The organism is Mesorhizobium sp. M1396 (genome assembly GCF_040317725.1).
Classification (GTDB): domain Bacteria; phylum Pseudomonadota; class Alphaproteobacteria; order Rhizobiales; family Rhizobiaceae; genus Mesorhizobium.
Map to the genome: position 1 here is coordinate 171796 of NZ_JAMYLA010000002.1, position 57671 is coordinate 229466.

Below are 57671 nucleotides of genomic sequence, written 5' to 3' on the forward strand. Positions count from 1 at the left end.
GCCAGCCGCACATAGCTTTCATAGGGCACCACCTGATGGCAGGTGTGGGTGAAGCGGTCGAGCTGCGCCTTGACCGCCGCGATCACCTTGGGATGACGATGACCGGTGTTGACGACGGCGATGCCCGACGAGAAGTCGATGTAGCGACGGCCTTCGACATCCCAGATCTCCGAATTCTCGGCCCGGTCGGCATAGATCTGCGTGGTCATGCCGACGCCGCGCGAGATCGCTTGGTTCTTGCGTTCGGAGATGGCTGAATTCTTCATGGTGTCCTCATCGGGCCGGCGCCCCTTCTTGTTTGATGCCGCTGACACGTCTTCTGACCTTATTTCACGTTTTCCTCAAGTCGGCACCACCGGCAGGCGATTGGGCCTGTGATCCCGGCTTAACCAGCCGACCGATACGCGTACGAGGGAGGTTCCCTTTTCCAAGGGATCGATTATCTTCGGACGGGCCCGCGGGGCTCCGCACTGGGCACGTCCCACGCAGGCAGGGAAGCCATGACAAGGAACGCGACATCGTCCGCCTTGCAATCACCGCGTTCCGGCCCTTTGCCGTTTCGAAACACCTCGATCCTCGCCTGCGCGATGGCCGGCCTGGTTCTCGCCGGCTGCCAGAAGCAGGAGGCGGCCGAACACAAGCTGCCGATCATGGTGCGCACCGCCGAGGTCGAAATCTCCAGCTACGCACCGACCACGTCGCTGACCGGGGTCATCGCGGCCCGCACGATGAACAATCTGGCTTTCCGGGTCGGCGGCCGTGTCGCCGAGCGGCTGGTGGAGATCGGCCAGCATGTCGACAAGGGCACGCTTTTGGCCCGCATCGACCCGCAGGAACAGGAATCGGATCTGCGCTCGGCGCAGGCCGATCTCGACGCAGCACAGGCGCAGTTGACGCAGGCATCCGCCGCCTTCGAGCGCCAGAAGACGCTGCTCGCGCAGGGCTTCACGACGCGCCGCGACTATGATCAGGCAGCACAGGCGCAGAGCGTGGCGCAAGGCAGCGTCCAGCAGGCGCGGAGCGCGCTCGACAATGCCCGGGAGAGCTTCACCTTCACCGAGTTGCGGGCCGGCGCGCCCGGTGTCGTCACCGCCCGCGCGGTTGAAGCCGGCCAGGTGGTGCAAGGGGCACAAACAGTCTTCACCATCGCCGAGGACGGCGACCGCGACGCAGTCTTCAATGTCCACGAAACGCTGGTCGCCGGCAGCTCGATGGCACCACCACCAGTGTCGATCACGCTGGTGTCGGATCCATCAGTGAAGGCGACAGGCAAGGTGCGCGAGATTTCGCCGGTGGTCGACGCCGCCTCGGCTTCGGTTCGGGTCAAGGTCGCCATTCCCGAGACCCCTGCCGCCATGCCGCTCGGCGCCGCCGTCATCGGCACGGTCAGTGCCGCGCCGGTGAAGGCCGTAATCCTGCCTTGGCAGGCGCTGACCTCCAGCGACGGTAAGCCAGCGGTCTGGCTCGTCGACCCGGCTTCCAAGGCGGTCACCATCGCGCCGGTGGACATCCTTGCCTATGATTCCGGTGTCATCGTCGTCGATAAGGGGCTCAAGCCCGGCCAGCACGTCATCACCGCCGGCGGTCAGTTGCTCAGTCCCGGCCAGACGGTCGAAATCGCCGGAGCGGCAACACAATGAACCGGCCGGCGCGCATGATCGCCCTGTCGGCGCTGGTTGTTGTCGGCGCCTGTTCGGCGGAGCCGGAAAAAACGCCTGAAATCGTCCGGCCGGTGCTTTCGGTGGTGATCGAACCGCGCACCAACCAGACGCTTGGCTTCGCCGGCGTCGTCGAGCCGGAATTCAGCGCCAACCTTGCCTTCCGCCTGCTTGGCCGCGTCGTCAGCCGCGATGTCGATGTCGGCGATCTCGTCACCAAGGGCACGACGATCGCCACGCTCGATCCGACGGCGCTGGAATTGGCCGTTCAGGCAGCCAAGGCTGGCCTCTCCAACGCGCAGGCGGAATTCACCAATGCTTACGCCAGCGAGGAGCGCCAGCGCGCATTGCTGGCAGACAAGAACACCTCGCAGGCCACCTATGAGGCAGCCCAGCAGGCACGGCAAGCCGCGCAGGCCAATGTCGAGCGCGCCAGGGCGGCGCTGGCTAAATCTCAGGAGCAGCTTGGCTATGCCCGCCTGTTTTCGGATTTCGATGGCGTCGTCACCGCCACCGGCGCCGAAGTCGGGCAGACCGTATCGGCCGGCCAGACCGTGGTGACGGTGGCGCGCTCGGACGTGCGCGAAGCCGTCGTCGACATTCCCGACAAGTTGACCGGCGACCTGACCGACGGAACCGGCTTCGACGTCATCCTGCAGTCGCTGCCCTCGATCCGCACGGAGGCCAAATTGCGCGAGATCGCGCCGCAGGCCGATAGTTCGACCCGCACACGCCGCGTGCGCCTGACGCTGCTCAACGCGCCGGCCGCGTTCCGGCTCGGCTCGACCGTGACGGCGACACGGGTGACGGCGATCGACCCGACGATCGAACTGCCGCTGTCGGCGCTGCTCGAAAAGAATGGCAAGCAGCAGGTCTGGATCGTCGATGCGCAATCGAAGGTCGCCGTGCACGATATCCAGGTCGGCGCCAAACGCGGCGGCAGCTTCACGGTCACCGGTGGACTTGACGCGGGCATGCGCATTGTCACCGCCGGCGTGCACAGCCTGACAGCGGGCGAAACGGTCAAAATCCTGGAAGGAGCCACCAAGTGAAGGGGTTCAACCTCTCCGACTGGGCGCTCAGCCACCGTTCGCTGGTCTGGTATTTCATGCTGGTGTTCGTCGTCGCCGGCGTCTCGGCCTATCTCAATCTCGGCCGTGAGGAAGACCCGGCCTTCACCATCAAGACCATGCTGATCCAGGCCAACTGGCCGGGCGCCTCGGTCAATGAGACGGTGAGGCAGGTCACCGATCGCATCGAGAAAAAGCTGGAGGAGCTCGACAGCCTCGACTACAGCAAGTCGGTGACCACGGCCGGCAAGACCGTCGTCTTCGTCAACCTGAAGCCGTCGACCAAGGCGCGCGACGTGGCCCCGACCTGGGTGCGCATCCGCAACATGATCAACGACATCCGCGCCCAGTTTCCCGAGGGCGTACAAGGTCCGTTCTTCAACGACAGTTTTGGCGACGTCTACGGCAATATTTACGCCTTCACGGCGGACGGGCTGACATCGCGCCAGTTGCGCGACTATGTCGAGCAGGCGCGCACCCAAATCCTGGCCGTGCCCAATGCCGGCAAGGTCGACCTGATCGGCGCCCAGAACGAGGCGATCTATCTCGAATTCTCGACCCGCCAGATCGCGGCCCTTGGCCTGAACCAGCAGGCGATCGTGGCCAGCCTGCAGGCACAGAACGCGATTGCGCCTTCCGGTGTCATCGAGACCGGCCCCGAACGCGTCAGCGTGCGCGTCTCGGGCCAGTTCACGTCGGAAGAAAGCCTGCGTGCCATCAATCTGCGCGTCAACGACCGCTTCTTCCGGCTGAGCGATGTGGCGACCATCACCCGCGGCTATGCCGACCCGCCGACGGCGTTGTTCCGGTTCAACGGCGAGGATGCGATCGGGCTAGCCATCGGCATGAAGCCTAACGCCAATCTGCTCGACTTCGGCAAGGCGCTGAAGGTCGAGATGGACAAGATCGTCGCCGACCTGCCGATCGGCGTCGGCGTGCATCTGGTCGCCGACCAGCCTGTCATCGTCGAGGAAGCGGTCTCGGGCTTCACCCGCGCGCTGTTCGAGGCGGTCGCCATCGTGCTCGCGGTGTCCTTCATCAGCCTTGGCGTGCGCGCCGGCTTCGTCGTGGCGCTGTCGATCCCGCTGGTGCTGGCCATCACCTTCCTGTTCATGGACTATCTCGGCATCTCGCTGCAGCGTATTTCGCTGGGCGCGCTGATCATCGCACTCGGCCTGCTGGTCGACGACGCCATGATCGCCGTCGAGATGATGGTGGCCAGGCTGGAAGCCGGCGACAATCTGCGCAAGGCGGCGACCTATGTCTACACCTCGACCGCGTTTCCGATGCTTACCGGAACGCTGGTGACGGTGACCGGCTTCATCCCCATCGGCCTCAACAACAGCGCGGCGGGCGAATACACCTACACGCTGTTCGTCGTCATCGCCGTGTCGCTTTTGGTGTCATGGATCGTGGCGGTGCTGTTTGCGCCGTTGCTCGGCGTCACAATCCTGCCGGCGACGATGAAACAGAAGCATCATGACAAGCCCGGCCGCTTCACCTCGCTGTTCCGCAGCGTGCTGGTCGGATCGGTGCGGCGCCATTGGCTGACGATCATCGCCACGGTGCTGTTGTTCGCCGCCTCGATCGTCGGCATGGGCTATGTCCAGCAGCAGTTCTTCCCGTCCTCCGACCGGCCGGAACTGATTGTCGACTGGAACCTGCCGCAGAACTCTTCGATCGCCGAGACGCGCGACCAGATGGAGCGCTTCGAGAAGGCAGCCCTTGCCGGCAACCCTGATATCGACCACTGGAGTTCCTATATCGGCCAGGGCGCGGTGCGCTTCGTGCTGGCCTATGACGTGCAGCCGGCCAATCCCTATTTCGGCCAGACCGTCATCGTCACCAAGGACGTCGAAGCCCGCGACAGGGTGAAGGCGGCAATCGAGACGATGCTGCGCGACGACTTCGTCGGCACCGACGCCTTCGTCAAGACGCTCGAACTCGGCCCGCCCGTCGGCCGGCCGGTGCAATACCGCGTCAGCGGCCCCGACATCCAGACGGTGAGGACGCTGTCGCAGCAGCTGGCCGGCGTCATCTCGGCCAACCCGAAGCTCGGCGCGCCGACCTTCGACTGGAACGAGCCGTCGCGGGTGCTGAAAGTGGATGTGCTGCAGGACAAGGCGCGCCAACTCGGCGTCACCTCCTCGGACATTTCCAATGCGCTGAACAGCGTGGTCGGCGGCGTCACCATCACCCAGGTGCGCGACGCTACCTACCTCATCAACGTCGTGGCGCGGTCACGCGATGCCGAACGCGGCTCGATCGAGACGCTGCGCAACATGCAATTGCCGACCGGTGCCGGCGAATCCATCCCGCTCGCCGCCGTCGCCAACTTCCACTACGAGTTGGAGCAGCCGACAGTCTGGCGGCGCAGCCGAGTGCCGACGATCACCGTGCGCGCCGGACTGGTCGGCGACGCGCTGCCGGCGACCGTGGTCGACGAGCTGAAACCTTCGGTCGATGCCTTCATCGGCAAGCTGCCGGTCGGCTATGCCATCGCCACGGCCGGCTCGGTCGAGGAAAGCGCCAACAGCCAAGGCCCGATCGCTGCGGTCGTGCCGCTGATGCTGTTCATCATGGCGACGATCCTGATGGTCCAGCTGCAAAGCTTCCAGCGCCTGTTCCTGGTGGTTGCCGTCGCACCGCTTGGGCTGATCGGCGTGGTCGCGGCCTTGCTGCCGAGCGGCGCCCCGCTGGGCTTCGTCGCCATCCTCGGCGTGCTGGCGCTGATCGGCATCCTGATCCGCAACTCGGTCATCCTGATCGTGCAGATCGAGGATCTGGTCGCCGAAGGCAAGGACCGCTGGGCGGCCGTCATCGAAGCCACCGAACACCGCATGCGGCCGATCGCACTGACGGCGGCGGCAGCCAGCCTGGCACTGATCCCGATCGCGCGCGAGGTGTTCTGGGCGCCGATGGCGTTCGCCATGATGGGCGGCATCATCGCCGGCACGGCGATCACGCTGCTGTTCCTGCCGGCGCTCTATGTGGCGTGGTTCAGGATCAAGGAGCCGAAAGGCCGGGAAGAGCCACCCATTCTGGATGGGGGCGAACTGGCGCAAAGGTCGACTTAAGACCTGCTGGATCACTTGTTATCGTTGGAGGGTACAGGGAGTGATTTGGCGCGCTGCCACGGCGACGATTTGGAACTTCGCCAAGCATGCCAACCTTTTGGCAAATCGGCCAATCCCAGGATGCTTTCATCCAGTTGAACCACCTCTTGCAGGCCGACGAGCATTATATCGCCGTCATCCATAGGTCCGGGTTCGCTGCTGTGGAATTGCCAACTGCCACCGTCATCGTTGGAGCTGTCGTCGTCGTCATCTTCATGCACAACGTATGCGATCCAGTCGCCACGTTTAAATATTCTCTTGTCGGATAACACCGCGACATTGGGTGGGTCTGCAAACTTCCATCCCTCCATAGTAGTCCCCAAGACGGTTATTCTGTGCACAAGAAGAACGATTCAGGCGGTCCTGACAAACCCATCGCTGGCCCGCAAGAGATTGCGCGTGTAGTCCTTGGTCACGCGGCGCTCGACGAGATCCGCCGCCGCGAGATTTTCCACCGCCTCGCCGCTTTGCATCACCATCAGCCGCTCGCACATATGGGTGATGATAGCGAGGTCGTGGCTGACCATCAGGAAGGTCAGCTTGCGCCGCCGGCGGACCTCTTCCAACAGGTTGAGCACTTCCGCCTGCACCGAGGCATCGAGCGCCGAGGTCGGCTCGTCGAGCAGCAGGATGGACGGTTCGAGGATGAGCGCGCGCGCGATCGCCACGCGCTGACGTTGGCCGCCGGAGAGTTGGTGCGAATAACGGAACCGAAAGCCGTTTCCCAAGCCAACCTCGTCGAGCGCCCGCTGGATGCGCTTTTCGCCGTCGGCAAAACCATGGATGGCAAGCGGCTCCTGCAGCAGGCGGTCGACGGTCTGGCGCGGGTGCAGCGAGCCGTAGGGATCCTGGAAGACCATCTGGACTTCGCGATAAAAGGCTTTGTCGCGGCGCGCGCCAAGCGTCTTGCCGTTGACGGTGATGCTGCCCGAAGCGACCGGTGCGAGGCCAGCGATGGCCCGCAACAGCGTCGACTTGCCGGAACCGGATTCACCGACCAGGCCAAAGGATTCGCCCGGCTGCACGTCGAGGCTGACACCCTTCAGCGCGCGAAAACGATCGAAGATCACTTCCAGCCCGTCGACGGCAATCGCAGACGTCATGCCGCCCACTCCGGCTTGCGGTCGAGCACCGGCAGCGGGTGACGGTCGGCACCGATCTTGGGCATGCAGTTGAGCAGGCCGCGGGTGTAGGGATGCTGGGCGCGGCCGAGTTCCGAGGCTTTGAGCTGCTCGACCACCTTGCCCGCATACATGACGATGACGCGGTCGCAGAAGGACGAGACCAGGCGCAAATCGTGCGAGATGAAGATCAGCCCCATGCCGCGCTCGCCGACCAGCCGATCGAGGATGCCGAGCACGTCGAGCTGCACGGTGACGTCAAGTGCCGAGGTCGGCTCGTCGGCGATCATCATTTCCGGCCCGGCGATCAGCATCATGGCGATCATGGCGCGCTGGCCCATGCCGCCCGATACTTCATGCGGATGCAGGTCGAAGACGCGGGCCGGATCGCGGATCTGCACCGCCTCCAGCATCGCCAGTGCGCGGTCGCGCGCCTCGGCCTTGCCGACCTTCTCATGCGTGCGCAGCGTCTCGACGATCTGGCGGCCGATGCTCATCACCGGGTCGAGCGAATATTTCGGATCCTGCAGGATCATGGCGATGCGCTTTCCCCGCAGCGACCGGCGTTCGCGTGGCGAGACGCTGAGCAGGTCAATGCCGTCGAAAGCCAGCTTGTCGGCCGATATCCGCGCCTGCGGCGGCGTCAGGCCCATGATGGCGCGGCCGGTCTGCGATTTGCCCGAGCCGGACTCGCCGACGATGCCGAGCCGCTCGCGGCCAAGCGAGAAGGAGACGCCGCGCACCGCCTCGATCAGCCCGGTGCGGGTCGGGAAGGTGACGCGCAGATCCTCTACGTCGAGCAACGCGCTCTTTGATCGCTGCTGATTGGGGTCGCCGCTCATTGGTCACCACTCCGGGGATCGAGCGCGTCGCGCAGCCCGTCGCCGAGCAGGTTGAAGCCAAGGCTGACGATCAGGATGGCGAAGCCTGGCGCACCGGCCACCCACCACTGATCGAGCACGAAACGGCGCCCCGAAGCGATCATCGTGCCCCATTCCGGCAGCGGTGGCTGCGCGCCTAGGCCGAGGAAGCCGAGACCGGCTGCGGTTAGGATGATGCCGGCCATGTCGAGCGTCACCCTGATGATCAGCGAGGAGATGCAGAGCGGCATGATGTGACGCAGCACGATGCGGAAGGGCGAGGCGCCCATCAGCTGCACCGCCTTGATGTAATCGGAATTGCGTACTGTCAGGGTTTCGGCGCGCGCAATACGGGCGTAAGGCGGCCAGGAGGTGATGGCAATGGCCAGCACCGCGTTCTCGATGCCGGGGCCAAGCGCCGCGACAAAAGCCAGTGCCAGGATCAGCTTGGGGAAGGCGAGGAAGATGTCGGTGATGCGCATCAGTATGGCGTCGGTCCAGCCGCCGGCATAGCCGGCGACGGTGCCGACCAGAAGGCCGATGGGCGCGGCGATGATGGCAACAAGGATGACCACATAAAGTGTCCAGCGCGAGCCGTAGAGGATGCGCGAAAGGATGTCGCGGCCGAGATCGTCGGTGCCGAACCAGTGCTCGGCGCTCGGCGCCAGCAGACGTGCGTTCTTCAGGTCGCCAAACGTCGGCGAATAGGGCGCCAGCACGTCGGCAAGGGCGGCAACGACCAGCAAGGCGATGATGATGAGCAGGCCGAGAAACGCCAGCCGGTTGGCGGAAAAGCGCCGCCACGCCACATAGGCGCGGCCAAGCCTCGCCTGCATGCGCGACGCCGGACGCTCGCTGAGCAGCCAATCGCGACGGCTCTGGATGGTCTCGACGCTCATGCGGACTTCGTCCTCGGATCGAGCACGCGGTAGAGCAGGTCGGAGAGCAGGTTGATGGCGATGAACACCGAGCCGATGACGATGGTGCCGCCGAGCACGGCATTCATGTCGGCGTTCTGCAGCGAGTTGGTGATGTAGAGGCCGATACCGGGCCACGAGAAGACGGTCTCGGTCAGCACCGAACCTTCGAGCAGGCCGGCATAGGAGAGCGCGATTACCGTCACCATCGGCACCGCGGCGTTGCGCAATGCGTGGCCCCAGATGATGCGGGTTTCCGACAGGCCCTTGGCGCGTGCGGCGACGATGTATTCCTGCGACAGCTCGTTGAGCATGAACGAGCGCGTCATGCGGCTGATATAGGCGAGCGAGAAGTAGCCGAGCAGCGAGGCCGGCAGGACGATGTGGCGGAAAGCATCGTAGAAAACATCCCACTGCCCCTGCCACAGGGAATCCAGCAGATAGAAACCAGTGATCGGCGTGAAGGTATATTCGTAGACGACGTCGAGCCTCGCCGGAAAAGCGACCCATTGCAGCTTGGCGTAGAACAGCACCAGCGCCAGCAGGCCGAGCCAGAAGATCGGCACGGAATAGCCGATCAGGCCGATGATGCGCACGATCTGGTCGATGAGGCTGCCGCGCCTGACCGCGGCCAGCACACCAAGCGGCACGCCAAACAGCGCGCCGATCAGCGTTCCCAGCGTCGCCAGTTCCGTCGTGGCCGGAAGCGCCCGGCGAATGTCGGTCATGACCGGGTTTGTGGTCAGCACGGAGACGCCGAAATTACCGTTCAGGGCATTCTTCACATAGATATAGAACTGCTCGATCAACGGCAGGTCGAGGCCCATCTCGCGGCGCGTGCGCTCGACGACATTGGCCGGCGCCCGGTCGCCGAGCACCGCCAGCACCGGGTCGATCGGGATGACACGGCCGATGAAGAAGGTCACCGCAAGCAGACCAAGATAGGTCGTGATCGCGATGACCAGGAAGCGGCCGAGCGATGATGCAATGGCGACGGCGCGGGCGCTGCCGCGCCCGCCCTCGTTTTCAACCGCGCTCATGCGGCGCGTCCGCGGCGTTATTCTTTCGAGACCGACCCGACGAAGTTGGTGTCGAAGCTCGGGCCGAGCGCAAGGCCCTTGAGGTTCTTGCGCAGGCCAACCACTTCCAGCTGCTGGTGAATGATAACGAAGGGACTGGTGTCGAGGATCTTCTTCTCGAGATCCTTGTACATATCGGCGCGCTTGCCTGCGTCCTTCTCCAGCAGCGCTGCTTCCGTCTCCTTGGTCAGATCCGGAATGTCCCACGAGTTGCGCCAGGCAAGCGTGTGGGACTTGCCGGCATCCGAATTGTCCGGGTTCGAGGCGAAGGTCTGGGCATTCGAGTTCGGATCGAAATAATCCTGGCCCCAGTTGCCGATATAAATGTCGTGGTTGCGGGCGCGGTACTTGGTCAGCGTCTGCTTGCCGTCGCCCGGGATGATCTCAAGCTTGATCCCGGCCTGGCCAAGCGTCTGCTGGATCGATTCCGCCATGCCCGTCGTCGGCTGGCCGGTGCGTACGTCCATGGTTACGCTGAAACCGTCGGCCAGACCGGCCTTGGCCAACAATTCCTTGGCTTTGGCGACGTCGAGCTTGAACGGATTCTCGTCGAGTTCGCCGAGCACGCCCTTGGGCAGGAAGGTCTGGTGGATCTCACCGATGCCCTTGAGGATGGTCGAGCTCAAGGCATCATAGTCGACCAGATACTTGAACGCCTGGCGGACCTCGGGCTTGGCGAGATTCGGGTTTTTCTGGTTGAGGCTGATATAGTAGACCGTGCCCTTCGGCGCGCTGGTGGTGGTGAGGTCGGCGTTCTTGGCGATGGCGTCGAGATCGTTCGGCTCGAGATTGCGGGCGACGTCGATGTCGCCGGCTTCGAGCGCCAGGCGCTGGGCCGAGCTTTCCTTCATATTGCGATAGATGACGCGGGCTAGCTTGGCCTTTTCTCCGTAGTAATTGTCGTTGCGCTCCATGACGACGGCTTCGTTGGCGCGCCATTCGCGCAGCTTGAAGACGCCGGAGCCGGCATAGCCGGTCTTCAGCCAGGCATTGCCGAAATCATTGTCCCATTTGTAATCGGCGGTGGGTGCCGCGGTGACGACATGTTCCTTGACCAGCTTGCTGTCGACCACCGAGGCAACCGTTGCCGACAGGCAGTTCAGGACGAAGCTCGGCGCATAGGCCTTGTCGACGGTGAACTGGAAGGTTCCATCGTCGACCGCCTTGGCCTTTTCGGTGACGTTGTCGCCGCTGATGCCGAACTGGCCGATGATGAAGGCCGGGCTCTTGTCGAGCTTTACGGCGCGCTCGAACGAATAGGCGACGTCGGCCGCGGTGATCGGATTGCCGGATGCGAACTTCAGGCCGGGCTTGAGCTTGAAGGTGTAGGTCAAGCCATCGTCGGAGACGGTCCAGCTCTCAGCGAGATCGCCCTTGACCTTGGAGGTGTCGCTGAGGTCGAGACGGACCAGCAGATCATAGGTGTTGCCGGTGACCTCGGCGGTCGACAGCTCGAACGCCTCGCCGGGATCCATGGAGATGATGTCGTCGATCGCGAAACCTTCGACCAGCGTGTCGGCGGGCGTGACCGCACCGGCTGGCGCGCCCGCCAGAAGCAGCGCGGACATGGCTGCGCCCGCGAGCAAGATGCGGGAGCGTAGAGCAAACTTTTCCATCATCATCGTGATTGTTCCCTGTTTTGTTGTTTGTTGACCTGAGTTCCCGGCTCAGGGTTGCGGAATTCTTTTCGGGCCTGGAGACGGCCCGTCTGATCTCTTACCGTTGCGGTTTTTGTCCAGTTGGTCAACACCATATCCGGCGGCCTCGTGGCGGGCAACGAGCATTTATACGACGACTCATTGGGCCAGAAAGGCCGGTGGCCTGTCGGCGCCCAGGCCAGCCAGTCGAGGCGGCCGATCGAGAAAAACCTGCTGATTTCGGCGCTATTTCAGCGTGGCTACCAGGCCGGCATCGGGGAAGCAGGTTGCGGCGCGGCCGTTCTTGGCTTGCCACTTGCCGATCGAACGGCGGGTCTTGAAGCCGGGCAGTCCGTCGGCGCTGCCGACATCATAGCCCTTGGCCTCCAGCGCCCGTTGCAGGACGGCGATGTCGGAACGGTGGAGCCCGCCGACCGCGCCCCAGCTTCCTGCAAAATTCTGATCGCCATGGGCGATGCGATCGGCGCCATGGCCGATGAACAGCGCGTAGAGGTCGCTGGTGTTGTATTCCTTCAGCACATAGAAATTGGGGGTGGCGATGAAGGTCGGGCCGCTGCGTCCCGCCGGCATCAGCAGGAAACCCTCGGCCTTCATCTCGCTCGCCGGAAACGGTTTGCCGCCAACGCGTTTGATGCCCATTGCCGCCCACTCGGAGATCTTCTTGCCCTGGTCCGGGCCTTCCAGCGCGCAGGAAACCGCCTCGGGCACGGTCACCTCGAAACCCCAGCCGCGGCCCTTCACCCAGCCATAATGGACGAGGTAGTTGGCGATCGAAGCCAGTACATCCGGCGTCGAGCTCCAGATGTCGACGCGGCCGTCGCCATCGAAATCGACGGCATGTTTCAGGAACGAGGTCGGCATGAATTGCGGCTGGCCCAGCGCGCCGGCCCAGGATGATTTCATCGCGCCGACCGGAGCCAGCCCGCGCTCGACGATTTCGAGGGCGGCCAAGAGTTCGGTCCGAAAGAAATCCTTCTTGGTCGACATGAACGCCTTGGTCCCCAGCACCTCGAAGGCGTCGTAAGGCATCTTCGCCGCGCCGAAGCCGGTCTCACGGCCCCAGATCGCCAACAGCACTTCGCCTGGCACGCCATAGCGCTTTTCGATTGCCGCAAGTGTCCTGGCATTGGTGGCCTCACGCGCGCGTCCGCCCGCCGTCACCGCACGAACCGTCTTCTCGGCGAAATAGGCGCCGGGCGAGCCGAATTCGGCCTGGTGCTGTTTCCGCGGCGTGGTTGCCTTCTCGCCTGGCTTGACCAGGTCGGGCAGCTTCAGGTTGGGGTTGATGCCATCGAATGCGGCGTCGAAGGTTTTTTTGGAGATGCCTCTCGCCTTGGCTTGCGGCCAAAGGTCGTTCTGCAGCCAGGCGCGGAATTGGTCGTCGACCTTGGCGGCGGAGGCGGGAGCGGAAAGGAGGACCGCGAGAAGAACTGCAAAAAAGGAAAACAGAGCCAATCCGAGAGGTTTGCGTTCCTTCACACCCAGCCTCGAAGGACGCGCAGCAATCATGATCCGCACCCTCTCCCGTAGCTTTGTCAAAATGCCGTCCGCGAGCGCAGCGCCGCGGCCAGCGTGCCTTCGTCGAGATAGTCGAGCTCGCCGCCAACCGGCACGCCATGCGCCAGCCGTGTCACCTTGATGTCGAAGCCGGCCAGTTGGTCTGTCAGGTAATGCGCCGTGGTCTGGCCCTCGACCGTCGCGTTGACGGCGAGGATGATCTCCTTGACCTCGCCGCCGGCGACACGGTCGACCAGCGAGCGCATGTTGAGCTGGTCGGGACCTATGCCGTCGAGCGGCGACAGCGTCCCGCCGAGCACATGATAGCGCACATTCATCGCCGCCGCCCGCTCCAGCGCCCACAGATCGGAGACGTCCTCGACGACGATGATGGTGCCGGCGTCACGGCGCGGATCGGTACAGATCATGCACGGGTCCGACGTATCGACATTGCCGCAGGTCGAGCAGATGCGCACCTTGTCGGCCGCCTCGGCCATGGCGGCGGCGAGCGGCGACAGCAATTGTTCCTTCTTCTTGATCAGATGCAGGGCGGCACGCCTGGCCGAGCGGGGACCCAACCCAGGCACCTTGGCCAGGAGCTGGATCAGGCGTTCGATCTCGGGACCGGCGATTCGCTTCGACATCGCTCTGATCTAGGATTTTTCAGAGCGCTTTGAAACATCCCGTGTCCGCATGACCCGCCATATTGGCTTGGTGGACCATCGGGCGGACCATGGAGCGCGGATCAGTTGGTTTCGAGCGGCCGGCCCTGGCTGATAATCATCGCGCCGATGGCGTCGGTGTTCTCAGGCGTCGACTGGAATCCCATCGACGCCTCCTGCGGCGCGTTTTGAACCGAGGAGATGACCCTTGTGTTCAGGGTTCCGCCAAAACGGGCGGCATCCGGTTCTTCCATCGGCTCCTGCATCGCGACCACCATGGGCTCCGCCGAGACACGCGCGGATTTCGCGGGCGGCGCGGCGGCCGCGGTCACATAGGTCTGTTGGACAGCAGCGGATCGAACGGTTGCCGTCGTGTCCGGACGTGCCGGCTCGGCGGAAGCGACCATTATCACCGGTGCGGCCGGCTTCTCGGGCGCAGCCGAGGCAATGGCGACCCGCGGCTCATCCGGCAACGGCTGCCAGTTGCGGCCGCGCTTCTCATAGAAGGCATTGCCGCCGGCAACCATCGTGTAGTGCATGTTCTTGTAAGGGAAGCGCAGCCCGGCGGTGTGGAAATACATCGTATCTTTCAGCTTGGCCTTGCGCTCGCCCTTGAGCACGGCATCGGCGGCTTCCTCGACATCGGGCAGCGCTCGCGAATTCATCGGCCTCGTCATGACGCCAGGCGCGAACTGCCCGCGCTCGCCCACCACCTCGCAGATGGTGCTTCCGTGGTTGCCGGAGCGAAGCCGGTTCATCACCACCGTGCCGACGGCGATCATGCCGTCGCGGCTCGAGCGATTGGACTCGAAGAACATCGCCCGTTCCAGGCATTCCTTGTCCTTCGGCGTATGGCTGTAGGCCCGGGAACTCAGGAAACTCGGCGTGATGGCGTCGGTCAGGCTGGCGACGGACATGCCGTGCGAAGTGGTCTGGCTGCAGGCAGCCAAAAACAAGGGTGAAATGACGGCGCCGAGCAACAGCGGCGTCTTCCATCGCGTGGCAATCAACAGGTAACCCTCTCACTTCCATGCCCGCCCCCAGGCTGCGGCAAGAATGAGACACTTTCAGGCAAAAAGATGGCCAAAACGTTATTAATAGGGTCCTGTTGCCAAATTGGCACAGTTGCATGGCTTTACGCGGGCTAGCGCCCGGCCGCAATCGCCGCCGGCTGGCCAGGTTCAGCCTCTTCGATTTTCTCCGAAAACAGGCCACGCCGGAGGAACAGCGTCCGCGCGTCCCTGGCCGTCGGCGCGATCCTTGCCGGCCAGTCGCTTTCGATGAATTCGGCCTTGGTGAAGTCCGGATTTGTCTCGCAGGCCGCTTCCAGGAATTCGGCGATCTCCAGCACGATGGCGCGTTCGTCCTTCGAAAGCGCCGACGTGCCGGCTTCGATCGACGGGCGATGGACGAAATCCTCGAACAGATCGAAGTAACCCTTAATGCCGACGAGATCGACGCCGCCGTCGCAATCGGCCAGGATTTCCAGGATCTCATAGATTCTGTTGCGGATACGCTGCTCGATCAATCTTTCGGAGGGCTCGTCGGTCATGTCGATCACGGGGGGCGCGCCGAACGCTAGAAGGGCAGTTTCATTCCCGGCGGGATCGGCAGACCGGCGGTCAGCGCCTTGGTCTTTTCCTGCATGATCTGCTCGACCTTGGTCTTGGCGTCATTATGGGCGGCCAGCACCAGATCCTCGAGAATCTCGACATCGTCCTCCTTGAACAGGGATGGATCGATCTTCAGCGACTTCATCTCGAATTTTCCGGTCAGCGTGACGTTGACGAGGCCGCCGCCGGCCTGGCCGGATGCTTCCAGCGTGGCGATCTCGTCCTGCATGGCCTGGAACTTGGCCTGCATTTCCTTCGCCTTGCCCATCAGGCCGAGAAGATCTTTCATGGTCGGGTCCTTTGCGGATTCGTGGCTGGATCAGGTTTCGTCGTCGTCAGCCAGCGGCTCGACCGGCACTTCGGCCTCGGTCGTTTCGGCTTCCGGCGCGTCTGGAATGCGCACGTCGATGATCTTGGCACCGGGAAAGCGCGCCAGGATGGCGGCCACCGTCGGGTCGCTCTTGGCATCGAGGAAGGCGTTCTCGCGCTTGGCCGATTCCATTTCGGCGAGCGTCTGGCCACCCTCTTCCTTCGACAGCGAGACAAGCCAGTTGCGGCCGGTCCAGGCGCGCAGCTTCGTCGTCAGGTCGTTGAGCAGCATCTTGGGCGCGTCGCTGGTCAGGCCCACGTCGATACGGCCGGGCTCGATGCGCACGAGACGGATGCAGCTCTTGACCAGCACCTTGAAGGCGATGTCGCGTTGCGCGTCGGCCAGGGCAATGATGTCGGCGAGCGATTTCAGCGGCACCGATTGCGCTTCCGCGACCGGTTCCGGCGGAGCGACGAAGGCAGCGGGAGCTGGCGTGGCTTCGACCAGCCGCATGGTCTGTGCGCCGCCCGATCCGGCAGGCATGCGCGTCTGCGCCACCGCGCTGGCGCCACCGCCATTGCCGGAACTTGCGGGCGCGCCATTCGGACGCGGCGCGCCATTTTGCGCCGGCGCTGCGCCCTCGAGCGATCTCAGCGCCTCGTCCAGCGTCGGCAGGTCGGCGGCGTGCGCCAGCCGGATCAACACCATTTCAGCCGCACTGACCGGCCTGTTGGAGGACTGCACCTCGGGAATGCCCTTGAGCAGCATCTGCCATGTCCGCGACAGCACCCTGACCGACAGTGTCCTGGCGAAATCCGCGCCGCGCTGCCGCTCGTCTTCGGAGAGCGAGGCGTCCTCGATGGCCGTCGGCACGAAACGCAGCCGGGTGACCAGGTGGTTGAACTCGGCAAGATCGGTCAGCACGGCGGCCGGATCGGCGCCGGTATCGTACTGCGCGCGGAATTCGCCAAGGGCGGCCGCCACATCGCCCTTCATGACATGTTCGAACAGGTCGACGATGCGGGCGCGGTCGGCGAGGCCCAGCATCGCCCGAACCGCATCGGCGCTGACGGAGCCGGCGCCATGGGCAATCGCCTGGTCGAGGATGGAGAGCGAATCACGGGCCGAGCCTTCGGCCGCGCGCGCGATCATCGCCAGCGCGTCGTCGTCGACCGAAATGCCTTCCTTGGCCGATATCGAGGAAAGATGCGCGACCAGCGCGCCAGCGTCGATGCGCCTCAAGTCAAAGCGCTGGCAGCGCGACAGGACGGTGATCGGAACCTTGCGGATTTCGGTGGTGGCGAAGATGAATTTGACGTGCGGCGGCGGTTCTTCCAGCGTCTTCAACAGGCCGTTGAAGGCCTGCGTCGACAGCATGTGCACTTCGTCGATGATGTAGACCTTGTAGCGGGCCGAGACCGGCGCGTAGCGCACGCGCTCGATGATGTCCCTGATATCGTCGATGCCGGTGTGCGAGGCGGCGTCCATCTCGATGACGTCGACATGGCGGCCTTCCATGATCGCCTGGCAATGCTCGCCGAGCACGGCAAGGTCGACCGAAGGCTGGTCGATATCAGCGGTTTTATAGTTTAGGGCACGCGCGAGTATGCGCGCCGTCGTGGTCTTGCCGACGCCACGTACGCCGGTCAGCATCCAGGCCTGGGCGATACGGCCGGTGGCAAAGGCATTGGTGAGGGTGCGCACCGTCGGCTCCTGGCCGACCAGTTCGGAGAAATTCGAAGGACGGTACTTGCGCGCCAGCACGCGATAGGCGGCGGCCTTGCCATTCTCCAGGCTTTTTGGTCCCGAATTGCCGGCTTCGCTCATACGCCCGTAAAGCTCCAAATGGCCGCGCCCGAAGGCGGCCGATTCCTGCGCATAGTCTCGCCCGCGCTGCAATGCGTCGTCAATGTCGCGAGAGGGGCCGATGAGGTGGGAGGCTGGAACAATGACCCGTTCCGGGCTCGTTAGGGCTGCTTCCTTCCGGACCTGACCCGGTTGGCGAGTGGATCGTCCACCACCAACCTCCCGCTGTCCATATCGGCAATTCGACGATGAAATGCAAGTGCGCAGAAGAAATCCCTGGTTCCTTCGCAGCATTCGCCAGCGCGTTGGGCTGAGCATCAAACGAAAAACCCGCCTGTACGGCGGGTCACTGGCGCAAATCAGCACCATGGGCAAACATGTACCATAGCTGAGGTCACGAAATCAAGAAAAAATTCCTATCGTGAAAAGCTGCCGACCGCGAGGGGCGCAATGATTCGCTTGCAGCCCTCTTGCCGCCGCTCTAGCGTTCCTGCGTTTGAAGAAACCAAGAAAAGCAAGGGAAACGCCGATGTTGCCGGGCCTGAAGGCCGGATTCACGCTGGACGCCCGGCTGGAGGCGGACAGCGAGCAGTTGATGTGGCTTGGGCTGTGCGAATTGCGGGTGATGAACGACCGCCGCTGGCCATGGCTGCTCCTGGTGCCGCAGCGGCCCGGCGCGGAGGAGATCCACGACATGACGCCGCTCGACCAGGCGATGCTGACCTTCGAGACCAATATGGTGGCGCAGGCGCTGAAGAAAGCGACCGGCTGCACCAAGATCAACACCGGCGCGCTTGGCAACATCGTGCGCCAGTTGCACATCCACGTCATTGCGCGTTCGGAAGGCGATCCCGGCTGGCCAGGCCCGGTGTGGGGACACGGCCTGCGTGAGCCCTATCAACGTTCCGACCTGCGGCGGTTTGCCGAAACGATCAAGGCGGCGCTATAAGCGTTCCCCGTGTCCATTCCGCAACCTACCCCAGAGTCTCCATGAGCTTCCGCCTGTTTGACGCGCCCTTGCGCGAGCCGAGCCAGTTCGTCGGCTTTGCCGGCAACACCATCGACCGGCAGTCCGAAAACCGCGCCGACGATTCGGTCAACAAGGCGCTCGCCGACCCGGCGACGCGACTGCTGTTGATGAATGGGGGGCGGCTCTATCTGAAGCTCGGGGACGGCAGCGGTCTCAACCCCTGGTTCGGCGCCGCCGAGAGCGAGCCCTTCAAGGTTTCCCTGGCGCAGGGCATCCTGCTCGGCCTTTCCGAACTTGGACCGGTGCTGGCGGTGCCGGCCGGCATCGACGCCGAGCAATTGCCGGAAACCATCAAAGCCATCGACTATCGCTCGGTCTATATGCAAGGGCTGATCGACGAGGCGGCTGCCGGCGCTATGGCGCAAGGGGCGGCTCTGCTCGCCTGGCATGCCAGCCATCGTTTCTGCAGCAAATGCGGCACGCAATCGCAGATGCGGGCCGGCGGCTACAAGCGGCATTGCCCGAATTGCGGCACCGAGCATTTTCCCCGCACCGATCCGGTGGCGATCATGCTGACGGCGACGCGACAGAAGTGTCTGCTCGGGCGCGGCCGGCATTTCGCGCCGGGCATGTACTCGGCCCTTGCCGGCTTCATCGAGCCGGGCGAGACGATCGAAGCGGCGGTGCGCCGCGAGACGCTGGAGGAGGCCGGCATCAGGCTTGGCCGTGTCGTCTACCACGCCAGCCAGCCCTGGCCGTTTCCCTATTCGCTGATGATCGGCTGCTTCGGCGAGCCGCTCAACGACGATATCCAGGCCGATTTGAACGAGTTGGAGGACTGCCGCTGGTTTGCCCGCGACGAGGTGCGTTCGATGCTGACCAGGGAGCATCCCGGCAATTTGGTCACGCCACCGAAAGGCGCCATTGCGCATCATCTCATTCGCGCCTGGGTCGACTCAGAGTGATGGCAGCGAGTATCGAAAGACATTTCAGGAGCAGAAAATGATCCGTCACACCGTCGTCTTCACGCTGAAGCATCCGCCACATTCGCTGGAGGAAAGGAGGTTCCTGGTCGACGCCAAGAAAATCCTCACCGCGATCAGGGGCGTCACGCATTTCGAGCAATTGCGGCAGATCAGCCCCAAGAACGATTATCATTTCGGCTTCTCGATGGAGTTCGCCGACCAGGCTGCCTACACCAGGTACAACGATCATCCCGACCATGTCGCCTTCGTGCGCGACCGCTGGGTGCCGGAGGTCGAGACATTCATGGAAATCGACTACGTGCCGCTGGGCGCGGTGATCTAGTCAGCGACCTTCCACTGCTCACGCGACGCGCTGGCCGGGTAGACGCCGAGAATTCGCACTTCGCGTGAGAAGAAGCGAAGCTCGTCCAGCGCCAGCTTGACCAGCGGATCTTCCGGATGACCCTCTATGTCGGCGTAGAACAGCGTCGCGGTGAAAGCCCCCAGCTGGTAGCTCTCCAGCTTGGTCATGTTGATGCCGTTGGTGGCGAAACCGCCCATCGCCTTGTAGAGCGCGGCCGGCACGTTGCGGACGCGGAAGATGAAGGTGGTCATCATCTTGACGTCCGGTGATGGGCGCTCGGCCCATTGCTTGTTCTTGGTGAGGACGACAAAGCGGGTGACGTTGCTGTCGGTGTCCTCGACATTTTGCTCGATGATGTCGAGCCCATAGAGCGTCGCGGCCAGCGCCGGCGACAGGGCCGCCATGGTGCGGTCCTTGACCTCGGAGACCATCTTGGCGGCACCGGCCGTGTCACCTGCGACGATCGCCTTCCAGCCGTTCTTGCGGATATATTTGCGGCACTGGCCAAGCGCGTGGATGTGGCTGTGCACGGTCTTGATCTCGTCGCGTTTGACGCCGGGCAGCGCCATCAGCTGGAAATGGATGGGCAGGAAATATTCGCCGACAATGTGCAGCTTCGATTCCGGCAACAGATGGTGGATATCGGCGACCCGCCCGGCAATGGTGTTCTCGATCGGGATCATGGCGAGGTCGGCCTTCCCCGTCTCGACCGCGTTGAACGCGTCCTCGAAGGTCGGGCACGGCAACGGCTCCATAGATGGATAGACGTTGCGGGAAGCGGTGTCGGAATTGGCACCCGGCTCGCCCTGGAAGGATATTCTGTTGGTCTTTTCAGGCATGGGCCAATTCTCGGGTTTCTCAGTTTGAAAGGATCGTTCTGGCGCGCTCAAGATCTTCCGGTGTATCGACGCCCAACGGCAGCGATTGGACGATCTCGGCGTCGATGCGCATGCCGGCTTCCAGCGCCCGCAGCTGCTCCAGCCGTTCGCGGCGTTCCAGAGGCGACGGCTTCAGCGCGACGAAACGCTCGAGCGCGGCACGGCGATAGGCATAGAGGCCGACATGGTGATAGAGCGGCCCGTCGCCCCAAGGCGCCGTGGCGCGGGTGAAATAGAGCGCCCTCAGCCTGGTGCCGGAGAGCGGCGACCCGACGATCTTGACGACGTTGGGATTGGTCTTTTCCTCGTCACGGACGATCTCGACACCGAGGGTGGCGATGTCGACCGCGCTATCCTCGAACGGCCTGAGCGATGCGGCGATGATGCCGGGATCGATGGTCGGCAGGTCGCCCTGCACATTGACGATGGTTTCGACCTTGCGCTCGGGATCGAGCGCGACCAGTGCCTCGTGAATGCGGTCGGAGCCGGATTCGTGGTCCATGCGCGTCATCACGGCTTCGAAACCATGCGCACGCACCGCATCGGCCACGCTTTGCGTGTCGGTCGCCACCACGACCCGGCCGAGGCCGGACTCCGTGGCGCGGCGGGCGACATGGACGATCATCGGCGCGCCGGCGATGTCGGCCAGCGGCTTGCCCGGCAGGCGTGTCGAGGCTATGCGGGCCGGGATCAAGATCAGCGTGGACATGCGCGGTGCAAGGCGTCTCAAAGAGGGCAGGGAAAGTGGCAAAAGGTCTCACTGGAAGCGCCCTTATAGGTGTTGCAACGCCGCAGCAAAAGACCTAGTTTCCGCCCGATTTGACCGCCCTGGCAGGGTGGGGTCACGATACCGACGGACGGAGTGGACGGTTCGGTCCGCCGGAAAAGGGAGCAAGGGGCGTATGGATTCCACCGAAGTCAACAAACTGCTCGCCGGATTGCTCGGAACCGTTTTCGTCGTCTTCTCGGTCGGTATTGTGTCCGACGCGCTGTTTGCCTCGCCGGCGCCGGAAAAGCCCGGTTTCGCCATCGAAGCCGCCGAGCCCGCCGAGGGCGGCCCGGCAGCGCCTGCCGCCGAAGCCAAGCCGATCGCCGACCTGCTGGCGACCGCCAATGTCGAGCAAGGTGCTGCCGTCTTCAAGAAATGCCAGGCCTGCCATTCCGGCGAAAAGGGCGGCCCCAACAAGGTCGGCCCCGATCTGTGGGATATCGTCGACCGCCCGGTGGCCGAGCATGAAGGGTTCGCCTATTCGGCCGGCATGAAGGAATTTTCCAAGGGCGGCGCCGAGAAGTGGACCTACGACAACATCAACCACTTCATCACCTCGCCGAAGAAATTCGTGAAGGGCACCGCCATGGGTTTCGCCGGCCTGCCCAAGGACGAGGACCGCGCCAACGTCATCGCCTATCTACGCACGCTGTCCGACAGCCCCAAGCCGCTGCCGGCGCCAGGTGCCGCCGCCGACGCAACCGCGCCCGCCAAGCCGGCCGATGGTGCCGCCCCGGCGAAGCCGGCTGAAGGTGCCGCGCCAGCCAAGCCGCCGGCTCCGGCCGCACCCGCACCGGCGCCCGCTCAATAACCGGATATCATCTCGACGACCTTGAAAAAGCCGGGTTCAGCCCGGCTTTTTCGTTAGGAAAACCGCATAGGCGGCGACAAAGCCGCGCATGGCGGTTTTCACGAGCGCCAAATCGTCTAGATTGTCCATGAACGGGCATTGCGAAGAGGATAGTGCATGACGGTTGGCCGGACGCTTCTCAAGTCGATGCTGGCGGCAGCTCTTCTGGCGGCGGGATTGCAGACGAGCCATGCCGACGAATGGCGCACCACCTCATCGCTGATCGGCGAGTCCAAATACGGCGACCATTTCCAGCACTACGACTACGTCAATCCGGACGCGCCTAAGGGCGGCACGTTGAATTCGGTGGTGCTCGGCACCTTCGACAGTTTCAATCCCTACATCGTACAGGGATCGCCGGCCGCCGGCCTGGTCGGGTTCGGCGGCGGCCTGCTCTACGACACGCTGATGGAGCAGGCGACCGACGAAGGCAGCACCAGCCATCCGCTGATCGCGGATGCCTACAAATATCCCCCCGACTATTCCTCGGCGACCTACCGGCTCGACCCGCGCGCCAAGTGGCATGACGGCCAGCCGATCACCGTCGACGACGTGATTTGGTCGTTCCAGGTGCTCAAGGCCAACAGCCCGCAATACAGCCGCTATTTCGACAATGTCACCGATGCGGTGGCGATTTCGGACCGCGAGGTCGAGTTCCATTTCAACCAGAAGGGCAACCGCGAACTGCCCAAGATCATCGGCGACCTCGCCGTGCTGCCGAAGCATTGGTGGGAAGGCACCGATGCCAACGGCAAGAAGCGTGACGTCACCAAGCCGACGCTGGAAATTCCGCTCGGGTCGGCGGCCTACAAGATCGCCAGCTTCAAGCCGGGCTCGGAAATCATCTGGCAGCGCGTGCCGGACTACTGGGCGGCCAAGCTGCCGGTGAAGATCGGCCGCGAGAATTTCGACACGCGACGCTACACCTATATCCTCGACGACAACGCTGCCTGGCTCGCCTTCACCAAGGGCGGGCTGGAGGATATCAACCGCGAATTCAGCTCGCGCAAATGGGCAACGGCCTACAACTTCCCGGCATTCCAGGCCGGCGACGTCGTCAAGAAGGACTTCCAGACCAAGGCGCCGCAACCGATGCAGGGCTTTGCCCTCAATCAGCGGCGGCCGCTGTTCCAGGACCGGCTGGTGCGTGAGGCGCTGACCATCCCGTTCGATTTCGAGAGCATGAACCGCACCCTGTTCTTCGGCTTCAACACCCGCACATCAAGCTATTTCCAGGGCACCGAACTGGCGTCGAGCGGGTTGCCGCAGGGCAAGGAACTGGAGATCCTGGAAAAATACCGCGACAAGCTGCCACCCGAACTCTTCACCCAGGAATTCAAGCTGCCGGTCTACGATTCGCCGCAAGCGGAACGGAAGTACCTGAAACAGGCGGTCGATCTCTTCGCCAAGGCGGGCTGGGCGATCAAGGGCGGCAAGATGGTCAATGCCAAGACCGGCGCGCCGTTCAAATTCGAAATCCTCGGCTGGAACGACACCGATCAGGTGATCGCCAGCCCCTACATCGCCAATCTGCGCAAGATCGGTGTCGACGCCACTTTGCGCATCATCGACCAGACGCAGTACATCAACCGGGTCAACAATTTCGATTTCGATGTCGTCACCGGGATTCTGCAGCAGTCGGAATCGCCGGGCAACGAGCAACGCGACTTCTGGAGCTCGAAAGCCGCCGACTCGCCCGGTTCGCGCAATCTGATGGGCATCAAGGATCCTATCGTCGACGCGCTGGTCGACCGCATCATCTTCGCCACCGATCGCGACGACCTCGTCGCCGCCACGCACGCACTCGATCGCATCCTGCTGTGGAACTTCTATGTCGTGCCGCAATATCACCGCTCCGCGGTCTGGCTGGCCTACTGGAACAAGTTCGGCTTCCCGGACAAGCAGCCCGCCTATGTCGGTGCCGACATCGATTCCTGGTGGATAATTCCCGACAAGGAAAAGGCGCTGGCGGCCAAATACAGGGGCAGCAATTGATGGCGGTGCTGCCCCGCCGTGATTTCCTGGCGCTGGGCGGCGCGGCCGCGGCCGCGGCCCTGCTGCCCGGGAAGGCTTTTGCCGAAATTGCGACCGGCACCAAGCTGCATGGCCTGTCGGCCTTCGGCGATCTCAAATATAAGCCGGATTTCACGCATTTCGACTATGTCAATGTCGATGCGCCGAAGGGCGGCACCTTCAACTTCTCGCCGCCGAACTGGGGCTACAACCAGAACACCCTGACCTTCAACACGCTGAACTCCTTCACCCAAAAGGGCGATGCGCCGCCGCGCATGGAGATGTGCTTCGACGGGCTGATGGTGCGGGCGCTCGACGAGCCCGATGCCGTCTACGGCCAACTCGCCGACGGCGTGATGCTGTCGGACGACCGCAACAGCTTCACCTTCTCGCTTCGCCCCGAAGCGCGTTTCCACGACGGCTCGCCGCTGACGGCGCAGGACGCGGCCTTTACCCTCAAGCTCTACAAGGACAAGGGCCATCCCGACCTGTCGCTGTCACTGACACATATGGTCGACGCCGTCGCGCTGGATGATCGCACGCTGCGGCTTACTTTTTCCGGCAAGCAATCGGCCCGGACCGTGCTCAACATCGTCGAGTTCCCGATCCTGTCGAAGGCCTTTTACACGGCCAATCCATTCGACAGTTCGCAACTGAACCCGCCGCTCGGTTCCGGCGCCTACAAAGTCAGGCAATTCTCGGCCGGGGCATGGATCGAGTATGACCGGGTTGCCGACTATTGGGGCCGCGATCTGCCGGTCAATCGCGGCCAGAACAATTTCGACCGCATTCGCATCGAGTTCTATCAGAACCGGGCGGCTGGCTTCGAAGCTTTCAAGAAGGGCGAAATCACCTACCGCGAGGAGTTCACCTCACGCGTCTGGGCCACCGCTTATGATTTCCCCGCATTTTCCGCCGGTAAGGTGATCAAACACGAATTCCCAACGGAAAAGCGGCCGACAATGCAGGGAACCGCAGTCAATCAACGGCGCGAACAGTTTCGCGACGCGCGCGTGCGCCAGGCGATCGCTCTCTGCTTCGATTTTGAATGGACCCGGCGCAACTTCTTCTACGGTTCCTACGAGCGCTCGCAATCCTGCTTCGAGAAATCGGACTTCCGCGCCGAGGGACCGCCTTCGCCGCAAGAACTGGCCCTGCTGGAGCCGCTGCGCAGGCAGATTCCGGCAGAAGCGTTCGGCGCGGCCGTGGCTCTGCCCGCATCCGACGGCTCCGGCCGCGACCGCAAATTGCTTGGCAAGGCGGCGAAGCTTCTCAACGCAGCGGGCTGGAAACGGTCCGGCGACTTCGTCGTCAACGACAAAAGCAACAAGCTTTCGGCCGAATTCATGGTCGACGACGACACATTCGTGCAGGTCTATTCGCCTTGGGTCGCCAACATGAAGGCGATCGGCATCGACGCCACGATCCGTCTGGTCGACTCGGCGCAGTACCAGTCCAGACAGGCAACGTTCGATTTCGACCTGCTGTCGGCCGCTTTCTCGTTCAGTGCGACACCGACGCGCGACGATGTCGAGGTCTTCTTCCATTCCAGCACCGCCAACCTCTCGGGGTCACGCAACCTGCCCGGCGTCTCGAGCCCCGCGATCGACACGCTGATCGACGCCGTCGGCGCGGCAAAGGATCGTGAAACGCTGACCGTGGCGATGCGGGCGCTCGACCGGGTCTTGCGCGCGCGGTGCGATTGGATTCCAAGTTGGTTTCTGGCGAATCACCGAAGCGCCTATTGGGACATGTTCGGCTTTCCCGAACAAAAGCCCGATTTCGGCTTTCCGGTCGAGGCGCTGTGGTGGTTCGATAAGGGCAAGGCGGCAAAAATTGGCAAAGGCTGAGATGTTCGCTCAAGCAGGGCAAAAGGCCTGATGGGCGCCTATATCCTGCGCCGCATCCTTTTGATGATCCCGACGCTGTTCGGCATCATGGCGATATCCTTCGCCGTGATCCAGTTTGCCCCCGGCGGGCCGGTCGAGCAGGTCATAGCCAGGCTGACCAACCAGGGCGGCAGCGACCGCCTCGGCGGTGGTGGTGGTGGCGACGCAGGCGGCAGCGCCAATTTCGATGCCGCCAGCGATGTCAGTTCGAAATATCGCGGCGCGCAGGGCCTCGATCCCGAATTCATCAAGAAGCTGGAAAAGCAGTTCGGCTTCGACAAGCCGCCGCTCGAGCGCTTCGGCATGATGCTGTGGAACTATATCAGGTTCGATTTCGGCGACAGCTATTTCCGCGACATTTCGGTCCTCGACCTGATCCTCGAAAAAATGCCGGTGTCGATCTCGATCGGCTTGTGGATCACGCTCCTATCCTACTTGATCTCGATCCCGCTCGGCATCCGCAAGGCGGTCAAGGACGGCAGTGCGTTCGACGTCTGGACCAGCGGCGTCGTCATCGTGGGCTATGCCATCCCGGGCTTCCTGTTCGGCATCATGCTGATGGTGTTGTTTGCCGGCGGATCGTTCTGGGACTGGTTTCCGCTGCGCGGCCTCACCTCGGACAATTGGGATCAGCTGTCCTGGTGGGGCAAGATCGTCGATTATTTCTGGCACATGACCTTGCCGCTGACGGCGCTGGTGCTGTCGGCCTTCGCCACCACGACGCTTTTGACCAAGAACTCGTTCCTGGAAGAGATCCGCAAGCAGTATGTCGTGACGGCGCGCGCCAAGGGCCTGTCGGAACGGCAGGTGCTCTACGGCCACGTCTTCCGCAACGCCATGCTGATCGTCATCGCCGGCTTTCCCGGCGCCTTCATCTCGGCCTTCTTCACCGGCTCGCTGCTGATCGAGAACATCTTTTCGCTCGACGGTCTCGGCCTGCTCGGCTTCAGGTCGGTGGTCGAGCGCGACTATCCCGTGGTGTTCGCCAACCTCTACATCTTCTCGCTGCTCGGACTGTTCGTCGGGCTGCTGTCCGACCTGCTCTACACCTGGGTCGATCCGCGCATCGATTTCGAGCGGAGAGACGTCTGATGTCGGAGGCCACTGTCACCGCGGAAGCGGCACCCGCGCGGATCAAGCGGCCGTTTCTGTCGCCGCTCAACAAGCGCCGCCTGCAGAATTTCAAAGCCAACCGGCGCGGCTACTGGTCGCTGTGGATCTTCCTGGTCCTGTTCGTGCTGTCGCTGTTTTCCGAATTCATCGCCAACGACAAGCCGATCATCGCTTCCTACAAGGGCGAGATCCTGTTTCCCGTGCTGGTTGCCTATCCCGAGGAAAAATTCGGCGGCTTCTACGCCGTCACCGATTATCGCGACCCGGTCATCCAGGACGAGATCAACGCCAATGGCTGGATGATCTGGCCGCCGGTGCGCTACTCCTATCAGACCGTCAACAACGCCATTCCGGAGGCGGCCCCGGCCAAGCCGTCCTGGGAGTATGACGCCAAGACGCGATGCAACCAGTATCCGCAAGGTGCTGACGACCCGGCCTGCGTCGTCGGCAACTGGAACTGGCTCGGCACCGACGACCAGGCGCGCGACGTGCTGGCGCGCGTCATCTACGGCTTTCGCATTTCGGTGCTGTTCGGCCTGATCCTGACCGCCGGATCGGCCCTGATCGGCGTCGCGGCCGGCGCCGTGCAAGGCTATTTCGGCGGCTGGACGGATCTGCTGTTCCAGCGTTTCATCGAAATCTGGTCGGCGATCCCGGTGCTCTACCTCCTGCTCATCGTCGCCGCTATCCTGCCGCCGGGGTTCTTCATCCTGCTCGGCCTGATGCTCCTGTTCTCCTGGGTGGCGCTGGTCGGTGTGGTGCGGGCCGAGTTCCTGCGCGCCCGCAACTTCGAATATGTCAACGCGGCGCGCGCGCTCGGCGTGCCCAACCGCACCATCATGTTCCGGCACCTGTTGCCCAACGCCATGGTGGCGACATTGACCTTCATGCCCTTTCTGCTCTCGGGCTCGATCTCGACGCTGACTTCGCTCGATTATCTCGGCTTCGGCCTGCCGCCCGGCTCCGCTTCGCTCGGCGAACTGCTCAAGCAGGCGCAGCGCAACCTCAACGCGCCGTGGCTCGGCATTTCCGGCTTCATCGTCATCTCGCTGATGCTGTCGCTGCTGGTCTTTGTCGGCGAGGCGACGCGCGATGCCTTCGATCCGCGCAAGACGTTCAGATGACAGCGATGCGGATCGGCATTCAGCATGATATATTCTCGGTGAGGCAGTTCGAACGAAAATGAGCATATGCATTAATTGTCGAGATGACTGATGGCGATGGTCAATGACGGATCAGAAGCGGCAGATCCTCATATCGAACCAACGGAAGGACAGAGGTGTGAATAAGGTCATCCTTGAGCATTACCCTGCATCCAAACTCCCGGATGAACTGCGGGAGGGTATAGCTTTGAGCGCCTCGGTTAAGGTGACGGTAGAAGAGGAAGCCAAACAGCCCCTCGGCCACAAACAATTGCTTGAACTTATGCGGAATGCGCAGGCCAACGCGGCGGGAACAAGTCTCGACGAGGCTGTTGCGCGTGTTCGTGCCCTCCGCGATGAGTGGGAGGATTGATGGCCGCCTTCCGGCTTTACGTCGATACGAACATTTTCATCTACGCTTTCGAAAATAACGATGCTCTGGCAAAAAAGCTGCTTCAGCTCATTTCAATGAACGAGGGCAGAAAGCAGCCTTTCCTCGCGACAAGCGAACTCGTGCTGGCAGAGTTGATGGTTGACCCTCTGAAAAAGAGCAATGAGCCGCTTGTCGAGCTCTATGACAATGTTTCGATTGGCAACGCTTTTGTCTCGATTGGGACGGTAACTCGCGAGGTTCTCTGGCACGCAGCACAGCTTCGCTCGCAATTCATTTCTCTCAGGCTGCCGGATGCTATTCACCTTTCGACGGCGATGCATTTCGGATGCACGCAATTTCTGACTGCCGATACCAGTTTGAAGGAAGCCTATTCTATCGCACCAAATCGGCTTGTCCCTCCCCAATTGACAGCGCAAATTTCGATCATACGACCGGAGATTTCTGCCCTTGATAAAGTTATAGCGGAAATTGATACATGACAGCTTCCTTGCTCTCCGTTCGCGACCTCAGCGTCACCTTTGCGCAAGGCGGACAGCAGTCGATGGCGGTCGACCATATCTCGTTCGACATCGCCAAGGGCGAGACGGTGGCGCTGGTCGGCGAATCCGGCTCCGGCAAATCGGTGTCGGCGCTTTCGGTGCTGAAGCTGTTGCCCTACCCCAGCGCCAGCCACCCGTCGGGAAAGATCCTGTTCCAGGGCGCCGACCTGCTTGCGATGAGCGAGAAGCAGTTGCGGCAGGTGCGCGGCAACAAGATCACCATGATCTTCCAGGAGCCGATGACCTCGCTCAATCCGCTGCACACGATCGAGCAGCAGATCGTCGAGATCCTGAAGCTGCACCAGGGCATGGCCGACCGCCCGGCCAAGGAGCGCACGCTGGCCTTGCTCAACGAGGTCGGCATCCGCGATCCGCAAAACCGGCTCGATGCCTATCCGCACCAGTTGTCCGGCGGCCAGCGTCAGCGCGTGATGATCGCAATGGCGCTGGCCAACGAGCCGGAACTATTGATCGCCGACGAGCCGACGACGGCGCTCGACGTCACCGTGCAGGCGCAGATCCTCGAGCTGCTGGCCGGCTTGAAGAGCCGCAAGGGCATGTCGATGCTGTTCATCACCCACGACCTCGGCATCGTGCGCAAGATTGCCGACCGGGTCTGCGTGATGACCAAGGGCAAGATCGTCGAGACCGGGCCGACCAAGGAGATTTTCGCTAATCCCCAACATGCCTATACAAGGCATCTGCTGGCGGCCGAGCCGAAGGGCAAGCCGCCGGCCGCCAATGCCGCGGCCAAACCTGTCATGACCGGCAAGGACATAAAGGTCTGGTTCCCGATCAAGCAGGGCTTCTTCCGCCGCACCGTCGACAATGTGAAGGCGGTCGACGGCATCGATGTCACCGTGCGGGCCGGCCAGACGCTCGGCGTGGTCGGCGAATCCGGGTCCGGCAAGACGACGCTCGGCCTGGCGCTGGCACGCATGATCTCGTCCACCGGGACCATCCAGTTCAACGGCCGCGACATCAACCAGCTGACCTTCAACGCCATGCGGCCGCTCAGGCGCGAATTGCAGATCGTCTTCCAGGATCCGTTCGGCTCGCTCAGCCCGCGCATGTCGATCGCCGAGATCATCGAGGAAGGCCTGAAGATCCACGAGCCGAAACTGTCGCCAGACCAGCGCGACGACAAGGTGGCCGCCGTGCTGAAGGAGGTCGGCCTCGATCCGGCGACGCGCAACCGCTACCCGCACGAGTTTTCCGGCGGCCAGCGCCAGCGCGTCGCCATCGCGCGCGCCATGGTGCTCAACCCGCGCTTCGTCATGCTGGACGAACCGACATCGGCACTCGACATGAGCGTGCAGGCGCAGGTCGTCGACCTGTTGCGCGGCCTGCAGGCCAAGCACGACCTGGCCTATCTCTTCATCAGCCACGACCTCAAGGTCATCCGCGCGCTCGCCAACGACGTCATCGTCATGCGCAATGGCAGGATCGTCGAAGCCGGTCCTTCCCAGCAGATTTTTGAAAATCCGCAAACCGACTATACTCGGGCGCTGATCTCGGCCGCCTTCAAGATCGAGACGGCACCGGTCGGCATCGTCAGCGAGTGACTAGAGCAATTCCGGGAAAAGTATGAAACGGTTTTCCGTCCGGAATTGCGCCAAACAAATAGAGAGAGCGGCTCAGCGTTTCCATGAAACTATGAACCGGTGGCGTAAAGAGGGACTAGAAGTACAGCTATGGAAAAAGGCCGCATCCTGCTTGCCGTCACCGGCTTTCACCCGCAGCGCTGGCGCGACCTTTTGTCGGCCGAACGCGAGGTGGTGCTGGAGCCGGACGGCGCCAGCGACCCGTCGATCACCTATGCCGTGGTGTGGAAGCAGAAGCCGAACATCCTGGCGTCGCTGCCCAATCTGCGCGCCATCTTCTCGATCGGCGCCGGCGTCGACCATATCTTCGCCGACCCCGGCCTGCCCGACGTGCCGATCGTCAAGGTCGTCGCCGACAACCTCACCCAGTACATGACCGAATATGTCGTCTGGCGGGTGCTCGACCATCATCGCCAAGGTCTGCTTTACCGCTCGCAGCAGTCGAAGAAGGTCTGGCACGAGCCGCAGCAAAGGCCGGCCAGGGACATTTCCGTCGGCATCATGGGCCTCGGCAGCCTCGGCCGCGCGGCGGCCTCGGTGCTGCTATCGCTCGGCTTTGCCGTCAATGGCTGGTCGCGCAGCGACAAGGCCATGGAAGGCGTGGCGACCTATTCCGGCGAGGGCGGACTGATCCCTTTCCTCAAGGCGACCGACATCCTGGTCGTGCTTTTGCCGCTGACGCCGGACACCAAGGGCATCATCAACTATGGCGTGCTGAAGGAATTGCGGAAGCGCAACGGCCTCGGCGGCTCGGTGCTGATCAATGCCGGACGCGGCCGCCTGCAGAAGGACGCCGACATTTTGCGGGCGCTGGATGACGGCACGCTGAAGGAGGCGAGCCTCGACGTGTTCGAGGTCGAGCCGCTGCCGAAGACCAGTCCGCTGTGGCGGCATCCAAAAGTGTTCGTCACGCCGCACGCGGCGGCGACCTCCGACCCCGTTCATCTGGCGCCGATCATGCTGCGCCAGATGGACGCCTTCGAGCGCGGCGAAAAGCTCGACAATCTGGTGGACCGTAAGGCGGGGTATTAACCAGCCAGGGCGAGCTTCTTCTGCTTGTCCGGCTGGCCGCATTCGCGGCGATCGATCGACCGGTTCATGGCATCGATCTCGCCACTCGCCTGGTCGGTGTCGCGCTTGGCCTTGGAGCGCATGTCCGGCGTGAACGGGCCGAAGCCCATCGCCGGATTGGAGAATGTCGGCTTGGCCGTCGTCGGAAGTCTGTATTGCTGCGCCAGCCCGTTGCGCTGCGCCAGCAGCTGGTCGCACGGAACGCTGTCATACCGCAGGGAGGACTGGATGTTGGCGTCCTGCCGTTCCGACATCGAATTGCCGCCAACGCAGCCGGCGGTCAGCACGCAAGATGCCAAGACAATCATGTTCCAGCGCATCGACTATGCTCCTCCTGATATACCGCCCTGATCCGACCAGATCGCAAATATCAGTCGCTCATGCAAATCGGACTTTTTCGCAGCACGGATATTTGTGAGGACGGCGAGACAGCGGGCTCATGCCGCCGGCAGCTTGCCCGCCACGACGACCAGCCCGTTGACGGGTTCCCGCCGGTCTTGCCTGATCACGGTCGTTTCCAGGGACAGGACCGAAAATCCGTTGGCAGCCAGGACGTCACGCACATAGTGTTCCGCATGCGCGTAGCGGCGCGATGGCTGCAAGACAAAATCGCCATCGCCGGCCAATCTCTCGACGGAAAACGCGAACAGGCCACCGCTGGCCAGCAAGCCGGCAATCGTCTTCACAACGCCGTCGAGCGCACCGACGTAGATGAAGACATCGGCCACCGCCACCAGCTCGGCTTTCGGGCCGGCATGGACAAAATCCCGCAGATCGGCCTTATCAAGGAAATCGTAGACGCCCTTCGCACGGGCCTTTCTCAGCATCCTTGCCGAAATGTCATAACCCTCCAGCCGATCGACGATCGGCCGCAGCCTCTGCCCCATCAGGCCGGTGCCGCAGCCGAGATCGAGCGCCAGCGGGAAGCGGCCTGGCCTTGCCGTTCGAATGGCCTGATCGAGCAACTCAGGCAGCCGGTAGCCCAGTCTGTCGACCAGTGATTCATCGAAGCTCTCGGCATAGTGGTCGAACAAGGTCTCGACGAAGGCGCTGGGGAGCGCGTCGACCGCCGGCGCCTTGCCGATCAGTTGCAGGTTCAGTGCGGCGCCTTGATGATCCGATGGATCGAGTTGCAGCGACATCGTCCAGGCCCGTGCTGCCAGATCCGGCGCGCCCGCCGCCTGCTGGATCTCGCCGAGGCGAAACCAGCCCATCGCCCATTGCGGTGTCATTTCCAGCGCACCGAGCAGCAATTCCGCCGCTGCCGCGTGATCGCCATCCGCATGGAGCATCTCGGCATAGTCGGCACGGCGATCGGCGTTCAAGTCGCCGGACGAGGCCTGAAGCGGTTTCATGGCGATGGGTCCTGCCGGCGGATCGAGCCGGCGGTGCTGTATGCGGGAGTCAGCAGTCACTTACAACAGGCTTCCCGCAGCGGAATTATATCCTATCTTGGGACCATGCGCGCCAGCGACCTGCTTCATCCCCGGCCCGAGGGCCTTTATTGTCCGCGAGGCGATTTCTTCATCGACCCGGTGCGGCCGGTCAACCGGGCGTTGATCACGCATGGCCATTCCGACCATGCGCGTTCCGGCCACCGCTCGGTGCTGGCGACGCGGCAGACACTCGACATAATGGGCCTGCGCTACGGCGACGATTTCGCGGGAACGACACAAGCAGCCCGGCTCGGCGAGACGATCGACCTCAACGGCGTCGGCGTCAGCTTCCACCCAGCCGGCCATGTGCTGGGCTCGGCACAGATATCGGTCGAGCATCAGGGCATGCGCATCGTCGCCTCCGGTGACTACAAGCGGCAGAGGGACGCCACTTGCGCGCCATTCGAACCGATCCAGTGCGATGTGTTCATCACCGAAGCGACCTTCGGCCTGCCGGTGTTCCGTCATCCACCCGACACCGAGGAGATCGCTCGCCTGCTGAAATCGGCGGCGCAGTTCCCCGAACGCTCGCATCTGGTCGGCGCCTATGCGCTTGGTAAAGCTCAGCGGGTGATGCGGCTGTTGCGCGACGCAGGCTATGACAAGCCGCTCTACATCCATGGCGCACTGGCCAAACTCAGCGAATACTACCAGAGCCAGGGCATCGACCTCGGGCACCTGGAGCCGGCAACCGTCGAAAGTGGCGGTAAGGATGATTTCACCGGCGCCATCGTCGTCGGCCCGCCATCGGCCTTCGCCGACCGCTGGGCACGGCGCTTTCCCGATCCGATCTCGTGCTTCGCTTCGGGCTGGATGCGCATCCGCCAGCGCGCCAAGCAGGGCGGTGTCGAACTGCCGCTGATCATCTCCGACCATGCCGACTGGGATGAACTGACCGCCACCATCAAGCAGACCGGAGCCGAGGAAATCTGGGTGACGCATGGCCGCGAGGAAGCGCTGGTGCGCTGGTGCGAACTCGAAGGCATCGCCGCCCGGCCACTGCACCTGGTGGGGTACGAGGACGAGGGCGATTGATGGCATGAACCGCTTCGCCGAACTTCTCGATCGCCTGGTGCTGACGCCGTCGCGCAACGGCAAGCTGACCTTGCTGACCGACTATTTCCGCACCGTGGAGGATCCCGATCGCGGGCTGGCGCTGGCTGCCATCACCGGCGATCTCAACATCGCCGCGGTCAAGCCGGCGATGCTGCGCACGTTGGTCACCGAGCGCATGGATCCGGTGCTGTTCGGCTACTCCTACGACTATGTCGGCGATTTGGCCGAGACAGTCTCGCTGGTCTGGCCGCAAACGCCCGGAAACATCGCGAATCGCGAGCCGACGCTGGGCGAGGTCGTCGCGAAGCTACAGGCGGCAAGCCGTTCCGACGGGCCGAAGGTGCTAGCAGGGCTGCTCGACAGCGCCGGCATCTCGGCCCGCTTTGCCATCATCAAGCTGGTCACCGGCGGCCTGCGCATCGGTGTGTCGGCGCGGCTGGCCAAACAGGCGCTGGCGGATTTCGGCAAGGTCGATGTCACCGAGATCGAAGAGCTTTGGCACGGGCTGTCGCCGCCCTACACGGCGCTGTTCGCGTGGCTGGAGGGCAAGGCCGACAAGCCGCGGAATACGGCGATGGCATCGTTTCGCCCGGTGATGCTGTCGAACCCGGTCGGCGATGGCGATCTCGAAAAGCTCGATCCGGCGGATTATGCGGCCGAGTGGAAATGGGATGGCATCCGCGTCCAGGCGGTGGCCGAAGGCGGCATCCGCCGGCTCTATTCGCGCACCGGCGACGATGTTTCGGGCGCCTTTCCCGACCTCGCCGACGCCATGCATTTTTCGGCGACGCTGGATGGCGAGCTACTGGTCGGCGATCCCCGAGAGGCGACAGGGACATTCTCCGATCTGCAGCAGCGGCTGAACCGCAAGACGGTGACGCCGAAGATGCAGCAGCAGTACCCGGCCTTCATGCGCTGCTACGATGTGCTGCAGATCGGCGACGAGGATTTGCGCGCGCTGCCGTTTCGCGAGCGCCGCGACCGCCTCGAAAACTTCGTGAAGACGCTCGACCCAAGCCGGTTCGATCTGTCGCCGTTCGTCGAATTCTCAGACTGGCATGCGCTGGAAGAACTGCGGCGGGTACCGCTGCATCCAATCATCGAAGGTGTCATGCTGAAGCGCTGGGACTCACCCTATGTCGCCGGCCGGCCGAAAGGTCCGTGGTTCAAGTGGAAGCGTGATCCGCACACGGTGGACGCGGTGCTGATGTATGCCCAACGCGGCCATGGCAAGCGCTCCAGCTTTTATTCAGACTATACGTTCGGCGTCTGGTCGGGTGCTGAAGGCGAAGAAGAGCTGGTGCCGGTCGGCAAGGCCTATTTCGGCTTCACCGACGAGGAGCTGAGGCAGATCGATAAATATGTCCGCGACAACACGGTCGAGCGTTTCGGCCCGGTGCGCTCGGTGCGGGCCGACCGCGACAACGGCCTCGTGCTGGAAGTCGCCTTCGAGGGGCTCAACCGCTCGACCCGGCACAAATCCGGCGTCGCCATGCGCTTTCCCCGTATTTCACGGCTGCGCTGGGACAAGCCGGCCAACGAGGCCGATCGCATCGAGACGCTGCAGGCGCTGCTCGATCGTTAGCTCGCTCTTTCAGCGCCTGATGCTTTACGGCTCGACCGAAACCCGGATCTCGTAGATGTCGGCGGCCTTGCCCTGCTTGTCGAAATCGGAATTGATGGCGATCGTGCCCGCCGAGCCGGGACGCTTGTCGGGAAACTTCACATCGAACAGATATTCGTTCTGCTGCTGGCCGACCGCGTAGCGTTTGCGGCCGCAATCGCCGAGTTCGCCGAAATTGCAATCGACGGAGATCTGCGTCTCCTTGCCCTCCTCGGAGCGGGCGATGATGTCGAACACTGCATGTTTGCCGGCGAGCTTCTCCAGCACGCCTTGCCCGACGTCGAAGCTGATCGCCGAGCCGGAGGCGCCGGAACGGATGCGCAGGAACGACCCGGTATCGTCCTTCATCACCTCGGCCTTGGCGTCCGACGGGGCGCTGACATGCGACGCGTCGGTCGGCGAAAACACGTTGATCCAGTCGTGCGCCTGGTCCGCGGCACCGGGCTTTGCCGGGCCGCCTTCGGCCGGTGTGAAATCGTCGTCGTCGACGGTCGGCGGCGCTTGCGGCGGGGCGGTGTCGAGTTGCGCCTGTGTCTTGAAGACGCCGGTCTGTACGGCGAAGAACAGGCCGATGCCAACAGCGGCAAGCAGCGTCACGGTCAGGAAGATGGCGGTCAGCGGCAGGCGACGCCCCCTTATGCGCCGTTCATCGCGATCGGGCGCCACTTCCGCCGCGGCACCGGCCGGGGTCGGAGCCGACATGTCGATGGATGGGGCGTCGGGAAGGGCGGCGTCCGGCATGATGTCGGGAACGACGGGCAGCACGCGCGAGCGCGGCGCATCCGAGGCAGAGCGCGGCGTGTCGGCAGCGGATTGCACTGGCTCATCGACGGCAGCGGGTGACGGTGCCTGCTGGCCGGTCTCGACCGCAGGCGCCGAGTCCGCACCAAGCTCGATCGCCGGTGCATCGCCCCGCGGGCCGACATCCGGCACCGCCGGCAGGAACTCGGATTCGATTTCAGTGATTTTCGCCTGGATCGCCTTGCGGCGCTTGATGGCGAGTTCCACGGTCACGTCCGGATTGGCCTTCAGCGCGCGGTCGAGCGCGGAAAAAGCCGCGCGATAGACCCTTTCGCGGAATGCGCGGTCCTCGGCGTTGCCTTTCTCCAAGGCGTTCCGGATCGCTTTTTCGATCGCGTCCAAGCGGGTCCCTCTGTCCGTTCGCCAACCTTGCCGTGATCGTTAGCCGCAGGCGGCCAATCAATCAACGGGCGAGCGGCGCATTCTGCCTTGGAGAGGTGTGCAAAGTCCATTGCGGCACTGTTCCGGCAACGAAATCAGCATGTTTCATCGATTTCACGCGCCGGAGGCGTGCGCAACGCGATCTCGCGACCGATCTGCGAACGACGCGGCGGCCGGCTTTCGATGGCGGCACGAGACGCTCGCATGAATCGCCAAGTCACATCTTGAATTCACGGCCGGTTGCGTCTATCACCCCCGCATCTTGGAGGCCCTGGCCTCCCGGGCCGCTTTAGCTCAGTTGGTAGAGCACATCATTCGTAATGATGGGGTCAGGTGTTCGAGTCACCTAAGCGGCACCACTTCTCCCAAACGAACAGTCAATGGCGCCCTCAATGCGCGAAGCCTCTTGCGGCCGGCCTCTCGCTTCTTTGTCGATTGTCTCGGCTGAATGCTTTGCCGGACAGGATCGGTGTCCCTGTTGGTCCGACAGCATCTTGGTGTGGGGTGGAGGCCTCGCCTCGGGATCGAACCGAGGCTTCAGAGACTTGCCGTCTCCAGCGTAGCCGCTCCGCCACGACCCTCTCGACCTCACCGAAATCCACCCGCGATGCATCGCCTTCGCGCCCGATCGTGCTCACGACGTTCCGGCCGTCGTCGCGCTGCTGGTGCAAAGGATTGCGACACCGGCGAAGCACATCCGCCATTGTCGAGACCCTGGTTTGGTGTGAAACTCGTGGCCTCAGCATGGGAGGTCAAAATGCCCAATACTTTCAAGACCGGAGACGTCGTCAGGCTGAAATCCGGGGGCCCCAGGATGACGGTGAGCGATGGCGCGGCCTCGGGTATGTATATGTGCCACTGGTTCAACCGCGAGGGCGAAGTGTGGACCCCGCAACATGCCGGGTTCAAGCCTGAACAACTGGTTGCGGCCGAACAGTCGGACTAGGCTGAATCGACATTCATCGCATCCAGATCATTGCTGCGGCGAGATGGATGAAACTTAGGAGGTGGCGCGCGCCGTGGTTATAGCGCGTTGCGAAGCGCCTGAAGTGCTTGAGTTTGTTGAAGCATCGCTCGATGCGGTTTCGGCATTTGTAGATGAGGGATCGGCACTGATCGGGAGGGGTCGAGAGAATGACCCGACCTGGCGCGACCGGCGATGTCAGTGCTGAAGCGGCTGCTCGCCGATCAGTTCGGTCTTTCGGCCGCGGTGCTTGGCGACAAGGTGTTTCCGGAATCCGCCGCGGTGAAGCCGATGGCTAATCTCGTCACGTGAGGGCCGGCCGGCGGCCGCGTCATGTCCCCGCGCCGGAGCGGGCGCCGTTCGGAAATCCGATCAGGGGGTCCAATGGCCGGGATGCCAGCGGTGGTGGAACCAGAATCCCGGATGCCAACGACCAACCGGACATCATCGGGCGGTTCGGCACCCAATTACCCCCTGCCAACCGGCGAGCACCTCGCGCGATCCCGGTCTGGCTGCACTGCAGCAGTTTGATCCACGTCATTGCGAGTGCGGCTGCCAAGGTGTGAAATGACAAGCTGGATGGTTGTGAAAAATAGGAGATCACTTCGATGCTGATCCGCACGCTGTCTGTACTGGAATGTACGAAATTGCTGGCGGCCAATCGCGTCGGCCACTTGGCATGCGCGAAGGACGGGCAACCCTACGTCGTGTGCTTCAATTACGCCTACGCCGATAATCACCTCTATGCGTTTTCCTTGCCGGGCAAGAAGATCGACTGGATGCGGCTCAATCCCTTGGTGTGCGCCCAGGTCGACGAACACAGCCAGGGACGCGGATGGAGAAGTGTGGTTGTCGACGGCCGCTTTGAAGAACTGCCTGACCGGGTTGGCCACAAGGTTCAGCGCGATCACGCATGGTCAGTGTTGAGCAAGCACGCGGACTGGTGGGAGCCTGGCGCCCTCAAGCCTGTCATGCCTCCCGTGTCGGATAGCACCCCGCACGTGTTCTTCCGGATCCTCATCGAGCAGACGTCGGGCCGTGAAGCAAGCGAGTAGGCTGTCTCCACGGTTCGAGCGGCACGGCAAGTGACGGATCCTCCAAAACCACGGGAGCCGGCGGTGGATTGCGCCGACCCGATCGTCTTCAGCCTTTGAATCGTCAGCGCGCAATAGCGACGCAAGACGCCCCTAATCTGGTGCGGAAGACGTGGAACCGGACGGCTGCTGTTACCGTCTTCCTGAAAATGGCAACAACTCTGTGATGGGGGTGGTGTGGTTTGCCACCGATCGGCGTCAATGCGCATCGGTTCGGGTTGAGGATGGCCTCGCGATCTCCGGTCGCGAACGGGACATGTGTGGCCGATGGCAAGGGGGAGGCCGTGAATCGCGCGGGCTTGGCCCGCTTTCGGCGGACCAAGCTCACACCCAAACTCGGACAAAGTCTACCTACCCTGGAGGAGGTCCATGACAGGCGGAAAGGTCAGCAATACGCCAACCGCCAACAAGGCGAAGGAAATGGGAACTATTTTTCGCATCTCCACGTTCCTTTTGCCCCACCGACGCGAAAGGATAAACCAAGCAACCAACCAGACCACGACCGCGCTCGTGGAGACGCCGGACAGGCCGCCGGTTGGCTTATAGAATGTGAAGAACTGGTTCAGTGACGCAAAGGCATCCCCGGCCAGGGCGAAAATCCCCATCGCGGCACATCCAATTCCCGCGGCCAGGATGGCGGCCGCGCCGGGACCGGTAGGAATATCGTTAGTCCTGATAACGTTGACGTTGCTCATGATCATTGGTCCTGCTGTTCACCGGCGATGATTTCAATCATCGTGCCACCACGAACCGGAGCATATTTATTGAGGAACGCTCCGAAAGCTCCCGCTACCCCAGTCGCCACGAAAGCGACGACTGCAAAGCCAATGACGGCAGTACGGATTTCCTTCTGCCTAGCCAAAGCCGGTCCGTATTTGGCGAAGACATAGGCGACCATGGTCATGGCAATTGGCGCAAGCCAGGCCACATGTTCCTTCCATTCCATGCCCAAGCTATGCCACGCGGACGTCTTCGGGCTAGAGGTGAGCAGGAACTTCGGATAATCGGCTAGGTCGGTAACCCCTGCAGGCACGGCTGCCCGGTACCATGGATATACAATGTAAGCACCCGATAGTACCGCGCCCCAGGCAAGGATGACCATCGCCGAGAGGTAAAGCAAAAGCAATTTGTGTTCTCTGGCGCTTGGCACGGATGGGCCTCCGGGCGCGGACATTCGATAAAGTTCGGCAAGCGCCGCCGAAAACGCCAACATAAACAGCGCCCCAAACCCCATGCCATGGAATACTGTCATAAGATCGCGAAATGAGATTTCCATATTTCACCTCCTGCATCGACAGGTCTTCAATTAAACTCGATGGGGGGTGCTTCCGCTTTGACTCGGATCAATTTTCAATAATAAAGGGTTCTTGTCAGGCATTTTACTTGAAAGAGATTTTTCGGTACCGCCCATCCTGCTGAATTCCTTGGGCGCAGAAATTGATTTGATGCGGCAATCCAGCGCGATCCGCGCTTCATGTCTTTCGGCATTTCCCCGGGGAACAATTAACTTCCTGCCGGCTGAACGGTGCAATCACGTCAATGGCATGCCGTCGCTGTCCATGTTCGAGCACAGTCGCCGTGCCCCGCGCAAACAGGCATCTCCCTCTCCAGCGGCGGCCGAAACTTCATGATGCAGGGCTGTCGCCCAGCGTCGCCACCGTCTTCAGCGCGCCGTCGAGCATGTCGCCCTTCTCGTCCTTCAGCGCCATTTCGCGCAGGCGGCGGATCCAGTCGGCGGCATCCGCGCGTCCCTTGACCAGATCGAGCGCCGACAGCACGCGGTCGAATTTCGACTGGGCGCGGACATGGGTATCGCTGTAGCCCTTGATCAGCCGGCGGCAATTGAGGATCTCGGCGGCCAGCGCGTAATCCCGGGGCACATGGTCGAGAGCCAGCGCGTACCAGCGATCGAGATGGGCAATCTCGACCTTGTGGCGCAGCAGGCTGCGGCGCCAGCGGCGCAGGCCGCCGATGAACCAGAGTGCCGCAAAGCCGGCAAAACTGTCGGTGCGGATGCGGCGGCCATGATTGATGCGACGGTCGAGAAAGGCGGCGAGCTTCGGCCGGCTTTCGATGTAGCTACCCAGACCCGCCGGCAGCGTGCCGCAGAACTCCTCGATGCGTGGATGGAAATATTCGGTTACCTGCAGGATCGAGCCGTCCTTGACGCCGACCTCGCGGCGCACGCGCCTGTCGCGCGTCGAGCGTGTCTTCAGGTCGGCGACGCGGATCATGTCGTCATAGCACAGGGCGTTGGCCAGATGCTTTGCCGCGGCGATGGACAAGCCATATCCGCGATCCGGCCCATCCAGCGCGACCGCCTTGTCCAGCCGGTCGAGATACTCACGCCCGTAGGCGATGTCCTGATAGTCGACGACCTTTCGCAAGCCCCGGAGCGCCAGGTCCCGTACTGCCACCGGCAACAGATCGATGCGGGCGGCCAAGGCCTGCCAGCCTTGCAGCAGGTTTTGCGGGCCACTCACCTGTCCGGCGCCGAGGGCAGATTCGACAATCGCCGGCTCTGCCTGCTTAGGCGCTGGTGCCGCCGTGCCACGCGCGCGATCAAACGCAGCACCGAAGGCGGCGAGGCTCGCCTTGACGCCGCGGCCGCCGGCACCGATCGCCTGTTCGTAGCTCTCGCGGGTGAAAGGCAGCGCGTCGGACCCCGCCAGCGCGCCAAGCAGGCTGGCCGAGATCATCGAGCCATTGTCGGCGGCGATCTTTTCCATGTCGAAAGCGATGAAGCGCTTCGATGCGGCTTCCGCCGTCGCATGCACCTTGGAAGACGAGGCGCGGCCGTCGCCCGGCTCGATCTTTTCCGACACCGCGGCGATGCGGTGCGACGAGGCGATCAGCGTGGTTCGCTCGGGCGTGACGAAGCCGCGGATGATGGCGCGGCCGGCTTCCATCAGTTCCGCCGCGATCAGGATGTCGACGTCGCCTTGCGAGGGCGACAGCGCGAAGACCGGCAGCCGGCCGGTGTCGCGGGCCATCTCGACATAGTAGATGGTGGCGCCGGTGCGTTGGGCGACGCCGGCGACCGAGGTCGATTGCGCGACGTAGCCGTTGCGCTCCGCGACATCGGTGATCCAGTCGGCCAGCACGCCGCCGCCCTGGCCGCCGACCGCCAGCACGGCAAGCTTGATGACGTGCTCGTCATCCTGGGCGCCGGGCCGGGCGCGAAATGGCGGGACAGCGTCAAGCATCGGCGAAGGTCAGGCGCCGGCTTTCGCGGCGGCGCTGCAACAGGCCGATGGTGGCGCGGCGCACAGCTTCGAGGACGCGGTCCCAGCGGCTCGGATTGTGCACGACGTCGGCGCGATAGAAGGACGGGCACAGCACCGCCGCGTCGGCAACCTCGCCGCAATTGCCGCAGCCGACGCAGCTCTGGTCGATATGCGCCACCGGATCGTCGCGCAGCGGATCGTCGAGCGACTTGACCGACAGCGACGGACAACCCGACAGCCGCATGCAGGCATGATCGCCGGTGCAGATATCCTCGTCGACGCCGAACTTCGGTTTTATCACGCGTACGCCGCCCTTGATTGCCTTGTCGACCAGCGGCTTTTCGCGGCGCTGGCGGTTGAGCATGCATTCGGACGAGGCGACGATGACCTTCGGCCCCTTCTCCTCCGTCGTCAGCGCCTCACGCAGCGTTTCCTGCATCTTGGTCACGTCATAGGTGCGGTCGACATGGCGCAGCCATTTGACGCCCATGCCTTTCACCGCCTCGGTGATCGGATGCTTCGTCGACTTGGTCTTGTTGCCGGCGCGGGATGAGAGGATGTCCTGCCCGCCGGTGGCGGCCGAATAGAAATTGTCGACGATGACGATGACGCCGTCATTCTTGTTGAACACCGCATTGCCGATCGAGGAGGTCAGGCCGTTGTGCCAGAAGCCGCCATCGCCGATGAAGGAAATCGAACGGCGCTTGGCGTCGGGCGAATTGAACGCCGAGGCGGAAGCTGGCCCCAGTCCGTAGCCCATGGTGGTGGCGCCGAGCTCGAAAGGCGGCATGATCGAGAACAGATGGCAGCCGATGTCGGAGGCGATGTGGTGCTTGCCGAGCTCCTGCTCGACCAGTTTTGTCGCGGCAAAGATCGGCCGCTCCGGGCAGCCGATGCAGAAACCGGGCGGTCGTCCTGGAACGACATTGATCAGGTCAGCTGTATCGACGCCGTCGCCGACCTTGTTGGGGGCGCGCACTTCGCCCGGCAAAAGATGCGGCGCCTCGGCGCGCAGGAAGGCGCCGATGCCGTCGAGCATGACCTGGCCGGTGTATTCTCCGGCCATCGGCAGATGCTCCTTGCCGACCAGCCTGGTGCCGCGCCCGGCCTTGTGCAGCATCGAAGCGAAGGCCTGTTCGATGTAATTGGGCTGGCCTTCCTCGACGACGAGCACCGACTGCTTGCCCTCGCAGAACGACAGGAACTCGTCATCGATCAGCGGATAGACGGCGTTGAGCACGTAAAGCGGCACGTCGGTGTCGCCATAGGTGTCGGCAAGGCCGAGGCGCTGCAACGCGCGGATGACCGAATTATACATGCCGCCCTGCATCACGATGCCGACCGAACCATGATCCGAGCCGAAGAACTCGTTGATCTTGTTCTTGCGGATGAAATCGACCGCCTCCGGCCAGCGCTTCTGCACCTTTTCCTTCTCATGCAGGAAGGAAGCGGGTGGCAGCACGATGCGGCCGGTGTCGCGGCGTGGGGCGTCGAGTGCATCGGCGACTGTCATCGGCGGGCGCTTGTTGTCCTTGGCGATGAAATGACCATGGACATGGCAGCAGCGGATTCGGACCTGCAGCATGACCGGTGTGTTGGAAATCTCGGACAGCTCGAAGCCGTCCTCCACCGCCTTTACGATCGACGGCAGGTTCGGGCGCGGGTCGAGCAGCCAGACCTGGCTCTTCATGGCGAAGGCATGGCTGCGCTCCTGCATGATCGAGGAGCCCTCGCCATAATCCTCGCCGACGATGATCAGCGCGCCGCCGGTGACGCCGCCGGAGGCGAGATTGGCGAGCGCGTCGGAGGCGACATTGGTGCCGACCGTCGACTTAAAAGTCACCGCACCACGGATCGGGTAATGCACCGAGGCGGCCAGCATGGCGGTGGCGGTGGCTTCCGAGGCACTCGCCTCGAAATGCACGCCGAGCTCGCCCAGAATGTCCTGTGCGTCGGCCAGCACGTCCATCAGGTGGCTGATCGGCGCGCCCTGGTAGCCGCCGACATAGCCGACGCCGCATTGCAGCAGCGCCTTGGTGATGGCGAGGATGCCTTCGCCGGCAAATTCCTCACCGGCACCGAGCCGAAGCTTCTCGACTTCCTTGGCAAAAGACCGTTCGGCCATTTTCTCTTCCTTCCGTTACCGCCCAGGGCTGGCGGCGCGTAGGTCTAGATGTCGTGCTTGCGAATGTTCTTCAGCATCTTCTGCAGCGTCGCGATCAGCGCCGCGTATTCGGCATCGTCGACGTCGTCGAACATTGCCTCGAACGCGTCATGCATGGCCGGCCAGGCGCGCGTGAACTCAGCGCGGCCCTCATCGGTCAGGAACACATGGCGGATGCGGCTGTCGGTGACGCCCTGCTCACGCCGCACAAGACCTTGGCTCTCAAGCGAGTCGAGCGTCCGGCTCAAGGTCGACTGCTCGATGACGGTATAGACCGAGAGGTCGTTGACGGTGATGCCGTCGGTCACCGACAGTACGGCGAGCGTGCGCACCTGCGGGATGGTCAGCCCCTGCTTGCGGAAATCGTCGCGCAAGGTGGCGTTGTAGCGGCCCATGATGCGGTTCATCAGATAGGGGGCGAATTGCTGCAGGCCGATCTGCCCCAAGGTTGAAATGCGCTGGCGCTTTTCGGCAACCTTCTCTTCCATCACAGCCTCCCCGCCAGGAGAAAGCCGGAGCCGCCGCCAAGGCCGGCGCCCGGATGGGTCGAGGCGCCGATATGGTAAAGACCCTTGATGCCGGTCTGATGGTTGCGGCTGGTCTTGAACGGCCGCCACAGGAATGACTGGTCGATAGCAGACGAACCGCCATAGGGATCGCCGCCGACCAGATTGATGTTCATCGCTTCGAGGTCGGACGGCGAATAGGCGCGGCGGGCGATGACGCTGTCCTTGAAACCTTCGATATGACTGGCGAGGATGGCTTCCGCGCGATCGGCATAGGCCTCGCGCAGCGCGTCAGTCCACTGCCCATCGGCGGGTGCCGGCAGCTTGCCGGCGGCATCGCCCTTGATGTGGCGAGGGGCCTCGGGCAGTTGCAGCCACAGGATAGCCTTGCCCGGCGGACAGCGTGACGGGTCGAGCGCGTGCGGCTGGCCGACACAGATGGTCGGCACTTCCGGCAGCATGCCGCGCGCCGCCTCGTTGCAGGCCTTCGACACGCCATCCAGTCCCGGCGTCAGGTGCAGCAACGCCACCTTGTCGAGGCCTTCGCCGCGCCAGGCGGGCGGTTTGTCCAAGGCGTAGTGGATCTGGAAATTGCCTTTGCCGTAGCGATATTTCTGCGTCGCCTCGACATCGGCCTGGGGAGCATCCGCGCCGAGCAGCCGGCCATAGAGCTGCGTCGGCGTGACCGAGCAGACGACGCTCTTCTTCGCATGGACCGTTTCGCCCGAAGCCAGCCGCACGCCGGTGGCGCGGCCCCCGGTCAGGATGATGGAAGCAACGTCCGCTTCGGTGGAGATGACGCCGCCGCGCTCGGTGATGAGTGCCTCGAAGGCTGAAAGCAGGTTCCGCGCGCCCCCCTTGACGATTGGCGCGCCCGCCGCCTCCAGCGCGAAGGCGATCACCCTGGCGATCTGGCCAGAGAACGCATCTTCGGGACCAAGCCCGGCATGCAGCACCCAGGGTGCCCACAAAGCCCGGATGGTCTCGGACCGATAGGTGCTTTCCAGCCAGTTCCGCGCCGGCACAAGTGCCTCGCCGAGAAAGGCGGCAAGGCCGCGAGGGCCACGCCGCCAGGCATCACCGGCCAGCAGCTTCGCCATGGGATAAGACCACAGGCTGCCGCCGAGCAGGCCGAACAACAGGCCGGCATTGCGCTCGATGTTGCCGACATCCTCCGCGTGCCGGTCGCCATCGCCCGCCGCGATCGCGTTGAACGCGGCGACATTGGCGGCGCGGTCGGTGGTGAGAACGGCATGGCTGCCGTCAGGCCGCAGCACGCCGGTCGGCGTGCCGGTATGGCAGAATTCCAGCCCGTGCCGCGCAAGGTCGGCGCCGAGTGCCGCAAAGGCCGGCGAGGTGATGAACAGCACGAAGGTCGTTGCCATCACATCATGGATGAAGCCGGGCGCGGTGATCTCCTCGGTGCGCATGCAGCCGCCAATGCGGTCATTGCGCTCCAGCACGAGCACCTTGGCACCCTTGCCGCCAAGCATCGCCGCGCAGACCAGCGCGTTGATGCCGCTGCCGACGATGATGTGATCGGGGGCCTTCATTAACGATTGCTCCCCGTGGGCGGGAAGCGAGGTTTAAACGCGCGGCGTTGCATTCCTTCGCGCCGTGGAGCGCCACCACTGCACGGTTGCCACATCATCAACCCAGTTTCGCCTTTGCGCATGATCTTCTCCCGAAGACCCCACCTCGCCCTATTGCTTCGACACCAGCGCCAGCGCGCGGATCGGGCTGCCGGTGCCGTGTTCGATCTTGAGCGGCGCGGCGATCAGGATGGCGCCCTTCGGCGGCAGCTGGTCGAGATTGCAGAGGCTGGCGAGGCCGTAGCGGTTGGCCTTGTGCATCAGCGTGTGCGCCGGGAATGGCGGCTCCATGCCGCCGGCCTTGCCGGCATCCGTGCCGATCGTCTCTGAGCCCCAGCCCTTGATGTCCTTGCTGATCAGGAACTGGATGGCTTCGGCTGTCGGGCCGGGCGTATGCGGGCCGGTCTCGTCGGCGTTGAGGAACTCGGCTTCGGAACCGTTGCGCTTGTACCAATCGGTGCGCATCACCACCCATTCGCCGGCATTGATGGCGCCATGCCTGGCTTCCCACGCCTTGATGTGGTCGACGGTGAGCAGGAAATCAGGGTCGGCGGCGGCTTCCTTCGAACAGTCGATGACATTGACCGGGCCGACGAAATTCTGGGCCGGAATGGTGTCGGTGGCGCCGTCGGCATAATCCTTGCCACTGATCCAATGCTGCGGCGCATCGAAATGCGTGCCCGAATGCTCGCCAAGCTTCAGCCAGTTCCATGCCCACCACGGGCCGTTCTTGTCATAGCGGGAGATCGAGTGGATCTCGACCTTGGGCGTGTCGACGGCGAGTTCCGGCGGCAGCTTGATCAACGGCGTATCCGGTCCGAGCGGCGCCGTCAGGTCGACCACCTTGATGGCGCCTGAAAGAAGCTGGCCGGCGACTTCGCCGAGGAGTTTTTGGGTGTCCATCGTTCTCTGTTCCCTCTTTCATCTGATGATCAAGGCTCGTCTCGGCCCTTAATATCCTACTAGACGAAAACATATGCATCTGCAATTATCTTTAAGCATAAAGGAAAATGGGACCGGGGCGTGAGCGAATTCGACGCCATCTTTGTCGGGGCGGGCCACAACAGTCTGGCATGCGCCGCGCATCTGGCGCTCAAAGGCTGGAAAACCGGGATTTTCGAACGCAGCGCAACAATCGGCGGCGCCGTCCAGACGCGCGAATTCACCCTTCCCGGCTTCCGCCACGATTTCGGCGCGATGAATCTAAGCCTGTTCGCCGGCTCGGCCTTCCACCGGAAATATGCAAATGAATTGAAAGCGCAGGGGCTGGAGTTCGCGCCGGTCGCCGATTGTTTCGCCAGCGCCTTTCCGGACGGACGCTGGTTCGGCGTCAGCAACGATCTGGAAAAGACCACGGCGCGCATGGCCGCCTTCTCCGCTGCCGATGCCGCGACATGGCGCGGACTGGTTGCCGCCTTTCCGGCGGAAGCCGAGCATCTGTTCAGGTTGCTCGGTGCGCCGATGAGCGCCCGCGCGCTGGCCGGCACGGCATGGAACCTGTGGCGCAAGAAGGGCATGTCGGGGGCGCTCGATACGGGACGGCTGCTGTTGTCTTCGCCACGCGCGTGGCTGGAGGAGACTTTCGAGTCGCCCCATATCAGGGCGACGCTCGCCACCTGGGGCATGCATCTCGACTTCGCCCCCGACATCGCCGGGGGTGCCGTCTTCCCCTATCTGGAATCGATGGCCAACCAGAGCTTTGGCATGGTGCTGGGCAAGGGCGGCGCCGACACCATCATCCGCGCATTGTCGGGCATGGTGACGTCCGCCGGCGGCAAGATCGTCACTGGCGCCGAGGTGGCCGAGATCACTATTTCCGCCCGCAAGGCAACCGGTGTGAGGCTTGCTTCCGGTGAGACGCATACCGCCACCAGGGCGGTCATCGCCGGCGTCGCGCCCAAGGCACTGACCGGCAAGCTGCTGCCCGACGGTTCGGGTGACGCCGGCTTCGACACGGCGATGCGGAAATTCCGCCATGCGCCGGGCACGATGATGATCCACCTGGCGCTCGACGACCTGCCCGACTGGCGCGCCGGAGCCGAGTTGCGGCAGTTCGCCTATGTGCATCTGTCGCCGTCGCTCGATGCCATGTCGCGCACCTACCAGCAGGCGATGGCGGGGATGCTGCCGGACGAGCCGGTGCTGGTCGTCGGCCAGCCGACAGCGATCGACCCGTCGCGGGCGCCTGAAGGCAAGCATGTGCTGTGGGTGCAGGTGCGCATGCTGCCCGCCGAAATCACAGGCGATGCCGCCGGCAAGATCGCGCCCGCGCATTGGGACAAGGTCAAGGAGGTCTACGCCGAGCGTGTCCTCGACATCATCGAGGCCTACGCGCCCGGCTTGCGAAACAAGATCCTCGGCCGCGCCGTCTTCTCCCCCATCGATCTCGAGCGCGAGAACCCGAACCTCGTCGGCGGCGACCAGGTCTGCGGCAGCCATCATCTGGCACAGAATTTTTTGTTTCGCCCGGCGCGCGGCTACGCCGGCTGGAACACGCCGATCGGCAATCTCCATCTCACGGGTGCCGCGACATGGCCAGGTGCCGGCACCGGCGCGGCTTCCGGATACATGCTCGCGCAACAGCTTGGCGGGAGGTAGAGCCGAAGATTCACACAGGCGAAAAAGGGCAAGGCGCTGCTGCCCAAGAGCCTGAACAATGAACTGACGATGCCGCGCAAGGACAATAAACCAACAAGGGGAACGACCATGACAATCAACAGACGTGAATTGCTGGGATACAGTGCCGCGGCACTCGGGGTAGCCGCTGTCGGTCTGCCGCGGATCGCCAAGGCGGCCGCAGGCGAACTGACCATCGCCTACAACGTCAACCTGCCGTCCTGGGATCCGACCACCGGACCTTCGGCGGTCAACCCGACGATCCAGGGACTCTACCAGTCGGTGTTCGACCAGTTCATCCCGCAAAAGCCCGACCTGTCCTTCGCGCCGGGCCTGCTCACCGAATGGGGCTGGAACGAAGACCGCACAAAGATCATGATGACGGTGCGCGAAGGCGTGACATGGCACGACGGCTCGCCTTTCACGGCGGAAGACGTGGTCTGGTCGTTGCAGCGGGCGGGTGACGAGAAGACCGGCAACCCGATCCAGTTCGTCTGGAAGAACGTCAACAACTTCAAGATCGACGGCAACAAGATCACCGGCGACGTCGTGCAGTTCGACCCGGTGTATTTCAAATGGATGTCGTTTTTGACCGGCTACATCATGCCGAAGGCCTATTACGAGAAGGTGGGCGCCGAAGGCTTCGAGAAGGCGCCGATCGGCACTGGCCCCTACATGGTCGAAAAATTCGAGCGCAACGCCTTCCTGCGGCTGAAGGCCAACCCGAACTATTGGGGCGGCAAGCCCGCCTTCGCGAACGTGACGATCAAGTTCGTCACTGACGCGGCGAGCCGCGTCGCCGAGATCGAGTCCGGCTCCTCGCAGGTGACGCTCGAAATTCCCTATGAGGAATATGACCGGCTGATCGCCAAGGACGGGCTTGCCGGCTCGTGCAAGAACGTGTCCGATATCGGCATGATCTTCTTCAACGACATCGAGGCGATGCTGGACAAGAACGTCCGCCAGGCAGCCGTCATGTCGATCGACAAGAAGCTGCTGGTCGACCGCCTGCTGCGCGGCTATGGCCAGCCGATCGACACGCTGGAGACGCCGGAATACGCGGCCTACGATGCGTCGATCAAGGTCGAGCACAATCCCGAGAAGGCCAAGGAACTGCTCGCTGCCTCCGGCTATTCGCCGGAAAAGCCGGTCAAGTTCACCATCCAGACGACCAAGGGCTTCAAGCCCAAGGACTATGAGATGATCCAGGCGATCGTCGGCATGTGGCGCAAGGTCGGCATCGAGGCGACGATCGAGGTCTACGAGATCGCCAAGCACTACGAGCTGCGCGCCGCCGACAAGCTGGCTCCGGCCGCCTTCTACAACTGGGGCAACGCCATCGGCGATCCGACCACCTCGACCGGCTTTGCCATGTACGGCCCAAGCCCGCATTCGGTGTGGGACAGCCAGGACCTGATCGACATGATCAACCCGCTGTGGGGCGAAAAGGACGAGGCCAAGCGCATCGCCGGCTGGAAGGCTGTCGACAAATACATCGCCGAGCAGGCCTATGTGCTGCCGCTTATGCAGTATGCGCAGCCGATCGTGCATGCCAAGGGCGTCAATGTCGTCCAGCATGTGTCCGGCGCGCTGCTGCCGGCCTTGATGACCCCGGCCTGAGACAGGCGAAATGGCACGCTGTCACGAGACGGCGTGCCTTCGCCCAACTTGCGCAGGTCCCCTCATCCGGCCCTTCGGGCCACCTTCTCCCCGCTGGGGAGAAGAGACTTACTCAGCCGTCGACGGCCGGATGAGGGGACTGTTCGTTCCATCAGTCACTGAAACGCATTAGGCCTACGCCAGAATGCTTCTGCAAAGATTCATGATCCGTCTTCTGACGATGCTGATCACGCTGTTCGGCGTGGCCGTCGTCGTCTTTGTCGTGATCCGCGTCGCTCCCGGCGATCCGATCGCCATGATGCTGCCGCCCGGCGCCACGGATGCCGACATTGCCCGGCTGCGTGCGCTTTACGGGCTCGACAAGACCATCGTGCAGCAGTTCTTCATCTGGCTGTCCGGCGTCGTCAGGGGCGATTTCGGCACCTCGATCTCGCTCAGGCAGGATGTTCTGGGTCTCGTCTTCAACCGGCTGCCGGCGACGCTGGAGCTCGCCATCGTCGCGCTTGTGATGGCTGTGGCACTCGGCGGCACGACGGCGATCATCGGCGCCCGCGAACGCGGCACGGCGGTCGAGGCAGGCATCGACATCGCCAGCGGCGCGGCACTCTCCATTCCCGATTTCCTGTGGGGCCTGGTGCTGATCCTGCTGTTCGGCGTGCTGGTGCCGATCTTCGACATTTCCGGCCGGGTATCGCCGCAACTCGACCTGCCGTTCGTCACCCAGTTCTATCTGTTCGAGAGCCTATTGCGCCTGCGCCTCGACCTCACCTGGGATCTCTTGAAGCACATGCTGATGCCGGCCGTGGCTTTGGCGCTACCGCTGGCGGCGATCATCTCGCAACTGCTGAAACAGTCGCTGAAGGAGGTGCTCGACCTCGATTATGTCGTGCTGGCGCGGGTGAAGGGGTTTTCGGAAACGCAGGTCATCCTGCGCGAGGCGCTGAAGAACGCCGCCTTGCCAACGCTGACGCTGGTCGGCGTGCAGTTCACTTTCCTCATCGGCGGCACGGTCATCGTCGAACGGCTGTTTTCGTATGAAGGCCTCGGCAATATGGCGATCGACGCCGTCATCAACCGCGACCTGCCGCTGATCCAGGGCATCGTGCTGGTCTTCGCGCTGCTGTTCGTGCTGATCAACCTCACCGTCGATATGATGTACGCGCTGCTCAATCCGAGGCTGCGCCATGGATGAGGGCCGTACTCGAAGGCGTAGCGTGTCGCCGCGCTTGTGGCTTGCCGGCGGCTGGCTGCTGCTGGCGCTGCTGGCCGCGATCTTCGCGCCGCTGGTGGCGCCGCAGGATCCGCTGGCGCAGGATCTGATGCTGGAGCGGTTGCCGCCGTTCTGGATTGATGGCGCCGAGCCCGGCTATTGGCTCGGCACCGACAGCCTCGGCCGCGACCTGTTCTCCCGCCTGATCTTCGGCGGCCGCATCGCCTTCATCGCCGCTTTTGCCGCCGCCATCGCGGCGTGCCTGGTCGGCTCGACGCTTGGGCTGATCGCGGGTTATTTCGGCGGCTGGGCAGACCGCATCATCTCGCGCATCGTCGATGTCTGGATGGCGTTTCCGCCGGTGCTGTTCGCCATCCTTCTGGTGGCCGTGCTCGGCACCGGCCTGAGCTCGGTCATCCTCGCCATCGCCATCATCGACTGGACGCGTTTCTGCCGGGTGATCCGTGCCGAAACCATGGGCCAGTCGCGCATGGACTATGTCGAGAATGCCCGCATCGCCGGCTATGGCCGCATCGGCATCATGCTGCGCGAAGTGCTGCCCAATGTGGTGCCGTCGATCGTCGCGCTGCTGTCGCTGGAAATGGGCATCGCCGTCATCGTCGAGGCGATCCTGTCCTTCGTCAATCTGTCGATCTCGACCGACGACCCGACCTGGGGCGGCATCATCGCCGAGGGCCGGCTGTCGATCCATCAGGCGTGGTGGGTGCTGGTGTTCCCGCTGGTCACGCTGATCCTGACGGTGCTGTCTTTCAGCCAGTTCGGCGAGGCGCTGAAGACGCGCTTCGACCCGGTGCTGCGATGAGCGCCTGTCTCGAGATCAGGGATCTGAGCGCCGTGCTGTCGAACGGCCAGCGCGTGCTGCGCTCGGTGTCGCTTTCCGTCCAGCCCGGCGAGGTCCGTGCGCTGGTCGGCGAGAGCGGCGCCGGCAAGACGATGATCGGCAAGGCGGTGCTCGGCGTGCTGCCGTCGAGCGTGCGCATTGTCGAAGGCGACATGCTGCTCGAGGGCGAAGATCTCGGCAAGCTCCAGCCCAAGGCGCGGCGCACGCTGATCGGTGCGCGCACGGCGCTGATCCCGCAGGACCCGCTGACCGCGCTCAATCCGTCGCGGCGTATCGGCTCGCAGATGACCGACCGGTTGGTGCGCATTCTCGGCTGGAGTGGCGAGAGGGCCGATACCCGCATTCGCCAACTGCTGGACGAGGTGCAGATCCGCGACCCCGACCGCGTGCTGAAAAGCTATCCGCACGAGCTTTCCGGCGGCATGCGCCAGCGCGTGCTGATCGCCGCCGCCTTCGCCGCCGAGCCGCGGCTCATCGTTGCCGACGAGCCGACCACGGCGCTCGACGTCACCGTGCAGAAACAGATCCTGCGCCTGATAGCGCAGTTGCAGCGCGAGCACGGCACGGCGATCCTGTTCGTCACCCATGATCTCGGCGTCGTCGCCAAGATCAGCCAGAAAGTGTCGGTGCTCTATGCCGGCAAGGTGGTCGAGGAGGCCGAAACGGCTGCCCTCTTCGCCGCCCCGCAGCACCCCTATACGCGAGCGCTGATGGCCGCCACGCCGCGCTACACCGACCCGTTCGCTTCGCTGAAGCCAGTGGACGAGGCGGTACTGGCCGGACTGGCCACGGAGATCACGGCCGCCGACCAGGCCTGGAGGCGGCCGCATGGTTGAGCCGCTGTTTTCCGTGCGCGGGCTGAAGGTCGCCCTGCCCGACATGACGCGTAAGCCACTGATCGGCCGCGCGCCCTTGGCCGAGATCCTAAAAGGCCTCGATTTCGATCTGCCCCGGGGATCGGTGACCGGCATCGTCGGCGAATCCGGATCGGGAAAATCGACACTCGGCCGCGCGCTGGTGCGCCTGCTGGAGCCCAGCGCCGGCAGCATCAGCTTCGACGGCCGCGATATCACCCATCTGCCTGAGGCGGAGCTCAGGCCGCTGCGCCGCGATATGCAGATGATCTTCCAGGATCCGATGTCGTCGCTCAACCCGCGCCGCACCATTGCCAGCATCATCGCCGCGCCTTTGAAGCTGAATGGGCTTGGCGATAATCTGAAGGCGCGAGTCGCAGAAGCGCTGCAGCGTGTCGGCCTGCCGCAGAGCTTCGCCAGCCGCTACCGCCACGAACTGTCGGGCGGCCAGCGCCAGCGCGTCGGCATCGCGCGCGCGTTGGCGCTGTCACCGAAATTCGTACTGGCCGACGAGATCGTCTCCGGCCTCGACGTGTCGACACAGGCGCAGATCCTGACGCTGCTGGAAAAGCTTGCCGCCGAGATGGGCCTGACCGTCGCTTTCATCAGCCACGATCTGTCGGTCATTCGGCGGTTGTGCCAGCAAGTGATCGTCATGCGCGAAGGCGTGATCGTCGAAGCCAGCGCCACCGACGCCTTGTTCGACAATCCTCGGCAGGCCTACACGCGCGACCTCATCGCGGCCATTCCCCTGCCCGAGATCGATCCGGGTTGGCTGGACATTCCTTCTGCCGCCAGAGCCTCGACATGAATGCAAACGCACGCCGGAAAGCGGGCTTTGGACGTGCGACCGCAATGACTTGGTCCCGCCAATGGAGAGGACTGACATGAAGACGATACTTCGAAACACAACACTCGCGGCCTTTGTCCTCGGCAGCGCCGGCATGGCCGCCGCCAGCTCGATCCCCGGCATGCGCGGGCATGATCACACCGGCATCACGGTTCCTGACATGAAGCAGGCGGTCGACTTCTTCACCGGGGTGGTCGGCTGCAAGAAGGCGATGTCGTTCGGCCCGTTCGCCGACGACAAGGGCACTTTCATGCAGGATCTTCTGGGTGTCGATCCCAAAGCGGTGATCGAGCAGGTCACCATGGTGCGTTGCGGCTATGGATCGAACATCGAGCTGTTCAAATACACAGCGCCCGACCAGAAGGACCTGACGCCGAAGAACAGCGACATAGGCGGCTTCCACATCGCCTTCTATGTCGACGATGTCGCCGCCGCCAAAGCCTATCTCGACGCCAAGGGCGTGAAGACGCGCATGGGACCATTGCCGGTCAAGGAAGGTCCGGCCTCCGGCCAGACCATCCTCTACTTCCAGGCGCCGTGGGGGCTACAGCTGGAAGCGATCAGCTATCCCACGGGCATGGCGTACGAGCAGAATGCCGAGACAGTTTTATGGAGCCCAAAGAACCCGGAAAAATGATGGGACCGCGTGCTTGGGGATGTTCCGCAAGCACGCCACACAAATGCGACGTTGAATCATTTCGATATGAAACTTTAAGCTTGAAATAATTTGCCGCCAGCGCGATACTGAAACCAGCAAGCGAAGAGGAGATCGCAGACATGAAGGTTGCGGTTCTCGGCGGTGGACCAGCCGGCCTTTACTTTGCCATTTCGATGAAACTCAGGGACGCCGCGCACGAGGTGACGGTGTTCGAGCGCAACCGCGCCGACGACACGTTCGGCTGGGGCGTCGTGCTGTCGGCCGAGACGCTCGACAATTTGTCGAAGAATGATCCGGTCAGCGCCGTCTGGATCAAGAAGCATTTCGCCTATTGGGATGACATCGCCGTCATCCATGACGGCGTACGCACGGTTTCGACCGGACATGGCTTTTGCGGGATCGGCCGCAAGCGGCTGCTCATCCTGTTGCAGCGCCGAGCGCGAGAACTCGGCGTCAAGCTCATGTTCGAGACCGACATTGCCGATCCCCGACCTTACATGGAAACGCATGATCTGGTGGTCGCCGCCGACGGGTTGAATTCCAGGGCGCGCAACAGCTTCGTCGACATCTTCAAGCCCGACATCGACACCCGCAAATGCAAGTTCGTCTGGCTGGGCACGCAACAGAAATTCGACGACGCCTTCACCTTCATCTTCGAAAAGACCGAGCATGGCTGGGTGTGGGCGCACGCCTACCAATTCGACAGCGACACCGCGACGTTCATCGTCGAGTGCAGCGAACAGACCTGGGCTGCCTTCGGCTTCGGTGCGATGTCGCAGCAGGAATCGATCGCCACCTGCGAGCGTATCTTTGCGAAGCATCTCGGCGGCCACGCGCTGATGACCAACGCCAACCATATCAGGGGCTCGGCCTGGATCAATTTCCCACGCGTGCTGTGCGAGCGCTGGTCCTACAAGAATCTCGCACTGATGGGCGATGCGGCGGCGTCAGCGCACTTCTCGATCGGCTCCGGCACCAAGCTGGCGCTGGAGAGCGCCGTGGCGCTGGCCGAATATGTCGAAACCGAACCCGACCTCGACGCCGCCTTCCGCAAATACGAGGATGCCCGCCGCACCGAGGTGCTGAAGCTGCAATCGGCGGCGCGCAATTCGCTCGAATGGTTCGAGGAGGTCGAGCGCTATCTCGGCCTCGATCCGGTGCAGTTCAACTATTCGCTTTTGACCCGCTCGCAGCGCATCAGCCACGAGAATTTGCGGCTGCGCGATGCCGAATGGCTGGGGGGCGCGGAAGAATGGTTCCAGCGCCAGGCGGGCGCCGGCGGCATGCGCCGCGCGCCGATGTTCGCGCCTTTCAAGCTGCGCGATCTGAAGCTGCAAAACCGCGTCGTCGTCTCGCCGATGGCGCAGTACAAGGCTGTCGACGGCTGCCCGACCGACTGGCATTTCACCCACTACGCCGAGCGGGCCAAGGGCGGTGCTGGCCTCATCTATATCGAGATGACCTGCGTCAGCCCGGAAGGGCGCATCACGCCCGGCTGTCCCGGCTTCTATGCGCCCGAACATGAGGTGGCGTGGAAGCGGCTGGTCGATTTCGTCCACATCGAGACCGAAGCCAAGATCTGCGCCCAGATCGGCCATTCCGGCGCCAAGGGTTCGACTCGGCTCGGCTGGGAGGGCACCGACGTGCCGTTGACCTCCGGAAACTGGCCGGTGATCGCGGCATCGGCCGTGGCGTGGTCGCCGCAGAATCAGGTGCCGAAGGCGATGGACCGCGCCGACATGGACCGCGTGCGCGACGAATTCGTGGCTTCGGCCGAGATGGCCAATCGCTGCGGCTTCGACATGCTAGAAATCCACGCCGCGCACGGCTATCTCCTGTCGTCCTTCATAACGCCGGTCACCAACCGGCGCACGGATAAATACGGTGGTTCGCTGGAAAACCGCATGCGCTATCCCCTGGAAATCTTCCGTGCGGTACGCGCCGCCTGGCCGGCGGAAAAACCGATCTCGATGCGCATCTCCGCCAACGACTGGCTTGGCATCGAAGGCGTGACGCCCGCCGACGCGGTCGAGATCGCGCGGCTGCTGCATGAGGCAGGCGTCGACATCTGCGACGTCTCGGCCGGTCAGACCTCCGCATTGGCAAAGCCGGTTTATGGCCGCATGTTCCAGACGCCGTTTTCCGACCGTATCCGCAACGAGGTCGGCATGGCGACGATGGCGGTCGGCAACATCTACGAGCCGGACCACGTCAACTCGATCCTGATG

The 57671-nt window shown here is 63.2% G+C and carries 52 protein-coding genes, 1 tRNA gene and 1 other RNA gene (2 of these 54 only partly in view); 28 read left to right on the top strand and 26 right to left on the bottom strand.

What is annotated here, in order from left to right; all coding sequences use genetic code 11:
* Positions 1–266, bottom strand: partial view of a 4-aminobutyrate--2-oxoglutarate transaminase gene (locus NKH02_RS02025; protein WP_352875926.1) — the beginning only. 1012 nt of this gene lie to the left of the window's left edge; only the first 266 of its 1278 coding nucleotides appear in the window; the start codon lies at positions 264–266; its stop codon lies beyond the left edge, outside the window.
* 234 nt (positions 267–500) lie between these two features.
* On the opposite strand from NKH02_RS02025, the gene NKH02_RS02030 reads away from it, so the two are divergent.
* From NKH02_RS02030 to NKH02_RS02040, 3 genes are read left to right on the top strand one after another with little or no spacing between them, the layout of a single operon-like run.
* Positions 501–1640 carry an efflux RND transporter periplasmic adaptor subunit gene (locus tag NKH02_RS02030; RefSeq protein WP_352875929.1) on the top strand — a complete coding sequence of 380 codons (1140 nt, stop codon included), beginning with the start codon at positions 501–503 and terminating at the stop codon, positions 1638–1640.
* Complete coding sequence (locus tag NKH02_RS02035) at positions 1637–2710, top strand: efflux RND transporter periplasmic adaptor subunit (protein WP_352872112.1); 1074 nt, start codon at positions 1637–1639, stop codon at positions 2708–2710. Before NKH02_RS02030 ends, NKH02_RS02035 begins: the two co-directional genes overlap by 4 nt.
* A complete protein-coding gene (locus NKH02_RS02040; protein WP_352875930.1) occupies positions 2707–5805 on the top strand; it encodes an efflux RND transporter permease subunit in 3099 nt (1032 codons plus the stop codon). Before NKH02_RS02035 ends, NKH02_RS02040 begins: the two co-directional genes overlap by 4 nt.
* A gap of 11 nt (positions 5806–5816) precedes the next feature.
* Here the strand turns inward: NKH02_RS02040 and NKH02_RS02045 are convergent, their stop codons facing one another.
* The 13 genes from NKH02_RS02045 to ffs all read right to left on the bottom strand — a co-directional run bounded on the left by NKH02_RS02045 (position 5817) and on the right by ffs (position 17590).
* Positions 5817–6155 carry a hypothetical protein gene (locus NKH02_RS02045; RefSeq protein ID WP_352875932.1) on the bottom strand — a complete coding sequence of 113 codons (339 nt, stop codon included), beginning with the start codon at positions 6153–6155 and terminating at the stop codon, positions 5817–5819.
* 42 nt (positions 6156–6197) lie between these two features.
* Complete coding sequence (locus NKH02_RS02050) at positions 6198–6947, bottom strand: ABC transporter ATP-binding protein (protein WP_352875934.1); 750 nt, start codon at positions 6945–6947, stop codon at positions 6198–6200.
* Complete coding sequence (locus NKH02_RS02055) at positions 6944–7807, bottom strand: ABC transporter ATP-binding protein (RefSeq protein WP_352872107.1); 864 nt, start codon at positions 7805–7807, stop codon at positions 6944–6946. Before NKH02_RS02055 ends, NKH02_RS02050 begins: the two co-directional genes overlap by 4 nt.
* Positions 7804–8724: a nickel transporter permease gene (gene nikC, locus NKH02_RS02060; RefSeq protein WP_352872106.1), complete on the bottom strand. Its 921-nt coding sequence runs from the start codon at positions 8722–8724 to the stop codon at positions 7804–7806. The genes NKH02_RS02055 and nikC overlap by 4 nt, the downstream gene beginning before the upstream one ends.
* Positions 8721–9782 (bottom strand): ABC transporter permease, encoded by a 1062-nt coding sequence (locus NKH02_RS02065; protein ID WP_352875937.1) that lies wholly within the window; start codon positions 9780–9782, stop codon positions 8721–8723. The genes nikC and NKH02_RS02065 overlap by 4 nt, the downstream gene beginning before the upstream one ends.
* Before the next feature lie 17 nt (positions 9783–9799).
* Positions 9800–11443, bottom strand: a complete 1644-nt coding sequence (locus tag NKH02_RS02070; RefSeq protein ID WP_352872103.1) for an ABC transporter substrate-binding protein — start codon at positions 11441–11443, stop codon at positions 9800–9802.
* A gap of 261 nt (positions 11444–11704) precedes the next feature.
* Positions 11705–12988 carry a lytic murein transglycosylase gene (locus NKH02_RS02075; RefSeq protein ID WP_352875939.1) on the bottom strand — a complete coding sequence of 428 codons (1284 nt, stop codon included), beginning with the start codon at positions 12986–12988 and terminating at the stop codon, positions 11705–11707.
* A gap of 26 nt (positions 12989–13014) precedes the next feature.
* A complete protein-coding gene (recR, locus tag NKH02_RS02080; RefSeq protein ID WP_352872101.1) occupies positions 13015–13620 on the bottom strand; it encodes a recombination mediator RecR in 606 nt (201 codons plus the stop codon).
* A 101-nt stretch (positions 13621–13721) separates the two neighbouring features.
* A complete protein-coding gene (locus NKH02_RS02085; protein ID WP_352872100.1) occupies positions 13722–14648 on the bottom strand; it encodes a cell wall hydrolase in 927 nt (308 codons plus the stop codon).
* Positions 14649–14782: 134 nt separating this feature from the next.
* Positions 14783–15190: a hypothetical protein gene (locus NKH02_RS02090; protein ID WP_352872099.1), complete on the bottom strand. Its 408-nt coding sequence runs from the start codon at positions 15188–15190 to the stop codon at positions 14783–14785.
* Positions 15191–15216: 26 nt separating this feature from the next.
* On the bottom strand, positions 15217–15540 hold the full coding sequence (locus NKH02_RS02095) for a YbaB/EbfC family nucleoid-associated protein (RefSeq protein WP_013527931.1): 324 nt from the start codon (positions 15538–15540) through the stop codon (positions 15217–15219).
* Between the two features lie 30 nt (positions 15541–15570).
* Positions 15571–17388: a DNA polymerase III subunit gamma/tau gene (locus NKH02_RS02100; protein WP_352872098.1), complete on the bottom strand. Its 1818-nt coding sequence runs from the start codon at positions 17386–17388 to the stop codon at positions 15571–15573.
* 105 nt (positions 17389–17493) lie between these two features.
* Positions 17494–17590, bottom strand: an RNA gene (gene ffs / locus NKH02_RS02105) — signal recognition particle sRNA small type.
* Between the two features lie 306 nt (positions 17591–17896).
* Here ffs and NKH02_RS02110 point away from each other — a divergent pair.
* The 3 genes from NKH02_RS02110 to NKH02_RS02120 are packed head-to-tail and all read left to right on the top strand — an operon-like array spanning position 17897 to position 19645.
* The gene (locus tag NKH02_RS02110) at positions 17897–18316 is read left to right on the top strand and encodes an HIT domain-containing protein (protein ID WP_013527933.1); all 420 of its coding nucleotides are present in this window, start codon (positions 17897–17899) and stop codon (positions 18314–18316) included.
* 41 nt (positions 18317–18357) lie between these two features.
* On the top strand, positions 18358–19302 hold the full coding sequence (nudC, locus tag NKH02_RS02115; protein WP_352875942.1) for an NAD(+) diphosphatase: 945 nt from the start codon (positions 18358–18360) through the stop codon (positions 19300–19302).
* A 37-nt stretch (positions 19303–19339) separates the two neighbouring features.
* Positions 19340–19645 (top strand): Dabb family protein, encoded by a 306-nt coding sequence (locus NKH02_RS02120; RefSeq protein WP_352604110.1) that lies wholly within the window; start codon positions 19340–19342, stop codon positions 19643–19645.
* On the opposite strand, the gene NKH02_RS02125 is transcribed toward NKH02_RS02120, so the two are convergent.
* Positions 19642–20505, bottom strand: coding sequence for a prephenate dehydratase (locus NKH02_RS02125; RefSeq protein ID WP_352872095.1), 864 nt, complete (start codon positions 20503–20505; stop codon positions 19642–19644). The two genes, NKH02_RS02120 and NKH02_RS02125, sit on opposite strands and share 4 nt — an antisense overlap.
* Positions 20506–20524: 19 nt before the next feature.
* A complete protein-coding gene (locus NKH02_RS02130; protein ID WP_352875945.1) occupies positions 20525–21253 on the bottom strand; it encodes a 3-deoxy-manno-octulosonate cytidylyltransferase in 729 nt (242 codons plus the stop codon).
* 193 nt (positions 21254–21446) lie between these two features.
* On the opposite strand from NKH02_RS02130, the gene NKH02_RS02135 reads away from it, so the two are divergent.
* The 9 genes from NKH02_RS02135 (at position 21447) to NKH02_RS02175 (ending at position 31889) form a co-directional block, all read left to right on the top strand.
* A complete protein-coding gene (locus tag NKH02_RS02135) occupies positions 21447–22124 on the top strand; it encodes a c-type cytochrome (protein ID WP_352875947.1) in 678 nt (225 codons plus the stop codon).
* A gap of 156 nt (positions 22125–22280) precedes the next feature.
* Positions 22281–24158, top strand: coding sequence for an extracellular solute-binding protein (locus tag NKH02_RS02140; protein WP_352872091.1), 1878 nt, complete (start codon positions 22281–22283; stop codon positions 24156–24158).
* Entirely contained in the window at positions 24158–26026 is a 1869-nt protein-coding gene (locus NKH02_RS02145) for an extracellular solute-binding protein (protein ID WP_352875950.1), read from the top strand. The genes NKH02_RS02140 and NKH02_RS02145 overlap by 1 nt, the downstream gene beginning before the upstream one ends.
* Before the next feature lie 30 nt (positions 26027–26056).
* Positions 26057–27157 (top strand): microcin C ABC transporter permease YejB, encoded by a 1101-nt coding sequence (locus tag NKH02_RS02150; RefSeq protein ID WP_352872089.1) that lies wholly within the window; start codon positions 26057–26059, stop codon positions 27155–27157.
* Complete coding sequence (locus tag NKH02_RS02155) at positions 27157–28302, top strand: ABC transporter permease (protein WP_352875952.1); 1146 nt, start codon at positions 27157–27159, stop codon at positions 28300–28302. Before NKH02_RS02150 ends, NKH02_RS02155 begins: the two co-directional genes overlap by 1 nt.
* 103 nt (positions 28303–28405) lie before the next feature.
* Positions 28406–28693: a hypothetical protein gene (locus NKH02_RS02160; protein WP_352875955.1), complete on the top strand. Its 288-nt coding sequence runs from the start codon at positions 28406–28408 to the stop codon at positions 28691–28693.
* Positions 28693–29193, top strand: a complete 501-nt coding sequence (locus tag NKH02_RS02165) for a type II toxin-antitoxin system VapC family toxin (protein WP_352875958.1) — start codon at positions 28693–28695, stop codon at positions 29191–29193. Before NKH02_RS02160 ends, NKH02_RS02165 begins: the two co-directional genes overlap by 1 nt.
* A complete protein-coding gene (locus NKH02_RS02170; protein WP_352875960.1) occupies positions 29190–30818 on the top strand; it encodes an ABC transporter ATP-binding protein in 1629 nt (542 codons plus the stop codon). The genes NKH02_RS02165 and NKH02_RS02170 overlap by 4 nt, the downstream gene beginning before the upstream one ends.
* A 129-nt stretch (positions 30819–30947) precedes the next feature.
* On the top strand, positions 30948–31889 hold the full coding sequence (locus tag NKH02_RS02175; RefSeq protein ID WP_352875963.1) for a 2-hydroxyacid dehydrogenase: 942 nt from the start codon (positions 30948–30950) through the stop codon (positions 31887–31889).
* Here NKH02_RS02175 and NKH02_RS02180 read toward each other — a convergent pair.
* Both NKH02_RS02180 and NKH02_RS02185 read right to left on the bottom strand, forming a co-directional pair.
* The gene (locus tag NKH02_RS02180) at positions 31886–32248 is read right to left on the bottom strand and encodes a hypothetical protein (RefSeq protein ID WP_352872082.1); all 363 of its coding nucleotides are present in this window, start codon (positions 32246–32248) and stop codon (positions 31886–31888) included. The two genes, NKH02_RS02175 and NKH02_RS02180, sit on opposite strands and share 4 nt — an antisense overlap.
* Before the next feature lie 117 nt (positions 32249–32365).
* Positions 32366–33283, bottom strand: a complete 918-nt coding sequence (locus NKH02_RS02185) for a class I SAM-dependent DNA methyltransferase (RefSeq protein WP_352872081.1) — start codon at positions 33281–33283, stop codon at positions 32366–32368.
* Positions 33284–33388: 105 nt separating this feature from the next.
* Between NKH02_RS02185 and NKH02_RS02190 the strand changes: the two genes are divergently transcribed.
* Together NKH02_RS02190 and NKH02_RS02195 are read left to right on the top strand one after the other, a co-directional pair.
* Positions 33389–34399, top strand: a complete 1011-nt coding sequence (locus NKH02_RS02190) for a ligase-associated DNA damage response exonuclease (RefSeq protein ID WP_352872080.1) — start codon at positions 33389–33391, stop codon at positions 34397–34399.
* A 4-nt stretch (positions 34400–34403) separates the two neighbouring features.
* Positions 34404–36005 (top strand): cisplatin damage response ATP-dependent DNA ligase, encoded by a 1602-nt coding sequence (locus NKH02_RS02195; RefSeq protein WP_352872078.1) that lies wholly within the window; start codon positions 34404–34406, stop codon positions 36003–36005.
* A gap of 24 nt (positions 36006–36029) precedes the next feature.
* Here the strand turns inward: NKH02_RS02195 and NKH02_RS02200 are convergent, their stop codons facing one another.
* Positions 36030–37187 (bottom strand): hypothetical protein, encoded by a 1158-nt coding sequence (locus tag NKH02_RS02200; RefSeq protein WP_352875966.1) that lies wholly within the window; start codon positions 37185–37187, stop codon positions 36030–36032.
* Positions 37188–37509: 322 nt separating this feature from the next.
* Here NKH02_RS02200 and NKH02_RS02205 point away from each other — a divergent pair.
* From NKH02_RS02205 to NKH02_RS02220, 3 genes are all read left to right on the top strand, one after another.
* Positions 37510–37585 (top strand) — tRNA-Thr (locus tag NKH02_RS02205).
* A gap of 398 nt (positions 37586–37983) precedes the next feature.
* On the top strand, positions 37984–38172 hold the full coding sequence (locus NKH02_RS02210; RefSeq protein WP_352872076.1) for a YodC family protein: 189 nt from the start codon (positions 37984–37986) through the stop codon (positions 38170–38172).
* A 626-nt stretch (positions 38173–38798) separates the two neighbouring features.
* Positions 38799–39245 carry a pyridoxamine 5'-phosphate oxidase family protein gene (locus NKH02_RS02220; protein ID WP_352875969.1) on the top strand — a complete coding sequence of 149 codons (447 nt, stop codon included), beginning with the start codon at positions 38799–38801 and terminating at the stop codon, positions 39243–39245.
* Between the two features lie 386 nt (positions 39246–39631).
* On the opposite strand, the gene NKH02_RS02225 is transcribed toward NKH02_RS02220, so the two are convergent.
* From NKH02_RS02225 to NKH02_RS02255, 7 genes are all read right to left on the bottom strand, one after another.
* Positions 39632–39979, bottom strand: a complete 348-nt coding sequence (locus NKH02_RS02225; RefSeq protein WP_352875972.1) for a hypothetical protein — start codon at positions 39977–39979, stop codon at positions 39632–39634.
* A 2-nt stretch (positions 39980–39981) separates the two neighbouring features.
* Complete coding sequence (locus tag NKH02_RS02230) at positions 39982–40560, bottom strand: hypothetical protein (RefSeq protein WP_352875975.1); 579 nt, start codon at positions 40558–40560, stop codon at positions 39982–39984.
* Between the two features lie 349 nt (positions 40561–40909).
* Complete coding sequence (locus NKH02_RS02235) at positions 40910–42490, bottom strand: indolepyruvate oxidoreductase subunit beta family protein (protein ID WP_352875977.1); 1581 nt, start codon at positions 42488–42490, stop codon at positions 40910–40912.
* The gene (locus NKH02_RS02240) at positions 42483–44636 is read right to left on the bottom strand and encodes a thiamine pyrophosphate-dependent enzyme (RefSeq protein WP_352875980.1); all 2154 of its coding nucleotides are present in this window, start codon (positions 44634–44636) and stop codon (positions 42483–42485) included. The genes NKH02_RS02235 and NKH02_RS02240 overlap by 8 nt, the downstream gene beginning before the upstream one ends.
* A gap of 44 nt (positions 44637–44680) precedes the next feature.
* On the bottom strand, positions 44681–45163 hold the full coding sequence (locus NKH02_RS02245) for a MarR family winged helix-turn-helix transcriptional regulator (RefSeq protein ID WP_352875983.1): 483 nt from the start codon (positions 45161–45163) through the stop codon (positions 44681–44683).
* On the bottom strand, positions 45163–46734 hold the full coding sequence (locus tag NKH02_RS02250; RefSeq protein WP_352875985.1) for a phytoene desaturase family protein: 1572 nt from the start codon (positions 46732–46734) through the stop codon (positions 45163–45165). The genes NKH02_RS02245 and NKH02_RS02250 overlap by 1 nt, the downstream gene beginning before the upstream one ends.
* Before the next feature lie 150 nt (positions 46735–46884).
* A complete protein-coding gene (locus tag NKH02_RS02255) occupies positions 46885–47676 on the bottom strand; it encodes a cyclase family protein (RefSeq protein WP_352875988.1) in 792 nt (263 codons plus the stop codon).
* A 120-nt stretch (positions 47677–47796) separates the two neighbouring features.
* On the opposite strand from NKH02_RS02255, the gene NKH02_RS02260 reads away from it, so the two are divergent.
* The 8 genes from NKH02_RS02260 to NKH02_RS02295 form a co-directional block, all read left to right on the top strand.
* Positions 47797–49371 carry a phytoene desaturase family protein gene (locus NKH02_RS02260; protein WP_352875991.1) on the top strand — a complete coding sequence of 525 codons (1575 nt, stop codon included), beginning with the start codon at positions 47797–47799 and terminating at the stop codon, positions 49369–49371.
* 108 nt (positions 49372–49479) lie between these two features.
* Entirely contained in the window at positions 49480–51009 is a 1530-nt protein-coding gene (locus NKH02_RS02265; protein ID WP_352875994.1) for an ABC transporter substrate-binding protein, read from the top strand.
* Positions 51010–51193: 184 nt separating this feature from the next.
* Positions 51194–52201: an ABC transporter permease gene (locus tag NKH02_RS02270; protein WP_352875997.1), complete on the top strand. Its 1008-nt coding sequence runs from the start codon at positions 51194–51196 to the stop codon at positions 52199–52201.
* Positions 52194–53042: an ABC transporter permease gene (locus tag NKH02_RS02275; protein WP_352876000.1), complete on the top strand. Its 849-nt coding sequence runs from the start codon at positions 52194–52196 to the stop codon at positions 53040–53042. The genes NKH02_RS02270 and NKH02_RS02275 overlap by 8 nt, the downstream gene beginning before the upstream one ends.
* On the top strand, positions 53039–53917 hold the full coding sequence (locus tag NKH02_RS02280) for an ABC transporter ATP-binding protein (RefSeq protein WP_352876002.1): 879 nt from the start codon (positions 53039–53041) through the stop codon (positions 53915–53917). Before NKH02_RS02275 ends, NKH02_RS02280 begins: the two co-directional genes overlap by 4 nt.
* Complete coding sequence (locus tag NKH02_RS02285) at positions 53910–54746, top strand: ATP-binding cassette domain-containing protein (protein ID WP_352876005.1); 837 nt, start codon at positions 53910–53912, stop codon at positions 54744–54746. The genes NKH02_RS02280 and NKH02_RS02285 overlap by 8 nt, the downstream gene beginning before the upstream one ends.
* Before the next feature lie 76 nt (positions 54747–54822).
* The gene (locus tag NKH02_RS02290) at positions 54823–55422 is read left to right on the top strand and encodes a VOC family protein (RefSeq protein WP_352876006.1); all 600 of its coding nucleotides are present in this window, start codon (positions 54823–54825) and stop codon (positions 55420–55422) included.
* A 140-nt stretch (positions 55423–55562) separates the two neighbouring features.
* Positions 55563–57671 carry the 5' portion of a bifunctional salicylyl-CoA 5-hydroxylase/oxidoreductase gene (locus NKH02_RS02295; protein WP_352876009.1) on the top strand. 180 nt of this gene lie beyond the right edge of the window, so the window shows 2109 of its 2289 coding nt (coding positions 1–2109); the start codon lies at positions 55563–55565; its stop codon lies off the right edge, out of view.

Coding starts and splice junctions, on each gene's coding strand:
- NKH02_RS02030 (WP_352875929.1), top strand. CDS start 501: ATGACAAGGAACGCGACATCGTCCGCCTTGCAATCACCGCGTTCCGGC.
- NKH02_RS02035 (WP_352872112.1), top strand. CDS start 1,637: ATGAACCGGCCGGCGCGCATGATCGCCCTGTCGGCGCTGGTTGTTGTC.
- NKH02_RS02045 (WP_352875932.1), bottom strand. CDS start 6,155: ATGGAGGGATGGAAGTTTGCAGACCCACCCAATGTCGCGGTGTTATCC.
- NKH02_RS02050 (WP_352875934.1), bottom strand. CDS start 6,947: ATGACGTCTGCGATTGCCGTCGACGGGCTGGAAGTGATCTTCGATCGT.
- NKH02_RS02055 (WP_352872107.1), bottom strand. CDS start 7,807: ATGAGCGGCGACCCCAATCAGCAGCGATCAAAGAGCGCGTTGCTCGAC.
- nikC (WP_352872106.1), bottom strand. CDS start 8,724: ATGAGCGTCGAGACCATCCAGAGCCGTCGCGATTGGCTGCTCAGCGAG.
- NKH02_RS02065 (WP_352875937.1), bottom strand. CDS start 9,782: ATGAGCGCGGTTGAAAACGAGGGCGGGCGCGGCAGCGCCCGCGCCGTC.
- NKH02_RS02070 (WP_352872103.1), bottom strand. CDS start 11,443: ATGATGATGGAAAAGTTTGCTCTACGCTCCCGCATCTTGCTCGCGGGC.
- NKH02_RS02075 (WP_352875939.1), bottom strand. CDS start 12,988: ATGATTGCTGCGCGTCCTTCGAGGCTGGGTGTGAAGGAACGCAAACCT.
- recR (WP_352872101.1), bottom strand. CDS start 13,620: ATGTCGAAGCGAATCGCCGGTCCCGAGATCGAACGCCTGATCCAGCTC.
- NKH02_RS02090 (WP_352872099.1), bottom strand. CDS start 15,190: ATGACCGACGAGCCCTCCGAAAGATTGATCGAGCAGCGTATCCGCAAC.
- NKH02_RS02095 (WP_013527931.1), bottom strand. CDS start 15,540: ATGAAAGATCTTCTCGGCCTGATGGGCAAGGCGAAGGAAATGCAGGCC.
- NKH02_RS02100 (WP_352872098.1), bottom strand. CDS start 17,388: ATGAGCGAAGCCGGCAATTCGGGACCAAAAAGCCTGGAGAATGGCAAG.
- NKH02_RS02110 (WP_013527933.1), top strand. CDS start 17,897: ATGTTGCCGGGCCTGAAGGCCGGATTCACGCTGGACGCCCGGCTGGAG.
- nudC (WP_352875942.1), top strand. CDS start 18,358: ATGAGCTTCCGCCTGTTTGACGCGCCCTTGCGCGAGCCGAGCCAGTTC.
- NKH02_RS02120 (WP_352604110.1), top strand. CDS start 19,340: ATGATCCGTCACACCGTCGTCTTCACGCTGAAGCATCCGCCACATTCG.
- NKH02_RS02125 (WP_352872095.1), bottom strand. CDS start 20,505: ATGCCTGAAAAGACCAACAGAATATCCTTCCAGGGCGAGCCGGGTGCC.
- NKH02_RS02130 (WP_352875945.1), bottom strand. CDS start 21,253: ATGTCCACGCTGATCTTGATCCCGGCCCGCATAGCCTCGACACGCCTG.
- NKH02_RS02135 (WP_352875947.1), top strand. CDS start 21,447: ATGGATTCCACCGAAGTCAACAAACTGCTCGCCGGATTGCTCGGAACC.
- NKH02_RS02140 (WP_352872091.1), top strand. CDS start 22,281: ATGACGGTTGGCCGGACGCTTCTCAAGTCGATGCTGGCGGCAGCTCTT.
- NKH02_RS02145 (WP_352875950.1), top strand. CDS start 24,158: ATGGCGGTGCTGCCCCGCCGTGATTTCCTGGCGCTGGGCGGCGCGGCC.
- NKH02_RS02150 (WP_352872089.1), top strand. CDS start 26,057: ATGGGCGCCTATATCCTGCGCCGCATCCTTTTGATGATCCCGACGCTG.
- NKH02_RS02155 (WP_352875952.1), top strand. CDS start 27,157: ATGTCGGAGGCCACTGTCACCGCGGAAGCGGCACCCGCGCGGATCAAG.
- NKH02_RS02160 (WP_352875955.1), top strand. CDS start 28,406: ATGACGGATCAGAAGCGGCAGATCCTCATATCGAACCAACGGAAGGAC.
- NKH02_RS02165 (WP_352875958.1), top strand. CDS start 28,693: ATGGCCGCCTTCCGGCTTTACGTCGATACGAACATTTTCATCTACGCT.
- NKH02_RS02170 (WP_352875960.1), top strand. CDS start 29,190: ATGACAGCTTCCTTGCTCTCCGTTCGCGACCTCAGCGTCACCTTTGCG.
- NKH02_RS02175 (WP_352875963.1), top strand. CDS start 30,948: ATGGAAAAAGGCCGCATCCTGCTTGCCGTCACCGGCTTTCACCCGCAG.
- NKH02_RS02180 (WP_352872082.1), bottom strand. CDS start 32,248: ATGCGCTGGAACATGATTGTCTTGGCATCTTGCGTGCTGACCGCCGGC.
- NKH02_RS02185 (WP_352872081.1), bottom strand. CDS start 33,283: ATGAAACCGCTTCAGGCCTCGTCCGGCGACTTGAACGCCGATCGCCGT.
- NKH02_RS02190 (WP_352872080.1), top strand. CDS start 33,389: ATGCGCGCCAGCGACCTGCTTCATCCCCGGCCCGAGGGCCTTTATTGT.
- NKH02_RS02195 (WP_352872078.1), top strand. CDS start 34,404: ATGAACCGCTTCGCCGAACTTCTCGATCGCCTGGTGCTGACGCCGTCG.
- NKH02_RS02210 (WP_352872076.1), top strand. CDS start 37,984: ATGCCCAATACTTTCAAGACCGGAGACGTCGTCAGGCTGAAATCCGGG.
- NKH02_RS02220 (WP_352875969.1), top strand. CDS start 38,799: ATGCTGATCCGCACGCTGTCTGTACTGGAATGTACGAAATTGCTGGCG.
- NKH02_RS02225 (WP_352875972.1), bottom strand. CDS start 39,979: ATGAGCAACGTCAACGTTATCAGGACTAACGATATTCCTACCGGTCCC.
- NKH02_RS02230 (WP_352875975.1), bottom strand. CDS start 40,560: ATGGAAATCTCATTTCGCGATCTTATGACAGTATTCCATGGCATGGGG.
- NKH02_RS02235 (WP_352875977.1), bottom strand. CDS start 42,490: ATGCTTGACGCTGTCCCGCCATTTCGCGCCCGGCCCGGCGCCCAGGAT.
- NKH02_RS02240 (WP_352875980.1), bottom strand. CDS start 44,636: ATGGCCGAACGGTCTTTTGCCAAGGAAGTCGAGAAGCTTCGGCTCGGT.
- NKH02_RS02245 (WP_352875983.1), bottom strand. CDS start 45,163: ATGGAAGAGAAGGTTGCCGAAAAGCGCCAGCGCATTTCAACCTTGGGG.
- NKH02_RS02250 (WP_352875985.1), bottom strand. CDS start 46,734: ATGAAGGCCCCCGATCACATCATCGTCGGCAGCGGCATCAACGCGCTG.
- NKH02_RS02255 (WP_352875988.1), bottom strand. CDS start 47,676: ATGGACACCCAAAAACTCCTCGGCGAAGTCGCCGGCCAGCTTCTTTCA.
- NKH02_RS02265 (WP_352875994.1), top strand. CDS start 49,480: ATGACAATCAACAGACGTGAATTGCTGGGATACAGTGCCGCGGCACTC.
- NKH02_RS02270 (WP_352875997.1), top strand. CDS start 51,194: ATGCTTCTGCAAAGATTCATGATCCGTCTTCTGACGATGCTGATCACG.
- NKH02_RS02275 (WP_352876000.1), top strand. CDS start 52,194: ATGGATGAGGGCCGTACTCGAAGGCGTAGCGTGTCGCCGCGCTTGTGG.
- NKH02_RS02280 (WP_352876002.1), top strand. CDS start 53,039: ATGAGCGCCTGTCTCGAGATCAGGGATCTGAGCGCCGTGCTGTCGAAC.
- NKH02_RS02285 (WP_352876005.1), top strand. CDS start 53,910: ATGGTTGAGCCGCTGTTTTCCGTGCGCGGGCTGAAGGTCGCCCTGCCC.
- NKH02_RS02290 (WP_352876006.1), top strand. CDS start 54,823: ATGAAGACGATACTTCGAAACACAACACTCGCGGCCTTTGTCCTCGGC.